The organism is Magnetospira thiophila (assembly GCF_054657015.1).
This window is the reverse complement of sequence record NZ_BAAHXF010000002.1, coordinates 900825-957558: the sequence shown is the minus strand read 5'-3', so window position 1 is coordinate 957558 and position 56734 is coordinate 900825. Positions and strand designations below refer to the sequence as shown.

The 56734-nt window shown below is 60.9% G+C and carries 52 protein-coding genes (1 of these 52 running past the window's edge); 24 read left to right on the top strand and 28 right to left on the bottom strand.

From position 1 onward, the window contains the following. Positions 1-75: the 5' portion of a dissimilatory-type sulfite reductase subunit alpha gene (dsrA, locus tag ACYQ1P_RS14280; RefSeq protein ID WP_460021010.1), read on the bottom strand. Its footprint begins 1179 nt before the window's first position; 75 of the gene's 1254 nt are visible here — the first part of the coding sequence; it begins with the start codon at positions 73-75; its stop codon lies off the left edge, out of view. Positions 76-735: 660 nt separating this feature from the next. On the opposite strand from dsrA, the gene ACYQ1P_RS14275 reads away from it, so the two are divergent. Both ACYQ1P_RS14275 and ACYQ1P_RS14270 read left to right on the top strand, forming a co-directional pair. Continuing rightward, positions 736-1629, top strand: a complete 894-nt coding sequence (locus tag ACYQ1P_RS14275) for a TauD/TfdA family dioxygenase (RefSeq protein ID WP_460021009.1) — start codon at positions 736-738, stop codon at positions 1627-1629. Between the two features lie 14 nt (positions 1630-1643). Next, the gene (locus ACYQ1P_RS14270; RefSeq protein WP_460021008.1) at positions 1644-1880 is read left to right on the top strand and encodes a DUF6967 family protein; all 237 of its coding nucleotides are present in this window, start codon (positions 1644-1646) and stop codon (positions 1878-1880) included. Here ACYQ1P_RS14270 and ACYQ1P_RS14265 read toward each other — a convergent pair. From ACYQ1P_RS14265 to ACYQ1P_RS14245, 5 genes are all read right to left on the bottom strand, one after another. Beyond that, entirely contained in the window at positions 1868-3967 is a 2100-nt protein-coding gene (locus ACYQ1P_RS14265; RefSeq protein ID WP_460021007.1) for a hypothetical protein, read from the bottom strand. The two genes, ACYQ1P_RS14270 and ACYQ1P_RS14265, sit on opposite strands and share 13 nt — an antisense overlap. A 319-nt stretch (positions 3968-4286) precedes the next feature. Further along, a complete protein-coding gene (locus tag ACYQ1P_RS14260) occupies positions 4287-5012 on the bottom strand; it encodes a response regulator (protein ID WP_460021006.1) in 726 nt (241 codons plus the stop codon). A gap of 59 nt (positions 5013-5071) precedes the next feature. After that, the gene (locus ACYQ1P_RS14255) at positions 5072-6580 is read right to left on the bottom strand and encodes a response regulator (protein WP_460021005.1); all 1509 of its coding nucleotides are present in this window, start codon (positions 6578-6580) and stop codon (positions 5072-5074) included. 331 nt (positions 6581-6911) lie between these two features. Continuing rightward, positions 6912-7133: a hypothetical protein gene (locus tag ACYQ1P_RS14250; protein ID WP_460021004.1), complete on the bottom strand. Its 222-nt coding sequence runs from the start codon at positions 7131-7133 to the stop codon at positions 6912-6914. Positions 7134-7208: 75 nt separating this feature from the next. Next, on the bottom strand, positions 7209-7367 hold the full coding sequence (locus tag ACYQ1P_RS14245; protein ID WP_460021003.1) for a YqaE/Pmp3 family membrane protein: 159 nt from the start codon (positions 7365-7367) through the stop codon (positions 7209-7211). A gap of 166 nt (positions 7368-7533) precedes the next feature. On the opposite strand from ACYQ1P_RS14245, the gene ACYQ1P_RS14240 reads away from it, so the two are divergent. Next, positions 7534-7854, top strand: coding sequence for a peptidylprolyl isomerase (locus ACYQ1P_RS14240; protein ID WP_460021002.1), 321 nt, complete (start codon positions 7534-7536; stop codon positions 7852-7854). Positions 7855-7867: 13 nt separating this feature from the next. Next, complete coding sequence (locus ACYQ1P_RS14235; protein ID WP_460021001.1) at positions 7868-8206, top strand: DUF1491 family protein; 339 nt, start codon at positions 7868-7870, stop codon at positions 8204-8206. A 10-nt stretch (positions 8207-8216) separates the two neighbouring features. On the opposite strand, the gene glgC is transcribed toward ACYQ1P_RS14235, so the two are convergent. The 5 genes from glgC to ACYQ1P_RS14210 all read right to left on the bottom strand — a co-directional run bounded on the left by glgC (position 8217) and on the right by ACYQ1P_RS14210 (position 12332). Then, positions 8217-9485, bottom strand: coding sequence for a glucose-1-phosphate adenylyltransferase (glgC, locus tag ACYQ1P_RS14230; protein ID WP_460021000.1), 1269 nt, complete (start codon positions 9483-9485; stop codon positions 8217-8219). Positions 9486-9639: 154 nt separating this feature from the next. Beyond that, the gene (locus ACYQ1P_RS14225) at positions 9640-10203 is read right to left on the bottom strand and encodes a NapC/NirT family cytochrome c (protein ID WP_460020999.1); all 564 of its coding nucleotides are present in this window, start codon (positions 10201-10203) and stop codon (positions 9640-9642) included. Positions 10204-10284: 81 nt separating this feature from the next. Next, on the bottom strand, positions 10285-10995 hold the full coding sequence (locus ACYQ1P_RS14220) for a c-type cytochrome (RefSeq protein WP_460020998.1): 711 nt from the start codon (positions 10993-10995) through the stop codon (positions 10285-10287). A gap of 8 nt (positions 10996-11003) precedes the next feature. Further along, positions 11004-11639 carry a peptide-methionine (S)-S-oxide reductase MsrA gene (gene msrA, locus ACYQ1P_RS14215; protein WP_460020997.1) on the bottom strand — a complete coding sequence of 212 codons (636 nt, stop codon included), beginning with the start codon at positions 11637-11639 and terminating at the stop codon, positions 11004-11006. 48 nt (positions 11640-11687) lie between these two features. Next, positions 11688-12332, bottom strand: coding sequence for a DUF4126 domain-containing protein (locus ACYQ1P_RS14210; protein WP_460020996.1), 645 nt, complete (start codon positions 12330-12332; stop codon positions 11688-11690). 175 nt (positions 12333-12507) lie between these two features. Here ACYQ1P_RS14210 and ACYQ1P_RS14205 point away from each other — a divergent pair, with 175 nt between their 5' ends. After that, positions 12508-13209, top strand: coding sequence for an orotate phosphoribosyltransferase (locus ACYQ1P_RS14205; protein WP_460020995.1), 702 nt, complete (start codon positions 12508-12510; stop codon positions 13207-13209). Between the two features lie 82 nt (positions 13210-13291). Next, positions 13292-14965 (top strand): peptide ABC transporter substrate-binding protein, encoded by a 1674-nt coding sequence (locus tag ACYQ1P_RS14200; RefSeq protein ID WP_460020994.1) that lies wholly within the window; start codon positions 13292-13294, stop codon positions 14963-14965. A 148-nt stretch (positions 14966-15113) separates the two neighbouring features. On the opposite strand, the gene ACYQ1P_RS14195 is transcribed toward ACYQ1P_RS14200, so the two are convergent. The 4 genes from ACYQ1P_RS14195 to ACYQ1P_RS14180 all read right to left on the bottom strand — a co-directional run bounded on the left by ACYQ1P_RS14195 (position 15114) and on the right by ACYQ1P_RS14180 (position 18699). After that, a complete protein-coding gene (locus tag ACYQ1P_RS14195; protein WP_460020993.1) occupies positions 15114-15677 on the bottom strand; it encodes a DUF1134 domain-containing protein in 564 nt (187 codons plus the stop codon). A gap of 73 nt (positions 15678-15750) precedes the next feature. Continuing rightward, positions 15751-17109: a TRAP transporter large permease gene (locus ACYQ1P_RS14190; protein WP_460020992.1), complete on the bottom strand. Its 1359-nt coding sequence runs from the start codon at positions 17107-17109 to the stop codon at positions 15751-15753. Continuing rightward, positions 17106-17654, bottom strand: a complete 549-nt coding sequence (locus ACYQ1P_RS14185) for a TRAP transporter small permease (RefSeq protein ID WP_460020991.1) — start codon at positions 17652-17654, stop codon at positions 17106-17108. Before ACYQ1P_RS14185 ends, ACYQ1P_RS14190 begins: the two co-directional genes overlap by 4 nt. 49 nt (positions 17655-17703) lie before the next feature. Further along, positions 17704-18699: a DctP family TRAP transporter solute-binding subunit gene (locus ACYQ1P_RS14180; protein WP_460020990.1), complete on the bottom strand. Its 996-nt coding sequence runs from the start codon at positions 18697-18699 to the stop codon at positions 17704-17706. Positions 18700-19151: 452 nt separating this feature from the next. Here ACYQ1P_RS14180 and ACYQ1P_RS14175 point away from each other — a divergent pair, with 452 nt between their 5' ends. Then, on the top strand, positions 19152-20669 hold the full coding sequence (locus tag ACYQ1P_RS14175) for a SulP family inorganic anion transporter (RefSeq protein ID WP_460020989.1): 1518 nt from the start codon (positions 19152-19154) through the stop codon (positions 20667-20669). Between the two features lie 56 nt (positions 20670-20725). On the opposite strand, the gene ACYQ1P_RS14170 is transcribed toward ACYQ1P_RS14175, so the two are convergent. Further along, positions 20726-22060 carry a citrate synthase gene (locus ACYQ1P_RS14170; protein ID WP_460020988.1) on the bottom strand — a complete coding sequence of 445 codons (1335 nt, stop codon included), beginning with the start codon at positions 22058-22060 and terminating at the stop codon, positions 20726-20728. A gap of 84 nt (positions 22061-22144) precedes the next feature. Continuing rightward, positions 22145-23548, bottom strand: a complete 1404-nt coding sequence (gltX, locus tag ACYQ1P_RS14165) for a glutamate--tRNA ligase (RefSeq protein WP_460020987.1) — start codon at positions 23546-23548, stop codon at positions 22145-22147. A gap of 118 nt (positions 23549-23666) precedes the next feature. On the opposite strand from gltX, the gene ACYQ1P_RS14160 reads away from it, so the two are divergent. Then, on the top strand, positions 23667-25808 hold the full coding sequence (locus ACYQ1P_RS14160; protein ID WP_460020986.1) for a ComEC/Rec2 family competence protein: 2142 nt from the start codon (positions 23667-23669) through the stop codon (positions 25806-25808). A gap of 277 nt (positions 25809-26085) precedes the next feature. Here ACYQ1P_RS14160 and lexA read toward each other — a convergent pair whose 3' ends face one another. Next, positions 26086-26802: a transcriptional repressor LexA gene (gene lexA / locus ACYQ1P_RS14155; RefSeq protein WP_460020985.1), complete on the bottom strand. Its 717-nt coding sequence runs from the start codon at positions 26800-26802 to the stop codon at positions 26086-26088. Positions 26803-26961: 159 nt separating this feature from the next. Between lexA and ACYQ1P_RS14150 the strand changes: the two genes are divergently transcribed. Further along, on the top strand, positions 26962-27363 hold the full coding sequence (locus tag ACYQ1P_RS14150) for a hypothetical protein (protein WP_460020984.1): 402 nt from the start codon (positions 26962-26964) through the stop codon (positions 27361-27363). Here ACYQ1P_RS14150 and ACYQ1P_RS14145 read toward each other — a convergent pair. From ACYQ1P_RS14145 to ACYQ1P_RS14125, 5 genes are read right to left on the bottom strand one after another with little or no spacing between them, the layout of a single operon-like run. Next, positions 27360-28562: a molybdopterin molybdotransferase MoeA gene (locus ACYQ1P_RS14145; RefSeq protein ID WP_460020983.1), complete on the bottom strand. Its 1203-nt coding sequence runs from the start codon at positions 28560-28562 to the stop codon at positions 27360-27362. The genes ACYQ1P_RS14150 and ACYQ1P_RS14145 overlap by 4 nt on opposite strands. A 1-nt stretch (position 28563) precedes the next feature. Next, positions 28564-29040, bottom strand: coding sequence for a cyclic pyranopterin monophosphate synthase MoaC (gene moaC, locus ACYQ1P_RS14140; RefSeq protein ID WP_460020982.1), 477 nt, complete (start codon positions 29038-29040; stop codon positions 28564-28566). Then, positions 29041-29844: an indole-3-glycerol phosphate synthase TrpC gene (gene trpC / locus ACYQ1P_RS14135; RefSeq protein ID WP_460020981.1), complete on the bottom strand. Its 804-nt coding sequence runs from the start codon at positions 29842-29844 to the stop codon at positions 29041-29043. Then, a complete protein-coding gene (gene trpD / locus ACYQ1P_RS14130) occupies positions 29837-30862 on the bottom strand; it encodes an anthranilate phosphoribosyltransferase (RefSeq protein ID WP_460020980.1) in 1026 nt (341 codons plus the stop codon). The genes trpC and trpD overlap by 8 nt, the downstream gene beginning before the upstream one ends. Further along, positions 30859-31446, bottom strand: coding sequence for an anthranilate synthase component II (locus ACYQ1P_RS14125; RefSeq protein WP_460020979.1), 588 nt, complete (start codon positions 31444-31446; stop codon positions 30859-30861). Before ACYQ1P_RS14125 ends, trpD begins: the two co-directional genes overlap by 4 nt. A 128-nt stretch (positions 31447-31574) precedes the next feature. On the opposite strand from ACYQ1P_RS14125, the gene ACYQ1P_RS14120 reads away from it, so the two are divergent. From ACYQ1P_RS14120 to ACYQ1P_RS14110, 3 genes are read left to right on the top strand one after another with little or no spacing between them, the layout of a single operon-like run. Further along, positions 31575-33554 (top strand): tetratricopeptide repeat-containing sulfotransferase family protein, encoded by a 1980-nt coding sequence (locus ACYQ1P_RS14120; RefSeq protein ID WP_460020978.1) that lies wholly within the window; start codon positions 31575-31577, stop codon positions 33552-33554. 45 nt (positions 33555-33599) lie between these two features. Beyond that, complete coding sequence (locus ACYQ1P_RS14115) at positions 33600-35777, top strand: heavy metal translocating P-type ATPase (protein ID WP_460020977.1); 2178 nt, start codon at positions 33600-33602, stop codon at positions 35775-35777. A 57-nt stretch (positions 35778-35834) separates the two neighbouring features. Next, positions 35835-37097 carry a divergent polysaccharide deacetylase family protein gene (locus ACYQ1P_RS14110; RefSeq protein WP_460020976.1) on the top strand — a complete coding sequence of 421 codons (1263 nt, stop codon included), beginning with the start codon at positions 35835-35837 and terminating at the stop codon, positions 37095-37097. On the opposite strand, the gene trpE is transcribed toward ACYQ1P_RS14110, so the two are convergent. Continuing rightward, positions 37094-38605, bottom strand: coding sequence for an anthranilate synthase component I (gene trpE, locus ACYQ1P_RS14105; RefSeq protein ID WP_460020975.1), 1512 nt, complete (start codon positions 38603-38605; stop codon positions 37094-37096). The two genes, ACYQ1P_RS14110 and trpE, sit on opposite strands and share 4 nt — an antisense overlap. Next, positions 38605-40458: a SurA N-terminal domain-containing protein gene (locus tag ACYQ1P_RS14100; protein WP_460020974.1), complete on the bottom strand. Its 1854-nt coding sequence runs from the start codon at positions 40456-40458 to the stop codon at positions 38605-38607. Before ACYQ1P_RS14100 ends, trpE begins: the two co-directional genes overlap by 1 nt. 184 nt (positions 40459-40642) lie before the next feature. On the opposite strand from ACYQ1P_RS14100, the gene tpiA reads away from it, so the two are divergent. The 4 genes from tpiA to kdsA all read left to right on the top strand — a co-directional run bounded on the left by tpiA (position 40643) and on the right by kdsA (position 44663). Next, complete coding sequence (tpiA, locus tag ACYQ1P_RS14095) at positions 40643-41404, top strand: triose-phosphate isomerase (protein WP_460020973.1); 762 nt, start codon at positions 40643-40645, stop codon at positions 41402-41404. 297 nt (positions 41405-41701) lie between these two features. Next, a complete protein-coding gene (gene secG / locus ACYQ1P_RS14090; RefSeq protein ID WP_460020972.1) occupies positions 41702-42079 on the top strand; it encodes a preprotein translocase subunit SecG in 378 nt (125 codons plus the stop codon). A gap of 111 nt (positions 42080-42190) precedes the next feature. After that, the gene (gene pyrG, locus ACYQ1P_RS14085) at positions 42191-43816 is read left to right on the top strand and encodes a CTP synthase (RefSeq protein WP_460020971.1); all 1626 of its coding nucleotides are present in this window, start codon (positions 42191-42193) and stop codon (positions 43814-43816) included. 1 nt (position 43817) lies between these two features. Beyond that, the gene (gene kdsA, locus ACYQ1P_RS14080; RefSeq protein WP_460020970.1) at positions 43818-44663 is read left to right on the top strand and encodes a 3-deoxy-8-phosphooctulonate synthase; all 846 of its coding nucleotides are present in this window, start codon (positions 43818-43820) and stop codon (positions 44661-44663) included. Positions 44664-45291: 628 nt separating this feature from the next. Here the strand turns inward: kdsA and ACYQ1P_RS14075 are convergent. Then, positions 45292-46237, bottom strand: a protein-coding gene (locus tag ACYQ1P_RS14075) for an IS630 family transposase (RefSeq protein ID WP_460018340.1) whose coding sequence is annotated in 2 segments (ribosomal slippage) — positions 45292-45897 and positions 45899-46237 — 945 coding nt in all. Because the reading frame shifts where the segments join, the coding sequence is not laid out codon by codon here. A gap of 579 nt (positions 46238-46816) precedes the next feature. Between ACYQ1P_RS14075 and ACYQ1P_RS14070 the strand changes: the two genes are divergently transcribed. Next, positions 46817-48439: a cation:proton antiporter domain-containing protein gene (locus tag ACYQ1P_RS14070; protein ID WP_460020969.1), complete on the top strand. Its 1623-nt coding sequence runs from the start codon at positions 46817-46819 to the stop codon at positions 48437-48439. Positions 48440-48445: 6 nt separating this feature from the next. Here the strand turns inward: ACYQ1P_RS14070 and ACYQ1P_RS14065 are convergent, their stop codons facing one another. Both ACYQ1P_RS14065 and ACYQ1P_RS14060 read right to left on the bottom strand, forming a co-directional pair. Continuing rightward, positions 48446-49105 carry a D-glycero-alpha-D-manno-heptose-1,7-bisphosphate 7-phosphatase gene (locus ACYQ1P_RS14065; protein ID WP_460020968.1) on the bottom strand — a complete coding sequence of 220 codons (660 nt, stop codon included), beginning with the start codon at positions 49103-49105 and terminating at the stop codon, positions 48446-48448. After that, positions 49102-49692 (bottom strand): Rossmann-fold NAD(P)-binding domain-containing protein, encoded by a 591-nt coding sequence (locus tag ACYQ1P_RS14060; protein ID WP_460020967.1) that lies wholly within the window; start codon positions 49690-49692, stop codon positions 49102-49104. The genes ACYQ1P_RS14065 and ACYQ1P_RS14060 overlap by 4 nt, the downstream gene beginning before the upstream one ends. A gap of 202 nt (positions 49693-49894) precedes the next feature. Between ACYQ1P_RS14060 and ACYQ1P_RS14055 the strand changes: the two genes are divergently transcribed. The 7 genes from ACYQ1P_RS14055 (at position 49895) to ACYQ1P_RS14025 (ending at position 56254) form a co-directional block, all read left to right on the top strand. Next, positions 49895-50470, top strand: a complete 576-nt coding sequence (locus ACYQ1P_RS14055; protein ID WP_460020966.1) for a 2-oxoacid:acceptor oxidoreductase family protein — start codon at positions 49895-49897, stop codon at positions 50468-50470. Then, entirely contained in the window at positions 50454-51626 is a 1173-nt protein-coding gene (locus ACYQ1P_RS14050) for a hypothetical protein (RefSeq protein ID WP_460020965.1), read from the top strand. Before ACYQ1P_RS14055 ends, ACYQ1P_RS14050 begins: the two co-directional genes overlap by 17 nt. A 1-nt stretch (position 51627) precedes the next feature. Then, positions 51628-52695: a thiamine pyrophosphate-dependent enzyme gene (locus ACYQ1P_RS14045; RefSeq protein WP_460020964.1), complete on the top strand. Its 1068-nt coding sequence runs from the start codon at positions 51628-51630 to the stop codon at positions 52693-52695. 18 nt (positions 52696-52713) lie between these two features. Next, positions 52714-54405: an FAD-dependent oxidoreductase gene (locus tag ACYQ1P_RS14040; RefSeq protein WP_460020963.1), complete on the top strand. Its 1692-nt coding sequence runs from the start codon at positions 52714-52716 to the stop codon at positions 54403-54405. 599 nt (positions 54406-55004) lie between these two features. Further along, positions 55005-55214 (top strand): cold-shock protein, encoded by a 210-nt coding sequence (locus ACYQ1P_RS14035; protein WP_460020962.1) that lies wholly within the window; start codon positions 55005-55007, stop codon positions 55212-55214. A gap of 170 nt (positions 55215-55384) precedes the next feature. Then, positions 55385-55768 carry a response regulator gene (locus ACYQ1P_RS14030; RefSeq protein ID WP_460020961.1) on the top strand — a complete coding sequence of 128 codons (384 nt, stop codon included), beginning with the start codon at positions 55385-55387 and terminating at the stop codon, positions 55766-55768. A 276-nt stretch (positions 55769-56044) separates the two neighbouring features. Continuing rightward, complete coding sequence (locus tag ACYQ1P_RS14025; RefSeq protein WP_460020960.1) at positions 56045-56254, top strand: cold-shock protein; 210 nt, start codon at positions 56045-56047, stop codon at positions 56252-56254. Positions 56255-56734 lie beyond the last annotated feature (480 nt).

The following is a 56734-nucleotide window of genomic DNA, read 5'->3' as shown; positions in this document are numbered from 1 at the left end:
ACCAGTGATGAAGCTCGGCCACGGACCGTCCTCAAGCTGATCCAGCAAGGGCGTATCGGGCATCTTGTTCGCCATATTGTTCGACCTCCAGTATTTCCTTCCTGCCTTCGCCCCCCCAACACCTGTAGGGAACGAAAGGCTCGCGTTCATTTTTTAGGGAAACTGAATCTGAATGCCTTCTTTGGCGCGCGACCACAAAGTCGACGCCCTCCCCGAAGGCTTACCACAAATGGCACCACCATTTGTGTATCAGACGATTCCCTGCCTGCGACCGCCCCCTTAGCGATTGTTGTTTGGGGCAGGCCATCTCGATAACGATCCGGCACCTTTATATCAAGGTAAGCTAATGTACTCAATGTGGCTTCCTGAATCCACATGATTTTTTCATCGAGCGCCATCCTTGTAACGTATTGTTAACATTGTTAAAAACAATGCGGTTTGCCGAATTCGCTATTATTAGAATAATTATAATTTAAAAATATAGCGCTGGGAACCTCCGATATGGCGAAAATTCCACCATTTTTGATGGGGAGAATCGCCCGGCGAATCCGAAACGAAAGAAGTAGGCCGGGTGTGATCTGAGAAGTTTTGAGGGTTTCCGTCGTCCGAATCGTGCGTTGTTGAGCGGCAAAATCTATTTTTATGTCTCTGGAGGGCGATGGTCTGCCCAAACGTCGAGACATATTCATAGATGGACATATATATAATATCGCTCTTTGGAACAGGGAGAGGAACATGCAGGCAGGCCCCTTTGATCTCGACAATGACCTGGCCTATGGGCAATGGCGTGAAGGCAAGCTGGAGGGCTATCCCGCTTCGGTGGCGGATCTGGTGGTGCCCATCGACGATCCTTTCGCGGTGACCGATGACGAGGCGGCGGCAGTGCTGGCGCGGGTGCAAAAAGCCAACATGGCGGTGTATGCCCTGTCCCATGGCGGCGGCGGGGTGCCTGCGATCAAGGCCCTGGGGGCGCGGTTCGGGCTGCATCGTCTGGATGCCCATCTGCAATCGGATTCGAGCTGCATCACGGCCCTGGAAGTGGCGGAGGAGGGCACGCGGACCCGCTACATCCCGTACACGAACCGACCGATCAAGTGGCATACGGATGGCTACTACAATCTCCCCGAGGAGCGCATCCGCGGCCTGATTCTGCATTGTGAACGGCCTGCCGCCAGCGGCGGCGCGAACGCGCTGATGGACCACGAGATCGCCTATATGCTGATTCGCGACGAGGACCCGGCCCTGATCCGCGCCCTGCAACGGCCTCGCGCTTTCGTGGTGCCGGCCAATGTGGAGAAGGGAGAGCAGATTCGCGGCGAACGGCCGAACCCGGTATTCTATGTGGACGAGGCAACCGGGACCCTGGGCATGAACTACTCCATGCGGAAACGCAACATGGCTTGGCGAGACGACGGGGCCACCCGGGCTGCCGTGGCTTTCCTGGAAGACCTGCTGAATGGCGAGTCCCCCTACATTTTCCGTCACCGCATGACAGCGGGCCAGGGACTGATCGGCAACAACGTGCTGCACGATCGCGAGGGGTTCGAGGACGATGATGGTGCCCCGGACGGGAAGAGGCTTATGTTTAGAGGCAGGTACTTGGACAGAATTTCTGATAAAAAACATTAATTGGAGGATGGGCGATGAGCCAAGGTGGACATGGCGAGGAAATGCGCGAACTGGAGGTTCTTCCGACCCCTTGGGCCAAGGAGGTGGCGCTTCAGGACCTGACTTTCGAGGGGGGATTCAAGATGCTGCGGCTGCGCATCAAGGAAAAGAAGCGGTTCACCGATCTGGAACTGGATCTCGATACGGCCAAACTACTGCGTGACCGTCTGGCCCTGTGGGTGGCTATACAGGAAGAGTCTCAGGCCACATAAATGCGCTCCAGGGCCGAGCGCGATAGATGGCCCCGGCGATCCTCGGCCTCGATATAATAGCGAATGTCGCCCAGCCCGGGAGGCAGGGGGGCGGTGTAATAGGCGGCGGAGACTCGGGCACCTGTCTGACTCTCGTAGGGTCCTTTTGTTGACATTTCAATGCGTTGTTCTTCATTCTTAACGCGAAGGACCAGGGTTACGCGGGCCAGGCCCGAGACATCGTGGACGAAGCTGTGCACGGTCCCCTGAGAGGCGGCGTCGCGCAGGCAGCCCTGCCCCCATGTTTTGCCGCCGGGATTTTCCGGCGTCACCCAGGGAGCAAATATGGTCGGGCCTGTGCGGTCTTCGAGGGCGTCGAGCGCCTTGTCCAACAGGGCCATGCCCCGGTTGGCCGCGTTGGTCACCTGTTGGTCCCAGACCTGCTGTCCGGTCCAGTACCAATAGCAACTCGTTTCGGCGGTCAGCATCAGGCGTTGCGCCTCGGCAAGGGCCGGGTGGTCCGGATGTTGATCCTCCAGGGTATGAACGGCATTTTGGAAGGCGGTCAGCACGGCCCAGGAATTGAGGTCCGGGGAATAGGGCTGATCGTAGCGGCTGAACCACTTCATGAATTGCGGGTCGCCGTTGTCGGCACCGGCCCAGGAACCGGGCTCGATGTGGATGGCGCGGCTCGGATCGGGGGGAAAGCGCTCCAGGTAGTCCTCGCTGGTGGTCAGTTCGAATCGCGGATCTTCCTGGAGCCAGCGGACCAACGCCCCGGTGTTGTGGTGATAGTAGCTGTCGGCCCCGCCGCCGTGATTGTCGCCGTCCGAATGGAGCAGGAAAAACGGCGGGTGCTTGGGGTCGAAGCCGCCGGTCTCCAGCAGCCGGTCATGAACCTGGCCCAACACGTCGGGATATTGCAAAGCCCCGAAGCCGCCCCGGGCATCCTCATTGCCGATGTAGCGCTCGGCGGGAATGGCGATGATCTTGTATTCGGTGCCGTCCCAGTCCTCGTACCTGACGTATTCGGGGCGCAACAGGGCGGGCGAAATCTGCGAACCGGCCCAGATGTTCTGGAGTTGGGTCCAGTCGTCCACCGGCGGATTGACCTGCTCCGCCGGATTGGGCGGCAGCATGCCTTCCTGGATACCGGCATAAGGGTAGTCCCGGCAGGCCCGGAAGCGATGGATGGAGTCGTAAATCACCGCTTCCACCCCGGCTTCCAGCAGCGCCGGAATCATGCGCACGTGAAAAGCCGTCTCGGGCGGAAACAGGACCCTGGACGCTTCGACGCCAAAAGTTTGACGGATCAACTCCCGATGCTGGCGGATCTGGCGCACGATATTGCGCCCGGGGATCAGCGGCATCAACGGATGGAAGAATCCGAAGGCGGAGAAGGCCATGCGGGGATGGCCGAGGGTGGTGCGGGCCTGGGCCATGGGGCGCAGGGCGTCGGTCCAGCCTCGAAAACGTCCGCCACACAGGCCCTCGCGGGCACAGCGGTCCAGTTGCTCGATCAATGAGCCGCTCCAACTGGTCGACAGGCCTCCATGGGGAAGGCCGCCCTCGATGTACTGGGCTACGGCGGCGGGCACGAAATCGGTATAGTTGCCACCCCGGGAGCCGAAAATGCCGTCCTTCTCGCCATCCCAGGCCTGCCGGTCGGTGGTGTTGTAGTACGGCTGATGCATGTGTTTGTGGATGCCGAAATAGAGCCTGGCGGTCGCCCCACCGGTGACCGGTGCCTTGCGGCGCGGCGCGGCAATCAATTGCAGGTCGCAAAACACCTTGATCCAGTCATCGCCCCCGGCCTGATCAATATCGGCCCGGGTGCAGCCCTCCACCTGGATGCGAATCGACCCGGCACGCAGCAGTCCGGCGGGAATTGTGGCCTCATAGGGCTGTCCGGCTTGCGTGCGGCGTTTTTTGCGCAGGGACTCGCCCTTGATCAGGTGCGTGCCGTTGGGGGCATGCAGAATCACCTGGGCGAAGGGAATCGGCCCATCGGCGGTGAAGGAAATTTCAAAGGCGGGGTTGGTGCCGTCGGATGCGCAAACAAGCCGCTCCGGTGCCGAAACCTGACGGAAGGCGCTGAATGGGGGCATGGAGGGGTCCTTCAGGGCGCGGGCGAGCTCAGGCTTCCTTGCACAGGTCCGCCATGGTGGTCAGTTTCAGCCAGAACCGCGTGCCGTTAACGGCTTCCCCGGACTGGCCCCCTCCCTTGTAGCGGACCATGCACTTTTCTTCGCCCCCTTTTTCCAAAGGCGACGTCAAGGTGGTGAGAACGCCACCCTTTTTGACATATCCCTTTGATTCGCTTATGCGAACATCTCGTATGACAACGTAGCTTTTGTTGGCCTTAACAAGCATCTCGACATCAGCTCCTTAAGCAGTATTGCGGATGGGGACTCCCCCTGGAACGGGTCAGCCGCCTTTCTTTTTGCCAAGCATTTTTGCCAGTTCCTCCTGTGACATGGCGGAGGGATCGAAAACCGGTTCCGGTTCGGCGGCCACCGGCGGTGGCGGCGCGGGTTCCGGTTTGGGCGGCGGCGGCGGCGCGGGCTTGGGGGCGGCGGGCGGCGGCGTCGGTTTGGGGGCCGGTTTGGGTTTGGGTTTCTTGGTGTCGGCTTTGGCCAGGGAGCCCAGGCGTTGCGCCAATTCAGCCTCGGCGGCGGCCTTGTCCTTGTCCTCCTGGCGCCGCATGGGGCCGGTGTAGTTCTTGTCATTGCGGCGGCGGCGGTCGGGGCCATTGTAATCCGGGGAGAGCACGAACTCCCGCGGGCGATCGACAATCTCCAGGATGCGGCCAAACAGTTGCTTGGTACTGAATGGCTTGACGATATATTCGGTGACGCCCGCGTCACGGGCTTCCAGCACCCGACGCCGTTCGGCCGAAGAGGTCACCATGACGATCGGCGTGTAGCGGTGCGGATTTTTCTCGTCGTTGCGGATGGCCTTGACCAGATCAATCCCGGTCATGGCGGCCAGATCGAACTCGGTAATGATGATATCCGGCTTGACCTTGCGCAACAGCCCCAACGCATTCTGGGCGTCGGTGGCCTCCCAGAAAGTGGTCACGCCCATGGTGCGCAGGGCGTCCTTCAGTAATACCCGCACATACCGGCTGTTTTCCACGATAAGGAAGGCCATATGCGCGAGATTTGCCCGCTGTGGGGTGTTCAGGGTATTTGAAGGCCGATTCCAAGCCTTCATGGGCCAATACTCCGTTTGGTGAGGGCCGCCAACAGATCCTGCTGCGAAATGGTGGGGCGTGTGCCCGGATCTGAACCCTCAGTCTGCGTGTGGTCTTGTTGACCCTTACTATCTCTGTTGAGAAGCGTGTTGAGAAGTTCTTTTTGGGAAACCGGGGCCTCTTTGTGGAGATTTTGTTTCGAAGAAGGGGGAGGCGTGGCGGGGGAATCGCTCTTTTTGCGGGATTTGGAAGAAGGAGGCTCATCTGGGTTGTCATCGGCCTGCGGCGCGCTGTCCGAATCCTCCGGGGAGTCCGCGTCCATCGACGATTCCGCCGCTTCGGCGTCCCAATCCTCGGAGTCGTCCGCTTGCCAGTCGTCCTCCGACTCACCCTGGGGGCTGCGACCAGGGCCGGGCCGGGCACGGGAGGGCGGGCCGCCGGAGCCGACCATGCGGACCGGTTGCACGGGAACGCCGGTGTCGTAGACGACCGTGGATTGCTGGGCCGCCGTCATGGCGTCACGGGGCGGCATTGTCGGGTCCGAAGCAGGAAAGTCGGGGCGTTCCAGTCCGGCCCAGGGAGAGGCCAATGTTGGCGGTGGCTCCGGCGGCGGTGCGGGCATATCGGGGGGGGCGGAATCTGGAAACAGTGTCTGTGCTTCCCGACTCAAAGTGTCCATGGCCGCAACCACTTGTTTTTCTTCCGGGTCGGCAGGTTCCTCGATCTCTTGCACGGGAGGCGCGGGCTGCGGCTCTGGCTGCGGCTTGGGTGCCGGTTTGGGGCGGGGTTTGGGCGGCTCCACGGCCATGTCGGTCCATTGCATGGCCTGACTGGGAACGCTATCTGATGGCGGCGGCGACTCCGGGCGCCGGGGCGGCGGTCGCCGAAGGGGCGGGGGGGGGGGCGGTAAATCCTCGTCCTCCGAGGATTCCGGGGTGTTGATCACCTGTTTGGGGCGCGGCTTGGGTTTAGGGGGGGCGGCCTTTTCCTGTATCCGCTCCAGGGTCCCTTTCCAGGGGGCCTCGATCAGCTTTTTCTGTTCCCGGCGGCGGTTTTCTCCCTGGTAATTGGACGGCTCACCCCGGCGGCGGTCGGGACCGAAATAGGGCTTGCTGTCCACAAAGGGGCGCAACTCTTTGAGAATCTGATTGATTCTTCCCATGGCCTTGGCCCCCGAAATGGGTTTGACCAAAAAGCCGTGGATACCGGCATCACGGGATTGATGGATCAGGTCGATGGAGACGTCGCGGCTGATTCCGATGATGATGGCAAAGCGGTTGGGAGAATTCCAATTGCTGCGGATTTTGCGGGCGAATTCCACTGTGTTCAGTTTCGGCGTTTCCATGTCGTAGATGACGAAAACCACCTGATCGACCCGCGTGATTTCCAGTTCACGTTGCGCGGTTCGATCATCTGAAACAAACAAGATCTTCTTGGCACCCGCCGCCTGCAGGATGTGCTTGAACGCCTGCCGGTCGTTGGCATTGCTGTCGGCAATAATGAAGATGCACTCGTTCAGGGTCACGAAATTGTTTCTTTTCTCGCGGACGGAGGCCCAATCGGGCTGTGGATCGACCAAAACGGAGGCCGCGATCAACTCCTCGGTTTTCGACGGTACTCCACACTAAATCCTGTAATATCACAAAGATATGACGAGACAAATAACATTATTGACGTGGTGAAAGTCTCACGCCTTGATTCAAAGGGATAATTTATAAGGGTTCCAATATGCAATGTCCGAATCCCGGGGAGAAAAGAGCCCGGTCCAGGGGACCGGGCGGAGTTACTCTTGAGGGACTATGACAGCATAGCCGGATTTCAAGGCTTGCGCTGTGAGCGCCATCACGGGTTGGGGCTTATAATTTGCCCTTTCTGACGGCTTCCTTGAAGGTTGACCGGTCTTCCTCACGCTCGAACATCAACATGAGCTTATATTGGCGCGCTCCGCTGGGATGCGTGGAGAGGCCGTCGAACTTGTAAGAAAAGTCTCCATGGACATAGGCATTAAGCCAGGAATCGAGTTCGTCCATTTTGCCGTTATAGGTAAAGGCTACTTGGTAGGGCAAATTCTTAGCCATGGTGTCATCATCCTTCCCAAAGGAAACCGGCCTGAGTAAAGACCATTGATCACACTATGACATAAAGAATATTACCTATTTCTTTACCACCAACCACAAGGCATGAATGATCCCCGGCAGCACGCCAAGCAGCGTCAGCAAAATATTGAGCCAGAAATGAAGACCAATACCAACGGTCAGGAAAGCGGCCAGCGGCGGCAGAAACAGGGCGAGGATGATGCGAATGATATCCATGGGATAATCCTTGTTGATCCAAAATGATGGCGCATTGAGTAGCCTCCCAGCGCGTGCGGATCAAGTCTCTCTGAAAAAAGAGTGGGGGAAGTCGTTGCCGTGGCGGGATGAGGCGGTTAAATTGAGCCTTCTTTGAGTCTTTCTCATTTCAGATCTGGAGGTTTCCATGGCCGATCAAGTGCGCGCCTCGCACATTCTTCTCATGTATGCGGGCTCGGCGCGGTCCACGGCAAAACGCAGCAAGGACGAAGCGTTGAAGGAAATTGAGTCCCTGAAGGCACAGTTGGCCGATGGGGCGGATTTCACCGAACTGGCCCTGGCCCATTCCGATTGCCCGTCCGGGCAGCAAGGCGGCGACCTGGGCCCCTTTACCCGTGGCGCCATGGTCAAGGCGTTCGAGGATGCGGCCTTCGCCCTCGACGTGAACGGGGTCAGCGACGTGGTGGAGACGGATTTCGGTTATCACCTGATCCAGCGCACCGCCTGAGCCCAGCAACCCCATGTCGGAAGCCAAACTGACAGCCCGGATTTGGGTGCAGGCCTGCATCCGGCGCTGTGGGGTTGACGCGATTCCGGCTGTCGTTGTCCGTTCCGGAGATCCAGAAGCGGGAGCCATTCTGATCAAGCTCAATATGCTGGATCACGGATGCACGGTCCTGTCCCAGGTCCGCACCTCCGAGGGTCAACGGGCCTGGATCCGTGGCACCGGGGCCGACCCGGTGCCCGAGACGGCGGCGGACGACTATATTTCACGCCAACTGCGCTACGACCCGGATATCTGGGTCGTGGAAATTGAAGACCGACAAGGCCGTCTGCCGTTCGAAGACCCGCTGCTTTAAGGTAGAAGGGTCAGCCCTCTACACCGGAAACAGTGACTTTGCCCACCGGAATGGCCGAGCGCCCGCCATCTACCACCACGATTCCACTGGGCGTGACATGGTGCTTTTTGGCGTCGGCTTCCAGGTCATAGCCAATGGTTTCGCCCGGAGCGACGACCACATTCTTGGCCAGGATGGCTCGCCGGACCTTGGCCCCGCGACCAATCTCGCAATTATCGAGAATGACGCAGTCGTCCACCTCGGCCCCTGAATGCACGCGCACAAAGCGGCTGAGCACCGAGTTCTGAACTCGCCCGCCGGACAGAATGCAGCCGCCGGACAGGATGCTGTCGATGGCCTGACCACGGCGGCCCTCGTCGTTGAACACCAGCTTGGCCGGCGGGTCGGCGTAGCTCGCCGTGCGCAGCGGCCATTCGCGGTTATAGAGATTCAGCGCCGGGTCGATGGAACGAAGGTCCATTTGGGCTTCGTAATAGGCATCCAGGGTTCCCACGTCGCGCCAGTAGTTTTCCTTGCCCTCGGGCTCGCCGGGAATCCGGTTCTTGCTGAAGTCATAGGCGTAAAGTCCACCCTTTTCGAGCAGCTTGGGCAGCACGTCATGGCCGAAATCGTGGCTGCTGTTCGGGTTGTCCATGTCCTGCTTCAGGGCCGCCATCAACACGTCGGTATTGAACACGTAGTTGCCCATGGAGGCGTAAATCTGATCCGGGCGACCGGGAATGGTCGGCGCGTCGGATTTCTTCTCGTGGAATCCCTTGATCCGCCCATCTTCCTCGGCCTCGATGACACCGAAGTCCTTGGCGAATTTTTTGTCGGTGGGAAGGGCGGCAATGGTCGCCACGGCCTTCCTGGCCACATGGAAGTTGATCATTTCGCGAATGTTCATGCGGTAGATATGATCCGCGCCGAAGACCACCACCACGTCCGGGTTGGCCTGTTCCAATAGGTTCATGTTCTGCGCGATGGCGTCGGCAGTGCCGCGATACCAAGTCTCGCTGGCCGAGCGCATCTGGGCCGGGACCGGGATGACGAACTGGTGACCCAGAGCGCCACCCAACTGCCAGCCTTCCGTCAGATGCTGGAGCAGCGACTGACTGCGGAACTGAATCAACACATAAATCGAATGGATGCCCGAGTTGATCAGATTGCTGAGGACGAAATCAACGATTCGGTATTTTCCGCCGAAGGGAACGGCCGGTTTGGCACGGTCCTTGGTCAGGGGGGAAAGCCGGGTGCCTTTGCCGCCGGCGAGAACGATGGCGAGAACTTTGACCTGCATGGGTTTCTGTGGCTCCGAGTGGTGTCGGCCGGGGAGGGTTTGTGTTCCAGGAAGGCTCAGGAGTCCCCCTTCACAGTGGGTGAAAGTGTAACATTTCCTCGGCGCGGGCGGTAGTCGGATTGCGGCCCAATTGGTTAAATTTTAGCGGCAGGCTTTAGTCGTCGGTCCTCGGGCGTTTGTGGGCAATGCCCTTGTGGCATTCGATGCAAGGCTTGCCTTGCTCCATCGCCGGTTTCATTTTTTCGCGGGAGCGTTGGCGCTGATTGTCGAAATCCATGTGCTGATAGGCGTGACAGTTCCGGCATTCACGGGAATTGTTGGATTCCATTTCGTGCCATACCCTTTCGGCCATTTCGAGGCGGTGTTCCTCGAATTTCTCCTTGGTGTCAACGGTGCCGATCAGGTGGTGATAAAGTTCACTGCTAGCCTTGATCTTGCGGATCAGCTTCGGAAACCAGGCCTTCGGCACATGGCAGTCGGCGCAGACGGCGATGACACCCGAGGGGTTCTTGAAGTGAATGGATTGGGTGTATTCCGCATAGACCGTGTCACGCATTTCATGGCAGGAGATACAGAACTCCAGTTCATTGGTCTGCTCCATGACATAATTGAAGCCGCCCAGGAACAGCACGCCGCCAAGACCCCCCAGAACAAAAATAAGGCTCCAGGCGAGCCGCCGGGCCGGGCGGGTGAGCCACGAAAAAAAGGATCGAAACATGGGGTCCTGCTTGAATTGGGGTGGGCATCAAACATGCCGCCTCCATCGGGGACGGAGGCGGCAGCTCAAAAAAAGGAAGTTTTATTCCTTGGGCAAATCACTGGCCATGTAGGCCAGGATGTCCAGGCTCACGTCAAGCGGCAGGGCCAGCATGGAAGGCATGGCTTCATTGGGTTGGCCGTACTGGATCTTATGCAGGATTTCCCAGGGATTGTCCGCAGTGAGGGCCCCGAGGGGGGCGGGCAGTTCCTTCGGCTTTTTGCCGTCCAGATCGTGGCATCCCGCACAGATGGTGTTGTAATAGGCCGCACCCTTGACGGCATCGCCTTTCACGGACTTGTCGGCCCCGATATGCTCTTCCATCTTGACGCTGTAATTGGTGACGAACAGGCTGATGTCTTCCATGTCGGTGGCCGACATCATGCCGCCCATGCCATGGGTCTCGTCCTGAATCGCCGCCACGACTTTCGCCGGATCACCCCCCGAGAGACTACGCAGGCCGCCGATGCCGGTCAGGTAGGAACCTTTGGCGTAGGCCCCATCCTTGCCGCGCAGGTCCCAGCCATGGCAGGACTTGCAGCGCCAGGTCACATCGCCTTTTTTCTTGGTGTTCGAGGCTGGCCAAGCCTTATGGATCTCGGCGGGCTTTTCGGCCCCGGTCACCGCGAACCATTTGTCGTATAGCTTGCCGCCGCGAGCGATTCGATAGGAGTCATCGGCAGAAGCGGGAAGAGGGGCGAGAAAAGCCGCGCCGCAAACCAATGCAACAGCCGCAGCGATCACCCGGACCATTGGGATTTTTAAGGGAGTAATATTTTCGTGCCGCCGAGTCCGCAATAACCCTGTGGGTTCTTCGCCAGATATTGCTGGTGATAGGTTTCGGCATAATAGAAGGCGGGCGCCTCAAGGATTTCGGTGGTGATGGCCGCGTATCCGGCCTTGGAAAGGGCGATTTGATAGCGGTCCCGACTGTCCATGGCCAAGGGCATCTGGTCCGCTTCGGTACAATAAATCCCGGAACGATATTGGGTGCCCCGATCATTACCCTGGGCCATGCCCTGGGTTGGATTATGGGATTCCCAAAACACCTTGAGCAGGCGTTCATAGGTGACCTGGGCCGGATCGAAGACCACCCGCACCACCTCATTGTGGCCGGTCATGCCGCTACAGACTTCCTCGTAAAGGGGATTTGGGGTGAACCCACCGGCGTAGCCCACGGCGGTGGTCCAGACTCCCGGCGTTTGCCAGAATTTGCGCTCGGCCCCCCAAAAGCAGCCCAGACCGAACATCGCCATTTTCAGGCCCTCGGGGAACGGCGGCAGAATCGGGTGACCCAGGACCACATGGAGATCGTCCACCGGCATGGCCTGAGAGCGGCCGGGCAGGGCTTCTTCCCGGGTCGGCAGTTCGAGCTTTCGGCGATTGATACTCCACATGGCCCTACATATGGGCCACCAGCCGCCAATCATCAAGAGGGAGTCAGGTCACCGCGGGAACAAAGAAATGGAATGCGGCTTGGCGAGCGGGGCCAAGGCTCGACCGGTGGCGGGCTTGGGGCCGAGCAACCATTTCAGTCCCTTCCACATGCGCGGCAGCAGGAAGGCGGCGCTCAAGAGGGTCAGCACGAGGAAAAACAGGAACGCCAGGGGCAGCAGCACCATGAGGCCAAGGCCGATGACCAATCCGATATCCTCAAGCAGCGACAGGCCCCAATTGCTGAACGGTTCCGGCGACATGTTGGCAAAGGCGCGGGTCCCGGCCTTGAGCAGATGGGACAGCCCGGCGATCATGCCGCCGCCCAGGAAGGCCATGCCCGTTACGAAGGACCCGGCATCGAGTCCCTGTACCGCACCGGCGGCCAGCAACGCCCCGGCGGGGATGCGGATGAAGGTATGGATGATATCCCACAGGCTGTCCAACCCGGGCACCTTGTCGGCGACGAATTCAATCAGATACAGGGTCAGGGCAAAGCCGAGGATGGTCGGGTCGGAGAGGATGTCCAGCGATTGGGGGAGAACGATCAGGCCGAACTTGTCCAACCCGCCCAGAATCAGCGCCGTACCATAGAGATTGATGCCGCTGCCCCAGGCCGCGCCCATCGCCAGAAAAAGTATCTCCATGAGTCCCATGTGGTCGCCTGTCCCATCCTTATTCACTGTTAAAAGGATGCGCTTCGCCCTCATTTCGCGCAAACGGAATGAAGACGGGTAATTCCGCACGGGCTAGCGGGGGCTCGATCTGTCTCTTTTCCGCCTTGCCGGGACCTGTTAAACAGGAGGCGTAACAAGACGGGGACCCCGACACATGCAGCCAGATGACCGCAGCCCGGCGCAAATTGCCGCCGGAGCCACCGCCGCCCGAATTCTGATCGAGATCGCGGCGGTGAATTTTCGTCCCGAGGAGCCCTATACCCTGACCGCCGGATGGGCCTCGCCGGTCTATGTGGACTGCCGCAAGCTGATTTCCTATCCCCGGGCACGGCGCAAGATCATTGATCTGGCGGTGCAGGCCATGGAAACGGATATCGGTCATGCGTCCATTGACGCGGTGGCCGGGGGCGAGACGGCCGGCATTCCCTATGCCGCCTGGATGGCCGAGTCCATGGGGTTGCCCATGCAGTACGTGCGCAAGAAACCCAAGGGGTTCGGACGCAATGCGCAGATCGAAGGCGACCTGATCGAGGGCCAGCGGGTGCTGCTGGTCGAGGATCTGGCCACCGACGGCGGCAGCAAGATCAACTTCGTCAATGCCCTGCGTTCGGCGGGGGCGACGGTCACCGACACCTTCGTGGTGTTTTTCTACAGCGTCTTTCCGGGAGCCTTGAAGACGCTCGACGAGGCAGGGGTGCGGCTGCATTACCTGGCCAACTGGCGGGACGTGTTGCAGGTGGCCGAAGCGGGGAACTATTTCTCCCAGGAGTCCATTGCAGGGGTGAAAGCCTTCCTGGAAGACCCCATCCAATGGTCGGCGGCCCATGGAGGGCGCGGCGCGGATGGACAGGGATGACCCAGCGCAAACTCATTTCGCTCATTGTTCTGAAGGTCGTGCTGCTGGCCGCCATCGGCTTTGCGGTGGCCGCCTCGGTGCTGTGATCCGGGGGGCTCGGCTGCTGCTGCTGGCGCTGCTGCTGTTTCCCCTGTGGGGCACGGCGGCGCGGGCCGACCTGCGGGACAGTCTGACCATCGGCCTGACGCAGTTTCCCTCGACTTTTCATCCGAGCATCGATTCCATGGCCGCCAAGTCCTACATTCTGGGCTTCACCCGGCGGCCGCTGACCACCCATGATGCGGACTGGTCGTTGGTCTGTCTGCTCTGTGAGTCGCTGCCGACCCTGGAGAATGGCGGCGCGGTGCGCGAGACCACCGCCGAGGGCAAGCCGGGGATCGCCGTGACCTATCGCTTACAGTCCCGGGCCACCTGGGGTGACGGGGTGCCGGTCACGGCGCGCGATGTGGCCTTCACCTGGGAAGTGGGCAGGCATCCCAAAAGCGGCGTCGGCAATCTGGAACTTTACCGCAGCATCGAGTCCATTGATCAAGTGGATGACAAGACCGTCACCTTCCACTTCAATAAAGTCAGCTTTGAATACAATGCCTTGAATGATTTCGAGCTGTTGCCGGAACATCTGGAGCGGAGCGCCTTCGAGGCCGACCCGGTGGCCTATCGCAAGACCACGACCTTTGATCGGGATACCACAAATCCGGGCCTTTATTTCGGCCCTTATCGCATCGCCGAGGTGGTGCCCGGCTCCCATGTGGTACTGCGTCCCAATCCCACATGGTTTGGCCCGCCGCCCGTCTTCCAACGCATCGTGGTGCGGGTGATCGGCAATACGGCGGCCCTGGAGGCCAATCTGCTTTCCGGGGCCGTGGACATGATCGCCGGGGAACTGGGGTTGAGCCTGGATCAGGCGCTGGCCTTCGAGAAGCGTCACGGCAGCAAATACCAGATTCTGTACAAGCCCGGGCTGATCTACGAGCATCTGGATGTGAATTTGGACAATCCCATCCTGGCCGACCCGCGACTCCGTAAGGCGCTGTTGATGGCCCTGGACCGGGAGTCTCTGAGCAGCCAATTGTTTGCCGGAAAACAGCCGGTGGCCGAGACCTCGGTCAGTCCGTTGGATTGGGTTCATGCGCCGGAGGTTCATGCCCCGGCCTATGATCCGCAAGCCGCTGCGGCGCTGTTCGATGCCGCCGGTTGGACCCTGGGCAAGGACGGCCTGCGCTATAACGATGCGGGCCAGCCCCTGCGTTTGGAGATCATGACCACCGCTGGCAACCGCTCCCGCGAACTGGTGGAGCAGGTGATCCAGGCGCAATGGAAGCAGGCCGGGGTCGATCTGCAAATCCGCAACCAGCCCGCCCGGGTGTTTTTCGGCGAGACGGTGACCTATCGCAAGTTCCCCGGTCTGGCCATGTTCGCCTGGATCTCGGCCCCGGAGAACGTGCCCCGCTCAACCCTGCATTCGGACCATATCCCGAGCGAGGCCAACAATTGGGCCGGGCAGAACTACATGGGGTACAAGAATCCGGAAATGGACCGCCTGCTGGAAGCCATGGAAGTGGAACTGGACCGCGACAAACGCCGCGCCCTGTGGCACCGGTTCCAGGAAATCTACGCCGAGGACCTCCCCGTCCTCCCCCTCTATTTCCGCGCCAACGCCCACATCCTGCCGAAATGGATGACCGGCCTCAAGCCCACCGGCCACATGGCGCCATCGAGTCTTTGGGTCGAGGCCTGGGGCGTGGGGGGGAAGTGAGGTGGGGACTATATTGATATCAAACAAGAACCTTATCCTGAGCCGCGATCGGAGATCGCGTGTCGAAGGATCGGCTATCTACATTTGCTGCCGGGCGTGACGAAGCCAGCTCCCCTTGTACAGACCCTAATCGCGCCCCCGCAAACCCTCAAAACGGATTGAGGTGCTTTTCCTTGGTGTAATGGAGGTAGCCGACGTTGGCTCCGGCGCGCAGGCCGACGCCGGTGCGGATGGGGGCCAGGATGATGCCGCTGGATTCTTGGTAGTTGAGGCCGACGCCGCCGACCACATAGAGGCTGCCGTCGACACCGGGGAAGCGCTGGAACAGCTCTTCCGGGTCGCTCAGGTGATAGATCAGGGTGAACACCTTGGAGGCATTGCCGCCCCAGTCGAAGCCCAGGGAGGGCCCTTGCCAGTAGAGCTTGCGATTGATGCCGCTGCGGGTCTGTAGCTCGCCCTCGCCGTAGCGTGCGCCGACGAAAAAGGCGCCGCTGGCTTCCTCGCCGACAATGATGGCATTGGGTTTGCCATGATCGGCAAAGGCTTTTTCAATGACGCTGGCCAGACCTTCGCTGGTTTCGCCGAAGAAGTTCTTGGCCGCGTCGAGCACCTCGTTTTTCTCGTAGCCGTCGTCTTCGGCGGCTTGGGCTGAGAGGGGAGCCAGGGCGAACAAGGCGAAAAAAAGGACGGCAAAAGGGCGAATGAAAGACATCTGGGCGCACTCCAAAAAAAAGGCCTGACGGAGTGTAATCCGTCAGGCCTCATATTGCCATCATGCAGAAGCGCTACATGACGATCCGCTCCGGCCCCATCAACAGGGTCGGCAACCAGGTGGAGATCGCCGGTATGTAGGTGACCATCACCAGGAACACCAACAGGATCATCAGCCAGGGCAGGGCGGCTCGGACCACCCATAGGATGGACTGATTGGTGATCCCCGCAGTGACAAACAGGTTGAGGCCCACCGGTGGGGTGATCATGCCAATTTCCATGTTCACCACCATGATGATGCCCAGATGGATCGGATCAATGCCCAGCTTCATGGCGATGGGGAACAGGATCGGCGCCATGATCAGCAGAATGGCCGAGGGCTCCATGAAGTTACCCGCCATCAGCAGCAGCAGGTTGACCACGATGAGGAACGACCACCATTCGAAACCGGCCGAGATGATCATCGCGGTGATTTCATGGGGAATGCGTTCGGTGGTCAGCACAAAGGCGAACAGCATGGCGTTGGAGATGATGAACAACAGCATGATGGAGACCTTGGCGGCGTCCAAAATCGTATGCACCACATCCTTGTGGGTGAATATTTCAAGGGCCAAATGCAACGGATTGCGGCGCGGCTCACCCTTTTTCAGCGGGCCGATGTCGCGATAGACAAAGACGGCAATGATATAGGCATAGACCGCCGCTACCGCCGCCGCTTCGGTCGGTGTGAACACGCCACCGTAGATCCCCCCCAGAATAATGACGATCAACATCAGGCCCCAAACCGCATCCATGAAGGAGGCAACAAATTCCTTGAGCGTCGGCATGGGTTGCTTGGGCAGATTCTTGAGTCTGGCCCGGATGTAAATGGCGATCATCAGCATGATTCCGGCCAAAAGCCCGGGGATCACGCCAGCCAGGAACATGCGCCCGACCGACACATCGGTGGCGGCCGAATAAACGACCATGACGATGGACGGCGGAATGAGAATGCCCAAGGTCCCGGCGTTGGAAATCACGCCAGCGGCAAAGGATTTCGGATAGCCCGACTGCACCATACCGCCAATGACAATGGAGCCGATGGCGGCCACGGTGGCGGGCGAGGAGCCGGACACGGCGGCGAACAACATGCAGGCCATCACCGAGGCCATGGCCAGACCGCCGCGCATATGGCCAACCGAGTTGATGGCGAAGCGGATCAGGCGCCGGGCCACGCCGCCGGTCGATAGGAATGCCGACGACAGGACAAAGAACGGAATGGCCAGCAGGGTGTAATGGTGCATGGTGTCGAAGATGCGGGCGGCCAGGGTACCCAGATCATCCTGACCAAAGAACATGATGGTCAAGATTGAGGACAAGCCGAGGGCGACGGCGATCGGAGCCCCGATGAGAATCAGCACAAACAGGGCGACGAAGAGGAAGGTAATGGTCATTGCCCGTTCTCCTCTCCGGCTTTTTTGGCGAACTGTTTGAGTGCTTCTTCGCTCTCGTTGCCGAGCAGGGTGGTGTCCTGGTAGGTCAGGATGCGCCAACCGGCGACCAGAAACCGCCAAAAGGCCAACCCGAAGCCGAAGAGCAGCACGGAATAAGGCACCTCCAAGGGCAGCTTGAGATCTTCGGATTCCATCTCGACCATGTTGTAGAGTTCGAGTTGGGTCCAACCGCCATAGGCCAGCATGCCGCAATAGGCGAGACCGGCGACAATGGCGATGAGTGCCATGATCCGTTGTCCGGTGGCGGGGAACAGGCGAATGAAGGCATCCACACCGATATGGCTGTGCACCCGGATGCCGTAACCGATTCCCATGATCACCAGCCAGGCGAACAGGAAGGTCACCAATTCCAAGGCCCAAATGAAGCCCGATGAGAACACGTAGCGGAGCACGACCTGGATGAACGTGACCAGAGTCATGGCGGCCAGCAGAAGAGCCAGAAAGCCCTCCTCGACCTGATGCAGGACGTCGATGACCTTTTTCATGGCGATAAAGAAACGGCCCGCTCTTTCGAACGGGCCGCATCCCTCTGTTTTACATGTTGGAAGCGTCGGCGGCGGCGAGGAGGTCACGGCCGATTTCGTCGGCGAACTTATCCCAGACCGGCTTCATGGCCGCTTTCCAGGCTGCCCGTTGTTCGGGCGTCAGTTCCCGGACCACGGTCCCGGCGTCGATGATCTTCTGCTTGTTGGCCAACTCCAGGGCGTTGGTGCTGGCGTTCTGCTCGGCGGTGACTTCCGCCATGATCTTTTCCAACTGCGTCCGGATGTCTTCCGGCAGACCCATCCAGAAACGCTTGGACACGATCACCGCGTAATCGAGCACGCCGTGGTCAGTGGCGGTAATGCCATCCTGCACTTCGTAGAACTTCTTGGTGTAGATGTTTGACCAAGTGTTTTCCTGACCGTCCACGACGCCGGTTTGCAGGCCGCCGTACACTTCGGCGAAGGCCATCTTCTGCGGCACCGCGTTCAGTTGTTCAAACTGGGCGACCAGCACGTCGGACTGTTGCACGCGGAATTTCAGACCCTTGGCATCTTCCGGCAGCAGCAACGGCTTCTTGGCCGACATCTGCTTCATCCCGGAATGCCAGTAGGCGAGGCCCAGAATACCCTTGTTTTCCATGGAGTTGAGGATATCCTGGCCGGCCGGGGAAGCTTGGAACTTATCCACCGCAGCCAGATTGTCGAACAGGAACGGCAGATCGTAAATACGGAACTTCTTGGTGATGCTCTCGAATTTGGACAGGGACGGGGCACCCATCTGTACCGAGCTGCCCTTGATCAATTCGATCATCAGCTTGTCATCGTCAAACAACTGCGATCCGGGGAAGAGTTCGACCTTGACCTTGCCTTTCATTTCTTCGTTCACCCGATCGGTGAAGGCTACAGCGGCCAGATTCTTCGGATGCTGTCCCGAGGTGACAATGGAAAACTTGATGACGATTTCTTCAGCGCTGACCGGCGCAGGGGCGCTCAGCATGAAGGTGGCGGCCGCCAGGGCGGCAATTCCGGTGGTAAAAAGACGCATCATTAAACTCCCTATCATTTTCATTATCCCAATACGGTTGATCCGTCAGGGCGCCGAATTGTTCTTCTTTTTCCTCGGCGCGATCCGGCGGGGTCTCGCGTCGACGGTGGCTTCGCAAAGGCGGTGCCAGTTCAATTGGTCAATAGATTAGCAGGCAATTGACAAAAAATCTTCATATTTCCCCAGTCGATTAGACTGAAAAACAGAATGATTGTGGAGAATTGCAGTGGAAGCCGATGGGTGGGTTTCCGCCTGTTTTGGGCGCTCAATGGATGAAAATCCGCCCATTCGTGTCAGGTGCTGCGTTTCGCATGTGTCTTATGCAGGGGCGTCATGCGTGAAGGGACATGGACCGATCAGATATCTTTCTGTATATATCAGAAAAGTCTTATATGCGAATATTCATACCGGCTGTTGGGTCGCACCGCAGCCGATTTTTTTTGGCGGGGTTTATGTTCGAGTTTCATATACGCAAGGCGGTTTCCCTAAAAGCAGATCTCCTATCCGGATTGACTGTGGCGCTGGCACTGGTGCCCGAGGCGGTGGCTTTTGCTTTCGTGGCGGGAGTCAATCCACTGACCGGTCTCTATGCGGCATTCATGGTGGGGCTGATCACCGCCGTCTTGGGGGGGCGGCCGGGGATGATCTCCGGGGCCACTGGGGCCCTGGCGGTGGTTATGGTGAGCCTAGTGGCAGATCACGGGGTGGAATATTTATTCGCCACCGTGGTGCTGATGGGCATTTTGCAGACCTTGGCCGGAATGCTGCGATTGGGAAAATATATCCGCATGGTGCCGCATCAAGTGATGTTGGGATTCGTCAACGGCCTGGCTATTGTGATTTTTCTCGCGCAACTCAAGCAATTTCAGATTGTCCTGCCGGACGGTGGCATGGCCTGGATGTCCGGCGAGGCGCTTTACGTGATGCTGGGGTTAGTTGCCCTGGCCATGGGGATTATTCATTTTCTGCCGCGTCTGACTGGAGCCATTCCGGCTCCTTTGGTGGCTATCCTGGCGGTGACCGGCGTGGTGGTTCTGCTCGGATTGGAAACACGCACGGTCGGTGACATGGCCTCTATTGCCGGTGGTTTGCCGACATTTCATTTGCCTCTGGTGCCCTGGACCTGGGACACCCTGACCATCATTTTCCCCTATGCGGCGATCCTGGCCGCCATCGGGTTGATCGAGAGCCTGTTGACTCTGACGGTGATTGACGAAATCACCGATACCCGGGGCCAGGGAAACCGGGAATGTATCGGCCAGGGCACCGCCAATGTGGTGACCGGCCTGTTCGGCGGCATGGGCGGATGCGCCATGATCGGGCAAAGCATGATCAACGTGAATTCGGGCGGTCGGGGCCGCGCCTCGGGCATTTCCGCCGCGATTTTTTTGCTCGGCTTCATCCTGTTCGCCTCCGAGATGATCGAGATGATCCCACTGGCGGCCCTGGTCGGGGTGATGATGATGGTCGTCCTGGGGACCTTCGAGTGGTCCAGCTTCCGCATTCTGCACAAAATTCCGCGTGCCGACGCCTTTGTGCTGATCTTGGTGTCCGGGGTGACGGTATTCACGGATTTGGCCGTAGCGGTGGTGGTCGGGGTGATTGTCTCGGCGCTGGTCTATGCCTGGGGCAATGCAACACGGATTCAGGCGAAATGTGCCCGGGATGGTCTGGGTAACAAGGTCTATTCCATTGAGGGGCCGTTGTTTTTCGGCTCGGTGACGGCTTTTCGGGATCTGTTCGATCCAGAGAATGATACCGATGACGTGGTGGTGGATTTCCGGCTGTCGCGGGTGGTTGATCATTCCGGCCTGGAAGCCATCGACACCCTGGCCGAACGCTATACCCGGCGCGGCAAGCGCCTGCATATCAAGCATCTCAGCCCTGAATGCCGCGATCTTCTTCGCCGGGCGAAGGATCTGGTGGAGGTCAATGTGATTGAAGACCCTGTATATCGGGTTGCGGCATAAAAAATAAAAAAGGGAGCGCCGGGCTCCCTTTTTCAATGGACGTGTAGTGATAGGAGCTATTCCGGCGGCAGCTCCCGGTTCATGCTGACCCGCTTGTGCAACGGGATAAACTCGCGCTGGACCTCGCCGATATAGAGCTGACGGGGGCGCCCGATTTTCTGCGTCGGGTCCTCGATCATCTCGTTCCACTGGGCCACCCAGCCGACGGTACGGGCGAGGGCGAACAGCACCGTATACATGGAAACCGGGATGTTCATCGCCTTGAAGATGATACCCGAATAGAAGTCCACGTTGGGGAACAGCTTCTTGTCGACGAAATACTCGTCCTCCAGGGCAATGCGCTCCAGTTCCATGGCCAGATCGAGCAGCGGCTCGTTGGCGATGCCCAATTCGTCGAGCACCTCGTGACAGGTCTTTTGCATGACCGTCGCCCGCGGATCGTAGTTCTTGTAGACCCGGTGTCCGAAGCCCATGAGCCGGAACGGGTCGTCCTTGTCCTTGGCCCGTTTAATGTATTCCGGGATGTTATCCTTGTGACCGATTTCGTTGAGCATTTTCAACACGGCCTCGTTGGCACCGCCGTGCGCCGGACCCCACAGGGAGGCGATGCCCGCCGCGATACAGGCGAACGGATTGGCCCCCGAGGAACCGGCCAGACGGACGGTGGAGGTGGAGGCGTTCTGTTCGTGATCGGCATGCAGGATCAGGATGCGGTCCATGGCCCGGGCCAGCACCGGATTGACCATGTATTCCTCGCAGGGCACCGCATACATCATCTGTAGGAAGTTTTCCGCATAGGACAGGTTGTTCTTCGGATAGATGAACGGTTGTCCAATGGAATACTTGTAGGCCCAGGCGGCAATGGTCGGCACCTTGGCGATCATCCGATAGGAAGCGATCAGGCGATGCCGGGGATCGGTGATGTCGGTGCTGTCGTGATAGAACGAGGATAAGGCTCCCATGATGCCGACCATGACGGCCATGGGATGGCTGTCACGCCGGAAGCCGCTATAAAACTTGTGCAGCTGTTCGTGGATCATCGAATGGTGGGTGATGTCCGACTCGAACTTGGCCTTCTGCGGCGGGTTGGGCAGGTCGCCATAGAGCAGCAGGTAAGCCACTTCCATGAAATCCGAATGCTCGGCCAGATCGGCGATGTCATAGCCCCGGTGGCGCAGAATGCCCGCTTCACCGTCGATGTAGGTGATGCTGGATTCGCAGCTGCCGGTGGAGGTGAAGCCCGGATCGTAGGTGAACATGCCGGTTTCAGCGTACAGGCGGCGCAGGTCGATCACATCCGGTCCGGTCGTGCCTGAAATAACGGGAAATTCCCAGACTTTGCCGGTGCGATTGTCCGTCATCGTGACGGTCTTTTTGTTTTTCTCACTCATAAACACTTCTCCTCAAGCAGTCGGCCGCGACCTTGTGGACGGTCTGTGCGCGGCTGTCGATGGGTGGGGATCGACCCCATAATCTCATGTGGCGCCTCTGGCATCTTCCAGACGCGCCAGGACTTCTTCCCTGCCTAAAATTTCCATGACCTCGAAAATCGGTGGCGAGACATTGGTGCCAGTCAAGGCGGCACGCAAAGGCTGTGCCGCCTTACCCAATTTGAGGTCGTTTTTTTCTGCAAACTGCCGGGCCTCGGCTTCCAGGTCATCCCGGGTCCAGGGGCAGTCGGCCAGTGATTCACTCAAGTGCTTCAACACATTCAATCCCGCCGCATCGAGGATTTTGGTTGCCTTGTCGGTCATCATCAAGGGCCGTGGTTGGACATAGAATAGCGCGCTTTCTGCCAGTTCGACCAGCGTTTTGGCGCGCTCCTTGAGTGAGGGCATGCCCCGCAGCAGCCGGGCGCGGGCCGTGTCATCCAAGGGGCCGCCGATTTGTGCCGCCAGCCGGGGGGCCAGCAGGTCGACCAACCTGTGATCCTCCGTGTGGCGGATGTAATGGCCGTTGAGAACGGTCAGCTTTTCCATGTCGAAGCGGGCGGCGGCACGACCGACGTTCTCCAGGTTGAACCATTCGATGGCCTGTTCGGTGCTGAAAATTTCGTCATCCCCGTGACTCCAGCCCAGGCGCAGCAGGTAATTGCGCATGGCTTCGGGCAGGAATCCCATATCCCGATAAACTTCGGCGCCCACGGCCCCGTGGCGCTTCGACATTTTCTTGCCGTCCGGACCATGGATCAGCGACTGATGGGCGAAGGCGGGCGGCGTCCAGTCCAGGGCCTGATAGAGTTGCAACTGGCGGAAGGTATTGGTCAGGTGGTCGTCGCCGCGAATGACATGGGTGACCCCCATGTCGTGGTCGTCCACCACCACCGCCAGCATGTAGGTCGGCGTACCGTCGGCGCGCAGCAGGACCATGTCGTCCATTTGCGCATTGGCGGTGCGGACTTCGCCCTGAATCAGGTCCTGGACCACAGTCTCGCCGTCGCGCGGGGACTTCAGGCGAATCACCGGCGGCACGTCCTGGGGCACGGTCGCCGGGTCCGCGTCACGCCATTTGGGATCGAAATAGCCGGACCGGCCTTCGGCACGGGCGGCCTCGCGCATGGCGGTCAGTTCCTCGGGCGTCCAATAGCAGTAATAGGCCTTGCCCGCAGCCAGCAGTTGCCGGGCCACTTCCGCATGACGATCGGCCCGGCTGAACTGGAACAGGACCTCGCCGTCCCAGTCCAGACCGAGCCAGCGCAGCCCGTCGAAAATGGCTTCCACCGCTTCCGGTTTGGAGCGTTCGCGGTCGGTATCCTCAATGCGCAATTGAAAGCGTCCGCCGTGATGGCGGGCGAACAGCCAGTTGAATAGAGCCGTGCGCGCTCCCCCGATGTGCAGGAAGCCGGTGGGCGAGGGGGCAAAACGGGTAACGACCTGCATGGGCAATTCTGCTAGATTCCGTTGTCTGAGACAGCTATGTAGCACATTCTTCGCATGCGCAGCAAAGATTTACGGATGTTGATGCGTCACCTTTGAGCGACAAAGTGAGATTCTGGGGATGTTTCGGCCCGGCGGCAGTCTGGAAGGGTTCTTCGAGGAGCGGGAACGCTGGCCATTGTGGCTGCCGGTGCTGCTGGGGGTCGGGATTGCCGTTTATTTTTCCCTGCGCCACGAGCCCCCGTGGTGGCTGGGGCTGGCGCTGCTCCTGCCGTTGATCCTGGTCACCCGGCTGCTCTGGGAGCGGCAGGGCGGGCGGATCGCCGGTCTGATTCTGCTTACTCTGGCGTTGGGTTTCGCGGTGGCCCAGGCGCGGACCTCCTTGGTCGCCGCCACCGTTCTCGAACAGCGTCACGGCCCGGCCACGGTGGCCGGTCGGGTGCTTCAGGTGGAGGCCCTGCCCAAGGAAGTGCGGGTGACCTTGGAACGGTTGCGGATCAATCGGTTGAGCGCCGACCGGACGCCGGAAAAAGTCCGCATCCGCCTGCGCGGGACGCAGCCCGACCTGGCTCCCGGAGACTGGATTCAGGTTCCGGCCATGCTGTTGCCGCCCCCCCCGCCGACCCTGCCGGGTGGCTTTGATTTTCAACGCAAAGCCTATTTCGAGGGTTTGGGAGCGGTTGGATATGGACTGGGAACGGCGGAAATCACCGCCCATGACCCGGCGACCGGATTAGCCGCCTATGGCACGGCCCTGTCCTCCCTGCGCTATCACCTGGGCGCGCGCATTCGGGCGGCGTTGCCGGATTCCACCATCGGCGGCGTGGCGGCGGCGCTGATGACCGGTGACCGGGCGGCGATTCCCGACTCCGCCATGCAGGCCATGCGCGATGCCGGTTTGGCCCATTTGTTGGCCATTTCGGGGTTGCATGTGGGGTTGGTGGCGGGGTTGGTGTTTTTCGCCTTGCGCGCTGTCCTGGCCTTGCTGCCGGTGGTGGCGCTGCGGTTTCCGGTCAAAAAATGGGCCGCCGTGGCGGCGATTCTGGTGGCCTTCGGCTACGCCCAGATGACCGGCGCGACGGTGCCCACCCAGCGCGCCTTCTTGATGGTCGGGCTGGTTCTGTTGGGGGTGCTGGTGGATCGACAGGGGCTCTCCATGCGCGGGTTGGCCTGGGCGGCGTCGGTGGTGTTGCTGGTGCAGCCGGAATCCCTGCTCGGGCCGAGTTTTCAGATGTCCTTTGCCGCCGTCCTGGCGCTGGTGGCGGTCTATGAACAAGCCGGGCGAAGGCTCGCGGCGGCGCGCCGGAATTTCGGCGGTTTGTGGTCGGGGCCGCTGCTCTATCTGGCCGCCGTGTCGCTGACCACTCTGGTTGCCGGGCTGGCGACGGCACCCTTCGCCATCCATCATTTTCACCGCATGGCCAGCTTCGGTCTGCTGGCCAATCTGGCGGCGGTGCCGATGACGGCCCTGTGGATCATGCCTTGGGCGTTGCTGGCCTACCTCCTGGCTCCCCTGGGCGGTGAGAGTCTGGCCCTTGTACCCATGGGCTGGGGCATTGAGGGGGTGGTGCGCGTGGCCCAGACGGTGGCGGGCATGGAGGGCGCGGTGATGCTGTTTCCCGGGCTGCCCGGCTGGGGGGTGGCCGCCGTCTCCCTGGGTGGCATCTGGCTTTGTCTGTGGCGGCGGCGCTGGCGCTATCTGGGGATCATCGGGTTGCTCATCGGCGGCGTCGCCCTGTCCCACATGCCGCCGCCGGACATTCTGGTCGATGGCGACGGGAAACTGATGGCGGCCCGCCTGCCCGACGGGCGGTTGGCCTTTTCCAGTCTGCGCGGCGGCAGTTTTCAGCGTGAGAACTGGATGAATCGGGAAGCGGTGGCAACGGCGGTGTCCTGGCGCGGGTTCACCCCGGACCCGCAGGCGGCCCTGTCCTGTGATCCCCTGGGCTGCATTCTGCACCGGCAGGGTCTGGTGGTGGCCCTGGTTCGCGAGACCGATGCCCTGGAGGATGATTGCCGGGCGGCGGATCTGGTGGTCAGCAGCCAGCCGGTGCGCGGGCGCTGCCCGTCGGCGCGATTGGTGATCGACCGTTTCGATCTGTGGCGCGGCGGCAGTCATGCCCTATGGCTGCATCCCGACGGCACCATCCGGGTGGAAAGCGTCAACGGACAGCGGGGCGACCGACCCTGGGTTCTGCGACCCGATAAAATCAAGAAACCGACCACGGCCGCCACCGGTTCAACGGAAGGTCAAGGATTCTAGAGCCTCGTGAGTCAAATATGACGCACGATGCTCTAACAGTTTGCTGAAAAAGCCGTTTTTCAGTGTCCCGCCTCGCCCTTCGACAGGCTCAGGGTGAGACTAACGCATTGAAATATTGAATGTCCTCATGCTGAGCTTGTGAAGCATGAGCTTGTCGAAGCATGTGTCGCCCCATCCGCCAAATCTGACTTTTTCAGCAAGCTGTTCCAAAGAATTTTGATTGCCCTCGCCGGGCGCCGCCTCCGGCGGCTTGGCTGCTCGCTCAATGCGCGCCGCTCTAGTACTGGCGCAGCAGACCCACCAGCTTGCCCTGAATCTGCACCTGATCGGGGCCGTAGATCCGCGTTTCGTAGCGCGCGTTGGCCGGTTCCAGGGCGATGGAGTGGCCTTTCTTGCGCAGCCGCTTGAGCGTCACTTCCTGATTGTCCACCAGGGCGACCACGATGTCTCCGGTTTCGGCGGCATTGCATTGCTGAATGATCACCGTATCGCCATCCAGAATACCCGCCTCGACCATGGAATCTCCATCCACTTCCAGGGTGTAATGGTCGCCGCGCCCCTGGGCCAGCAGTCCAGCCGGCACATCGACCGCGCTGCTGGGGTCGCGCAGGGCCTCAATGGGGGTTCCGGCGGCGATCCGTCCGTACAGGGGCAGACGCACGATGTCGTCGGACGGGCGGGCCGGCTCGGAACCGAGAATGCGGAAGTCGGCCTGGATGACTTTGGGGGCAAAGGCATCGCGGGTCTTGGCGGGTGCCGGGGGCAGGGCGTCGTCCATGTTTTCCGGCAGCTTGACGACCTCCAGGGCCCGCGCCCGATGGGGCAGGCGGCGGATGAATCCACGCTCCTCCAGGCCGGTGATCAGGCGGTGAATGCCGGACTTCGAGGCCAAATTCAGGGCATCCTTCATTTCGTCATAGGACGGTGAAACGCCGCTTTCGCGCAGGCGGGAATCGATGAAGGTGAGAAGTTCGTACTGTTTCTTGGTCAACATTCTCGCGGGTTCCTGTTAAGCGGGGCCACAAAATGGGAACAAAGGCCAAATCCTGCTGTTGTTCTACTTTGGTTCCCGCCTTGAGTCAAGGCTTCTCTGTTCCCGCTCCGCCGAAAGAGGTACCCTGGAAATGGGATACGCCGCAGAGGATGAAATCACATGCAATGGATACCACGGCTTCTCGTTCTGGGCACGCTGTTGGCGGGGGTCTGGGGGCTGGCGGCCTGTGCCGAGGACCCGGCCCCCGGGGTCCTGGAATCCCGTCATTGCATGGCCGTGTTGAACTTCCTCAATCGCGATCTGGGCGAGACCACAGCGGAACAGCCAAAAATCTGGGAGGGCGACGGCACGCGCAATATCTCCATCCCTTACAAGGTCGCGGTGGTCAACGAACGGGCTCTGAGTCCGACCGTGCAACGGGATGTGATTCTGTGCCGATATGCCCTGGAGCCGCGCAACAAATCTCTGGTGGTGGAGCTGGTGGCGATCCGTCAACGGGGGGTGGATTTGAGCGCCGAACAAATGCGGGTGGTCAACATCGCCATGCGGGTTTTCCGCTAACCGTTGTTCAACAAGATGATCTCGACCCGGTCTCCGGCCTTGGCCGGTTGGGCGAAGGGCGGGCGCACCACCAGACAATCGGCGCGGGCGAACAGGGCCAGCATGGCGCTGTCCTGCTTGTCGAAGGGATTGACGATCGGCGTGCCGTCCCGTTCCCGATACAGGTCGGCTCGTAGATAGTCCTGCCGCCGGTCGTTCTCCGGCAGGTCGCAACCCAGGACGGCGGTTTCCCGGGGCGTCGTGCCAGGGGGCAGGCCCTGCATCTTTTCCAGCGCCGGTTTGAGAAACAGCACCGAGGTGACGCCGGCGGACACCGGATTGCCGGGCAACCCCAGAACCGCCGTGTTGCCCACATGACCGAAAATCAACGGCTTGCCCGGGCGCATGGCGACCTTGTGAAAACCGAGATTGAAGCCGCGTTCGGTCAGTCCCTTGACCACCAGATCGTGATCGCCCACCGAGGCCCCGCCGAGGGTGACCAGCAGGTCCGCCCGCTCGGCTCCGGCCAGCAGGGAATCCAGGGCCTCCAGGCTGTCGCGGGCGATCCCCAGGTCCAGCGGGTCGCCGCCCAGTTCGCGCACGAAGGCGGCCAGGGCGAGACTGTTGGAGCTGATAATCTGACTCGGCCCCAGGGGGTCGCCGGGCATCACCAGTTCATCACCGGTGGCCAGGATGGCGACTCGGGGGCGCCGGACCACCCGCAGCCAGGGCAGATTCATGGCCGCGCACAGGCCGATGTCGCGAGAACTCAGCCGATGACCGGACCGCAGCAACACCTTGCCCGCCGTGAAATCCAGCCCGGCCGGACGGACGAATTTGCCCGGGGCGTAGGGCTCTTTGATTAAAACCCGGTCGCCTTCGCGGGCGGTGTCTTCTTGCATAACCACCGCGTCGGCACCAGCAGGGATTGGCGCGCCGGTGAAAATACGCACGCATTCACCCTCGGTGACGGCGGCTTCAAAGGTGCCCCCTGCTGGCGCGGCGCCAATGCAGTTCAGAACCGCAGGTATGGTACGCAAATCGCAGGCCCGCACGGCATATCCGTCCATGGCCGAGACGGCCAGCGGCGGCTGCGTCAGGCGGGCCGACACATCCTCGGCCAGGATGCGCCCGACCGCATCGGCCACGGAGACGGTCTCCGACGAGAGTGTTTCGATTCCGCAAAGAATTTTATCCAGTGCTTCCGCTACCGAAATCATTTCATGCAGCCTCATAGGTGCCGGACTTGCCCCCGGCCTTGTGGGTCAGACGGATATCGGTAATCCGCATGCCTTTGTCCACCGCCTTGCACATGTCGTATACGGTGAGGGCGGCGACGGACACGGCGGTCAGGGCTTCCATCTCGACACCGGTCTTGCCGGTCAGTTTGCAGGTGGCGCGGATGACCACGGCGTTGTCGGCCAGGTCGCAACTCAGGTCCACTTTCACCGAGGTCAGGGCCAGCGGGTGGCACAACGGGATCAACTCCGGGGTCCGTTTGGCCCCCATGATGCCAGCCAATTGGGCGACGCCGAGCACGTCACCTTTTTTGAACCCTTCGCCCTGAATCAGATCCATGGTCTGTTGGGAGACCAGGACACGTCCTTCGGCGGTCGCCGTCCGTTCGCTGTCCATTTTTTTGGACACATCGACCATCAGCGCATTGCCGTGGGCGTCAAAATGGGTGAAATCCGCCATTTATGGAGCTTTCATGGGAGAGAGAAGGGCGCGGGTCGCGGCTGCCACATCCGGTTGACGCATCAGGGATTCGCCAATCAAAAAACGTCGAGCGCCCACTTTGGACATGCGATTCAGGTCGGCGGCCGAGAACAATCCGCTCTCGCAGACCAGTTGGCGGTCGGCGGGCATTCGGGGGGCCAGCGCCTCGGTGGTGGTCAGGCTGACTTCGAGAGTCTTGAGGTTTCGATTGTTGATGCCGATCAACGGCGAGCGCAATTTGAGCGCCCGGTCCAGTTCATCACCGTCATGCACTTCAATCAATACGTCCAGACCCCACTGGAGGGCCGTAGCTTCCAATTCCGCCGCCAGGGTATCATCCAGGGAGGCCATGATTAGCAGGATGCAATCGGCCCCGAGGGCGCGGGCCTCGACGACCTGATAGGGGTCGATCATGAAATCCTTGCGCAGCACCGGCAGAGAGACGGCCGCACGGGCCGCTACCAGATAATCGTCGTGGCCCTGGAAGTAGGGCGCATCGGTCAGCACCGACAGGCACGACGCCCCCCCGGACTCGTAGGCCCGAGCCAGCATTGGCGGATCGAAATCCCCTCGAATCAGGCCTTTGGACGGGGAAGCCTTCTTGATTTCGGCAATCAGTCCACAGCCGCCTTGATCGACGGCATGGCTGAGAGCCTGGGCGAAACCGCGCGGGGGATCTGCGCGCCGGGCCGTATCCTCGATTTCGGACAACGGGCGTTGCGCCTTGCATTGTTCCACATGTCGGCGTTTGACATCATTGATCTCGTCGAGCACGTCAGCCATGGGTGAGGGCAACCAGCTTGTCCAGGGCGGCCAGGGCGCGACCGGAATCGATGCAGTCCGCCGCCAGGGTCACACCCTGTTTGAGGTCGGCGGCCCGGTCGGCCACCACCAGGGCGGCGGCGGCGTTATACAGCACCACGTCACGATAGGCCCCGGAGGTGCCGTTGAGCACAGCGCGCAGGGCCTGGGCATTGCTTTCCGGGTCGCTGCCCTTGAGATCCTCGGGCCGCGCCGTGGGCAGACCTGCATCGCCCGGAGAAACTTCGAATTCGGTGACCTGACCGTCTTGCAGTTGGGCCACATGGGACGGACCGGTGGTGGTCAGCTCGTCGAGCCCGTCGGAGCCATGCACCACCCAGGCCTTTGTGCAGCCCAAGCGGCCCAGCACCTCGGCCAGCGGGCGCACCCAATCGCGGGCGAAGACGCCGGTCATCTGGCGGGTCACCCCGGCCGGGTTGGAAAGCGGGCCGAGCAGGTTGAAAATGGTGCGGATGCCCAATTCGACCCGCGCCGGTCCGACGTACTTCATGGCGCTGTGATGGCGCGGGGCCATCAGAAAACCAATATGGGCCTCGGCGATGGCCTGTTCGACCAAAGCCATATCGGCGTCGATATTCACCCCGAGACTGGAGAGCACGTCGGCGGCCCCGGATTTGGAGGACAGGGCCTTATTGCCATGCTTGGCCACCGGGATTCCGCAACCGGCGACCACGAAGGCCGCCGCCGTGGAGATATTGTAGGTTCCCGAGGCGTCGCCCCCGGTGCCGACGATGTCCATTGCCCCCTCGGGCGCGGTGACCTTGAGCATCTTGGTCCGCATGGTGCGGACCGCGCCGGTGATTTCCTCCACCGTCTCGCCGCGCAGGCGCAGGGCCATCAGAAAGGCACCGATCTGGGCGGATGTGGCATGACCAGACATGATGATTTCAAAGGCCTGGGCCGCTTCGTCCTCGCTCAGGGGCAGGCCGTCGGCCACTTGGCTCAACAGGGGTTTGAGGTAATGGGCAGTATCACTCATGCCGCGACGGGCTCCTTGGAGGCGATGGTGAGGAAATTGCGCAACAGATCGTGCCCCAGTTCCGAGGCGATGCTTTCCGGATGAAATTGTACGCCATAAATGGGAAAGCGGCGATGTTGCAGGCCCATGATCAGGCCGTCGCCGATTTCCGCCGTGACCTGAAGATCCGCCGGCAGGCTGTGGCGCTCGACGATCAGGGAATGATAGCGGGTGGCGGTGAACGGACTGCGCAGCCCGGCAAAGAGGCCTTCGCCGCTGTGGGAGATGCGACTCAGCTTGCCATGCATGCAGACGGGGGCGCGCACCACCCGTCCGCCAAAGGCCTGACCGATGGATTGGTGTCCCAGGCAGACCCCCAAAATGGGCAGCCTGCCCGCCGCCTTGGCGATCAATTCAAGGCAGATCCCGGCCTGATCCGGGTCGCAGGGGCCGGGGGAGAGAATCAGCCCTTGCGGATTGAGGGCCAGGGCCTCGTCGGCGGTCAGCGCGTCGTTGCGCCGCACTTCGACGGTGGCCCCCAATTCACTCAGGTAGTGCCAGAGGTTATAGGTGAAGCTGTCGTAATTATCGATCAGCAGGAACATGTGCAAAACTCCCCAACTGACGGCCATCCTGCCCAGACGGGGCAGGGGCGTCAAGGGTCAGAGCGGGGTCGTGACTTTCGAGGGGCACGGCAATGGGGCTAAGATGACACCGAATCCGGGAGAGGGGCATGAACAGGACGGAACGACGGCGGCAGCAACGGGAGTCCAGGAAGGCGAACAGGTCAGGCCCGCCCGGAACCCAGGCGATGATCCAACAGGCCCTGGCGCTGCATCAGGCCGGCCGGATTGGCGAGGCGGAAGCCCTCTATCGGACGATCCTTTCCGAACAGCCCGGACAGACGGTCGCGCGTCAATATCTGGGCGTGGCGGCCTTTCAATCCGGCAGGCTCGACGAGGCCGAGGCGCTGATTGCCGAGGCGGTGCGACAAGCCCCCTCCAACGCCGAGGCCCATACCCATCTGGGGTTGGTTCTGGAAGCCCAGGGACGCTCTCGGGAGGCTGTGCACTGTTATGACCAGGCGTTGAAGCGGAACGCCGACAACGCGGAGACCCATTATAATCGCGGGGTATCCTTGCTGTCCCTGAAGGACGGAGAGGAAGCGGCAAAGGCTTTTCTCCAGGCCATCCGGATCAAGCCGGGATTCGGTTTGGCCCATTACAATCTGGGGATCGCCCTGGAGGGGCTGGGGCAGGTCAGCGAGTCCCGTGCCGCCTACGGTCAGGCCGTCAAGCTCCTGCCGGACCATGCGCTGGCCCATTTCAAGCTGGGGGCGGTTAGCCATCTCTTGGAGCAATCGCAAAAAGCGGTCATTCACTTCGAAAGGGCGCTGGCCCTTGATCCCGCCATGGATAAAGCCCATCACAATCTGGGGATCGCGTTGGGGGCGCTGGGGGAGGTGGATCGCGCCTTGGCCTGTTTCCGCCGTGCCTTGGATCTCGATCCGACCAACGCGGCTGCGCACGACGCTTTGATCGAAATGCTGGAACAGGCCAATCGGTCGGATGACCTGCCAAAGGCCGTGGCGGCGGTCGAGGCGGCCTGCCCGGAGCATCCCCGGTTGGCGCTCTGGCAGGCCATGCTCAAGAAGCGAAGCGGGGAATTCCGTGAGGTCCGAGACATTCTGGAAGCTCGGGGCGCGCTCCCGGCGGACTATCAATACAATGCCGCCCGGGCGCAATTACTGGGCGAGGCCTGCGATCATCTCGGCGATCCTGCTGCTGCATTCGCCTATTTCAGGCAAGCCAATGAGCAAGCCGCTCAGACACCGGAAGGGCGGAAAGTTGATCCCATGCGTTATCGGGAGTCCCTTGATCGTCTGGCGGAATGGTATGCGGCCCATGATCCCGTGCGTTGGCCCCAATCTCCGCCGCTGGATGATCGAACCGATCCGGTCTTTCTGGTCGGGTTTCCGCGTTCCGGGACAACACTTTTGGACAGCATTTTGCGCAGCCATCCTCAGGTCAGCGTGATCGAGGAACGTCCCATGCTGGAAGCGGTGCGCGGGCGCGTGGAGTCCCTGGCCGAAGGCTACCCCACCGCATTGCCCGGACTCACGGCAGAGGATATCCACGGGCTCAGGGATCTCTATTTCGAGCGAGTGGAACAGTTCCGCGAAGAGGCCGGAGTGGGACCGTTGATCGTCGACAAGATGCCGCTGAATCTGGTCGAGGCGGGATTGATCTGCCGCCTGTTTCCGCAAGCCCGGTTCATCCTGGCCCTGCGCCATCCCTGCGACTGTGTTCTGAGTTGTTTCATGCAGAATTTCAAGCAGAACGACGCCATGGCGAATTTTCGCCAGCTGGAAGACGCGGCGGTTCTCTACAACAAGGCGTTTGGTCTCTGGAGAACATACGAGTCGCTATTCCATCCCAATGTGTTCACCCTCCGCTATGAGGATCTGGTGGACGACTTCGAGGGGACGTTGCGCCCCCTTGCATCGTTTCTTGATCTCCCATGGACGGACGATTTCAAGAACTTTGCCGATACGGCACGCAAACGCAGCCGGGTGCGCACCCCGAGCTACGATCAGGTGACGCAGCCGATCTATCGCAGTGCATCGGGCCGCTGGACGCGCTATCGAAGCCAAATGGAACCGGTGTTGCCGCTGTTGTCCCCTTGGGCCGAGCATTTCGGTTATGAATGCTGAAATCGGGCAATTGCCAGTGTCCCGCGTTGGTCTTACATATCCTCCATGAACAAGATCGAAACCCAGAGCCTGGATTTGACCATATCCGGGATGACCTGCGCCGCCTGCTCCGGGCGATTGGAGCGGGTTCTCAACAAGCAGCCGGGCGTGATCTCGGCGACTGTCAATCTGGCCAATGAAAAAGCCACCATCGCTTTCACCGATGCGACCCTCGTCGCCGCCGACCTGATCAAGGCGGTGGAACAGGCCGGATTCGGGGCGACCCTTTCTGTCGATGAGGGGGTGGATGATCTGGAGGCGCGGCAGAACAAGCGCCTGCGCCGGGATCTCTGGGTGCTCGGCGTGGCGCTGGCTCTGACCCTGCCGTTCTGGGTGCAGATGGTGGCCCTATGGACCGGCGGCTGGTTTTCACTGGCACCGCTTCAGGAACTGATTCTGGCGACCTTTGTGCAATTTGGGGCCGGAGCGCGGTTTTATGTGGGGGCCAACAACGCGGTGCGGGCCAAATCCTCGAACATGGATCTGCTGGTGGTCTTGGGCACCACAGCGGCCTATGGTCTGAGCCTGTTTCTGATGCTCCGGGGCGGGTCTGACCATCTGTATTTTGAGGCTTCGGCCAGCGTGGTGACTCTGGTGCTGCTGGGCAAGGTGCTGGAAGGCCGCGCCAAATGGAGCGCCACCTCGGCCATTCGCGCCCTCGGTCATCTGCGTCCCGAGAGCGCCTGTGTGCTGCGCGAGGGCACGGAGATCATTTTGCCGGTGAAGGCGGTACGGGCCGGGGACGTGGTGGTGGTGCGTCCCGGCGAGCGTTTCCCGGTGGACGGCGAGGTCCTTGAAGGCGAGTCCCAGGCCGACGAATCCCTGCTGACCGGGGAGAGCCTCCCGGTGGTCAAGGGGCCCGGCGATCCGGTGACCGGCGGGGCGATGAACGGCGAGGGACTGTTGCGGGTCCGGGCGACCACCATCGGTGCCGAATCGACCCTCGGACGCATTGTTCGGCTGATCGAGAACGCTCAGGCCAGCAAGGCCCCGGTGCAGCGACTGGTGGACAGAGTGGCGGCCATCTTCGTGCCGGTGGTGACGGTCATCGCCTATGGCACCTTCGCCGGTCATCTGTTGAATGGCGCGACGGCCACGGAAGCCTTGATTCATGCGGTCTCGGTGCTGGTCATTGCTTGTCCCTGCGCCCTCGGACTGGCGACGCCGACGGCGATCATCGTCGGCACCGGCGCGGCGGCGCGGGCCGGAATTTTGATCCGCGACGCCGCCGCCCTGGAAGGGGCGCATCGGGCACGGACCGTGGTGTTCGACAAGACCGGCACCCTGACCGAGGGCAAGCCCTCCCTGGTGGTCGTCGAGTCCTTCGACAAACGGCGCAAGACTGATTCCCTGGTGACCATTGCCGCCGCCGCCCAGCAGGGCAGTGAACATCCCCTGGCGCGGGCCTTGCGGGCCGAGCGTGAAGGCATTTCTCTGCCGCCGGTGCAGCGCTTCACCGCCTTGCCGGGGCGCGGCCTGGAAGCGGAAGTGGACGGCAAGGTCGTGCTGATTGGCAACAGCCGCCTGATGGGCGAACGGGGCATTCCGGTCACCCCGCGCCCGGACCTGGAAGCCCAGGGGCAGACGGTGGTTTATGTGGTCCTGGACGGCAAGGCCGCCGGAATGCTGGCCTTTGGAGACGGGATCAAGTTCGAATCCCCACGCGCCATTCAACGATTGAAGGCCATGGGGCGGCAGACGGTGTTGCTCAGTGGCGACAATCGGGCCACCGTCGAAATGGTCGGGCAGGCGCTCGACCTGGATCGGGTGATTGCCGAAGTCCTGCCCGGCGACAAGGCCGATGTGGTGGTCGCCCTGCGCCAACAGGGCGGCGTGGCGATGGTCGGCGACGGCATTAACGATGCCCCGGCCTTGGCAGCGGCGGAAGTGGGCATCGCCATGGGAACCGGAACCGACGTGGCCATGGCGACGGCGGGCATCACGCTGATGCGCGGTCGCCCCGATTTGGTGGCCGATGCGCTGGATATTTCCCGCGCCACCTATCACAAGATCCGTCAGAATCTGTTTTGGGCCTTTGTCTACAATATCGTCGCCATTCCTTTGGCGGTGTCGGGCCAATTGAGTCCGATGGTGGCGGGGGCGGCGATGGCGATGTCCAGCGTCAGCGTGGTCAGCAATTCCCTGTTGTTGCGCCGCTGGAAGCCCATGACCGACGGCCATTGACGCCGCCCGGCGGTCGGGGTAGGGGTCGTTTGTCGTTTTTTGGGATTTGAAATAAAAATGCCGCGCACCTCCCCCAAGCCTTTGATCCGTTGGCTGCTTTATGGCGTCATTGCCGTGGCCACCCTGGGCCTGGGCTACGGCCTGGGGACGTTATTCCGCGATCCGGCACCGGCGGCAAAGAAAGTGTCGCAGGAAATTCCCTATTATCAACGCGACCAGGGCTGGGAGCCGCTCCATTCGCCGCCGTTGCCGCCGATTTTTCCCGATCCCATCGAGGAATTGGCCCATCTGGATCACCTGCCTTACGAAGAGGCCCTGCCGCACGATATCTACGAGGGGCCTGACAGCACTCCGGTGACGCCGCCCGAGGCGGCTCTGCCGCAGGCTCCGAAACCCTTTCTCCCGCCCCTTGCTGCGACGCCGCCGCCTGCGGTCGAGGTCGAGGAAACCAGCGCCGTGGCCCTGTTGGCCCGCGCGCCCAGACCGAATCATAAACCCAGAAATGAGATGCCGCCGCCCCGGTCGGCCCCGGTCGGCAAGGTCATTCAGGATCTGTTCCCGCTTGAACCGCCCGGTGCCGCGCCGCAGGTGGCCTCCCTGCCGCCACCGACGGCACCCTCCGCGACCGTGCCATCGGGGACGCTGGGGGGCGGGCCGGTGCTGGCCGTTGTCATCGACGACCTGGGAGTCGATCAGAAACGCACCGCGCAGGCCATCGCCTTGCCTGGGCCGTTGACCCTGTCCTTTCTGACCTATGCCGAAGACCTCTCCTCCCAGACCGCCGCCGCTCAGGCCGCAGGGCATGAACTGCTGGTCCATGTGCCCATGCAGCCGGGCAATGCCAAGCTGGACCCCGGACCGGAAGTGTTGGAGGTGGGATTGGACGCGGCGGAAATCCGTCACCGTCTGGATTGGGGGCTCAGTCAGTTCACGGGCTATGTGGGGATCAACAACCACATGGGCAGCAAGTTCACCGAGGATCTGGAGTCCCTGACCGTGGTGATGCAGGACCTAAAGGAGCGGGGTTTGTTCTTCCTGGATTCGCGCACCTCCGGCGCGACCAAGGGACCGGAAGCGGCGCGCCGGGTCGGCTTGCCCTTCGTCATGCGCAACGTCTTTTTGGATAATGTGAATCGCGACGATGCGGTCACCAAGCAATTGGAGATCCTGGAAAGACTGGCCCGTCGGAATGGGCGTGCCGTGGCCATCTGCCATCCGCGCGACGCCACCATCCGTATGTTGCAAAGCTGGCTCCCCGGTTTGGCCGCCAAGGGAATCACCCTGGTGCCGGTCAGTCGTCTGGTGAGAGACCTGGGCTAACCCGCAGACGCGAAGCGGACCGCTTCCTGGGCGGCGCGGACGATGGCGCGGGCCTTGTTGAGGCTTTCCTGGTATTCGCCCTCGGGCGTTGAATCGTGGACAATGCCGCCGCCCGCCTGGGCGTAGAGGGTGCCGTCCTTGATCAAGGCGGTGCGCAGGGCGATGGCCGTGTCCATGTCGCCGTTGGCACCGAAATAGCCGATGCAGCCGGCATAGAAACCGCGCCGTTCGGGTTCCAGTTCGTCGATGATTTCCATGGCCCGCACCTTGGGTGCGCCGGATACGGTGCCCGCCGGAAAGCCGCCGAACAGGGCATCCAGTTCGTCGGCCCGGTCGCGGTCCAGTTCGCCGACTACGTTGGAGACGATATGCATGACGTGGGAATAGTTCTCGATAATCGAACGCTCGGTGACTCGTACCGTGCCGACTTTTGCCACCCGGCCCACGTCGTTGCGGCCCAGATCGAGCAGCATCAGATGTTCGGCTAGTTCCTTCTCGTCGGACAGCAGGTCGGCGGCCAGCGCCTTGTCTTCCTCCGGGGTCGCGCCCCGGGGACGGGTGCCGGCGATGGGACGGATGGTTACTTCGCCGTCGCGTACCCGCACCAGCACTTCGGGACTCGATCCGACGATGGCGAAGTTGCCGAAATCCAGATTGAACAGATAGGGCGAGGGATTGAGTCTTCTGAGCGACCGATAGAGGGCGAACGGCGGCAGATTGAATGGCAGGCGGAAGCGCTGCGACAGCACCACCTGGAAAATATCCCCGGCCAGAATGTACTGCTTGGCCTTTTCCACCATCTGGTGGAACTGTTCGCGGGTCATGTTGGCCTGAGGCTCGCCCAGTTCGCGGCTCGCCGTCGGCCGCTCGCGGCGATAGGGCAGGGAACGCTGGAAGTCTGCCACCACGTCGGCCAGTCGGGTGCGGGCCAGATCATAGGCCGCCTCGGCGCTGATCCGCGAGGGGTCGGGCCAGATGGGGGTAATGACGGTGACCAGATCCTCGATGTTGTCGAACACGGCTATGACCGTCGGGCGCATGAAAATACCGTCGGGCACGCCGATGGGGTCTGGATTGTCGTCCGGCAGGGTCTCGATCTGGCGCACCATGTCGTAGGCCATGTAGCCGACCAGCCCGGCCGACATGGGCGGCAGTTTGTCCGGCAGGTCGATATGGGACTCGGCGAGTAGGGCGCGGAATGAGGACAGGCTGTCTCCGTCGCAGGGCTCGAACGCTTCCGGGTCCATGCGCGCCTGGCGGTTGATCTCGGCCCGCTGGCCGTGACAGCGCCAGATGATATCCGGCTTCAGTCCGATGAAGGAATAGCGGCCCCGGTTGGTGCCCTGGGTGACGGACTCCAACAAGAAACTGTTGCAGCGTCCGTCAGCCAGTTTCAGATAGGCCGACACCGGCGTTTCCAGGTCGGCCACTAGGGTGGTCCAGGCCACATGCGCCCGCCCCGAGTCATGGATCGTCTTGAAAGTCTCGAAATCGGGCAGGACCTGCATCACAGGGCCGCGTCCAGGACGCGCTGGTTGACGCTCACCCCGTACTGCAGACGCAAGGCATTGAGATACTGCACCATCAGATCGGAACTCATCTCCTGGGTCACCGCCGTGGTCAGGGCCGCCACTTTGGGCTTTTCATCGGTGGCCTGGGCATCGGGAACGGTGATTTCGCTCAGCCGGGCCACATAGGTGCCCTCGGGGCCGCTGGCGGTCACCACATCCCCCGGTGCAGCCTTGAACAGAGCCTCGATGAGGGTCACGGGGAGCGCCGAACCGGTGCCCGAACGCAGCAGCGGCGGGCTGGCGACCACTTCGGCCTGCACGGTTTGAGCCGCCTCGGCCAGGGGCAATCCGCCGCGCACCTGATCGGCCAGGGCTAGGGCCTTGTCTTGGGCGGCGCTGCCCTTGCGGGAGGCGGTCCAAGCGGCGATCACCTGGGCGCGGATGCTGTCTAGGGGCTTCAGGGTCGGGGGCGTCACATCGTCCACCCGAACGATGAAATAACCGTCGGCACCGAATTCCGTGAGCGGGCTTTCCTCGCCTGAGCCGAGGTCGAAGGCGACACGCAGAAAATCAGGATCGGCGGCCAGCCCCTCGGCAGAAAGATTCTCGGGATTCCGGCCATCGCTGTTCACCGCAGCAACCTGGACCAGTTTCAGGTTCAGGGATTGGGCGGCTTCTTCCAGGGTCGCGCCGCCGCCGAGGGTGTCTTCGAGACGGGTCGAGAGGGTGTATAGATCCTCGATGGACAGTTCGCGCGCCACTTCCTGGGTCAGTTCGGCGCGCGCCTCCTCGAACGATTTGACGCGGGGCGGTTCGATTTTCAGAACCTTGAACACATGCCAGCCAAACGAGCTTTTGACCGGTCCGCCGACCTGCCCTTCATCCAGCCCGAAGGCGACGTCGGCCAGTTCCGGCAGCGGCATGTCGTCCCGGCTCATGACCCCCAGATCGACTGCGCCGGGCAATTCACCACTGGCATTGGCTCCTTCGACCAGGGCCCGGGCGGCGGCCTCGTCGGGTACCACCACCTGCGACAGATGCCGCTGTTCAGGCAAATTGTAATCGGCGCTGCGCTCGGCGTAGAGTTCCTTCAGTCGCTCTTCGGGGACGGCGGTATTGCCCGCCAGTTCCTCGGCCCGCAGCGCCACATAGGTCAATTTGCGATATTCCGGCGCGGTAAACTGGTCGGCGTTCATTTGATGGAAGGCGGCCAGGGCGTTGTCGTCCGGAGCGCCGATATCAGTCACGATATCCTTGCGCACCAAAAAGGTCTCGGCGGTCCGGCGTTCCTCACGGTGGGTGAAGATCGGATCGACCAGGGCGCGCGGGGCGATCATGGCACCGCGCAAACTGTCGATCAGCATGCTGCGGCTGAGATCGCCGCGCAGTTGCTCGACCAGCATGCCTTCGGTCAGGTTGCTGGCTTGCAGGACCTGATTGAACTTGAAACGGTCGAACTGGCCGACCTCGTTCTGAAAGGCGGGCAGGTTCTGAATTTCTTCCCGCACCAGATTGTCGCTGACCGCCAGTCCCAGTTCATGGCTGGCCAGGGACAGCAGGTTGCGCTCGATCAGTCGATCCAGGACCGACTTGGGGATGCCCATGAGCTTGGCCTGTTCATCGGTGAAGTTGCCGCCCAGCAAACGCCGCATGTTCTCCAATTCACGCCGATATTCGGTTTCGAACTGAATGGGGCTGATGCTCAATTCCCCGATGTTGGCGACGGCTTGCGCCCCGGACCCGCCGCGCACGAAGTCTCCCACGCCCCAGGCAACGAAACTGAGAATCAATAAAACGAACAGAATCTTGATGACGATGGATTGGGAACGTGAACGAATGAATTCAAGCATGATGGGTCCGGTTTCTAAGGGGGCGGATCAACGGATAAAGTGAGCCGGATGATAGAAGCCGGGGCCAAGCCTCGCAACAACGAAAAACCCTACCCCGCGGAGTGGTGGCGGTGGCGCGTCTTTCATGCTAGACGATGGCCTGTCCATTGAGCATTTGAAACCGAATATTGGGGAGATCAAGACAATGACCGCACGACGTCCGATGATCGCGGGGAACTGGAAGATGAATGGCCTGCTGGCGGACAGCAAGGCCCTGGCGGCGGGGGTCGCGGCCAAGCGCAAGGCGTTGGGGGGCAGCGCGCCTTTCGATATTCTCGTCTGCCCGCCCTTTCCGCTCATTTCCACGGTGGCCGAAGCGGTTTCGGGGAGCGGCGTTGACGTCGGGGCGCAGGATTGCCACATGAACGTCAGCGGGGCCCATACCGGCGATACCAGCGCCAGCCTGTTGAAGGATGCCGGGTGCTCCTATGTCATCGTCGGCCATTCCGAGCGTCGCACCGATCACGCGGAGACCGATGCCATCGTCAAGGCGAAGGCCGAGGCCGGTCTGGCCGCCGGTCTGAAGGTCATCGTCTGCATCGGCGAGACCCTGGAAGAGCGCGAGGCGGGCAAGACCCTCGATGTCAACAAGTCGCAGCTCAACGGCTCCCTGCCGACCGGTGCCACGGCGGCCAACTGCATCATCGCCTACGAGCCCGTCTGGGCCATCGGCACCGGCAAGGTGGCGACCCCGGAGCAGGCCCAGGAAGTGCATGCGGCCATTCGTGCCGAGCTGAAGAAAATGATCGGCGGTGAGGCCGACGGCATGCGCATTCTCTACGGCGGCTCCATGAAGCCGGGCAATGCGGCGGAACTGATGTCGCAGGGCGATATCGACGGCGGCCTGATCGGCGGCGCGGCGCTCAAGGTCGAGGACTTCTGGGGCATCGCCGCAGCGGCCATGTGAGTTTGAGCGTCAGTATGCTTCGACACGCGGGCCTTGCCCGCTGCTCAGCATGAGGGTGTCTTTGCGAAATCGTAAAGCATCCTCATCCTGAGCCTGTCGAAGCCTCATCCTGAGCTTGTCGAAGCCTCATCCTGAGCTTGTCGAAGCCTCATCCTGAGCTTGTCGAAGGATGGATGTCGGTGGAGTATCCCGGACCCTTTTCATTTCCACTGGCATTCCCGGGACGAACCATGTAAAACGCCGCCACCGGGACGGCAGGTGTCGTTGCCGAGACTGTTTTCGTTCGCCGGAGGCCCAATGACTACCGTTTTGCTCGTCATTCATTTGTTGATCGCCATCGCCATGGTGGTCCTGGTCCTGTTGCAGCGGAGCGAGGGCGGTGCCCTGGGCATGGGCGGCGGCGGTGGCGGCGGTGGCATGAGCGGCTTCATGACCGGACGCGCGACGGCCAACCTGTTGACCCGGGCCACGGCGATTCTGGCCGCCATTTTCATGGTGACCAGCATGACCCTGGCCCTGATGGCCAACAACACCAACAAACCGACCTCGATTCTGGACGGTTCGGCCAAGACGACCAGCGAATCTCCGGTCGTGCCCGGGGCCGATGTGGTCGCTCCGGCGGCCCCCGCAGAGCCGGAAAAGCCGAGCGTGCCGACGGCCCCGCTGGCCGAATAATCGGTAAAAGCGGCGGATTTCTCCCGCTTCCCGGGGGCATGAAAAAGAGGGGGTCCGATGGCCGCCTCTTTTCGCTTTTGGGGACGCTCTGATCATGTATAGTGCGGGCCCATGGCGCGGTTCATATTCATCACTGGCGGTGTGGTTTCCTCTCTCGGCAAGGGGCTGGCCTCGGCTGCCCTGGGGGCGCTGTTGCAGGCGCGCGGCTTCAAGGTCCGTCTGCGCAAGCTCGACCCCTATCTGAATGTCGATCCGGGGACCATGAGCCCCTATCAGCACGGCGAGGTGTTTGTCACCGACGACGGGGCGGAGACCGACCTCGACCTGGGGCACTACGAACGCTTCACCGGCGTACCCTCGGCGCAGAGCGATAACGTCACCACCGGGCGTATCTATTCCGACGTCATCGCCAAGGAACGGCGCGGCGATTATCTGGGGGCGACTATTCAGGTGATTCCCCATGTCACCGACCGCATCAAAGACTTCATCCGCAGCAATATCGGCGAAGAGGATTTCATTCTCTGCGAGATTGGCGGCACGGTGGGTGATATCGAAAGCCTACCGTTTCTCGAAGCCATCCGTCAGTTCGGCAACGAGGTGGGGCCGGGGCAGGCGCTCTATATGCACATGACTCTGGTCCCCTACATTCCGGCGGCGGGGGAACTGAAAACCAAGCCTACTCAGCATTCGGTCAAGGAGCTACAGCAGGTGGGTATTCATCCCAACGTGTTGTTGTGCCGTTCCGACCGCGAGATTCCGGCTGGGGAGCGGCGCAAGATCGCCCTGTTTTGCAACGTGCGCGAGGAAGCCGTCATTCCCTGCCTCGATGTGGATAACATCTACCGGGTGCCCCTGAGCTATCATGCGGAGGGCCTCGACGATGTGGTCTGTAAGCATTTCGGGCTGGCCGCGCCGCAACCGGACCTGTCGGTCTGGGAAGAGATTACCCACCGGCTGCTCAACCCCGAAGGCGAAGTGACCATCGCCGTGGTCGGCAAATATACCGGCCTGCTCGACGCCTATAAATCCCTGGCCGAAGCGCTGACCCATGGCGGTATTGCCAATAACGTCAAGGTCAACCTGCGATGGCTGGAGGCGGAGATCTTCGAGGAGGACGATGCGGTCCTGCATCTGGAAGGGGTGCATGGGATTTTGGTGCCGGGCGGCTTCGGAGAACGTGGCGCGGAAGGCAAAATCGCTGCCGTGACCTTTGCCCGCGAGCGCGGCGTGCCCTATTTCGGCATCTGTTTCGGCATGCAGATGGCGGTGGTCGAGGCGGCGCGCAATCTGGCTGGAATTGCCAGGGCCAGTTCCTCCGAATTCGGCCCCTGCGACGAACCGGTTGTCGGTCTGATGACCGAGTGGATGGGCGATGACGGGGTGCAGCAGCGCGACGCGGAAACCGATCTGGGCGGTTCCATGCGTCTTGGCGCCTACGACTGCGAGACCCTGCCCGACACCCGGGCACGGGCCATTTATGGTCAGGCCATGATCAGCGAGCGCCATCGCCACCGCTACGAAGTCAATCTGAACTACAAGATGCGCCTGGAGGCCGCCGGGGTGGTGTTCTCTGGCCTGTCGCCGGACGGATTGCTGCCGGAAATCATCGAATTCAAGGACCATCCCTGGTTCGTCGGCGTGCAGTTCCACCCGGAACTGAAGTCCAAGCCGTTCGAGCCCCATCCCCTGTTCACCTCTTTCATCGAGGCGGCGGTCAAGCAGTCGCGGCTGGTGTGACATGACCAGACATCTGCACGTTACCGCGGGTTCCGTCACCTTCGGCAACAATCTGCCGCTGGCGGTGATCGCCGGGCCGTGTCAGATGGAAAGCCGCGCCCAGGCCCTGGAAATTGCCACGGCGCTCAAGGAAATGGCCTATCGACTGAATATCGGTCTGGTGTTCAAGGCTTCCTTCGACAAGGCCAATCGCACCAGCATCGGCGGCAAGCGCGGCATCGGCATGGACAAGGCGCTGCCGGTGTTCGAAGAAATCCGCGACAAGATCGGCCTGCCGGTGCTCACCGACGTGCATGAAATTTCCCAATGCGCCCCGGTGGCCGAGGTGGTGGATATTTTGCAAATCCCGGCTTTCCTGTGCCGCCAGACCGACCTCGTGGTCGCCGCCGCCCATACGGGCCGGGTGGTCAATGTCAAGAAAGGCCAGTTCCTGGCTCCCTGGGACATGCGCCATGTGGTGAGCAAGGTCACCGAGAGCGGCAATCCCAACGTCATGATCACCGAGCGCGGCTCATCGTTCGGCTACAATACTCTGGTGGTCGACATGCGCGGTCTGCCCCGGATGGCCAGGGACAGCGGCGCCCCGATTATTTTCGACGCCACCCATTCGGTGCAGCAACCGGGCGGGCAGGGCGGCTCCTCCGGCGGCGAGCGGGTTTATGCCCCGGTGCTGGCCCGCGCTGCGGTCGCCGTCGGCGTGGCGGGCGTCTTTATCGAGACCCACCCCGACCCCGACCACGCCCCTTCCGACGGCCCCAACATGATTCCCCTGAATCAGCTTCAGGGTATTTTGGAAACGCTGATCGAATTTGACTCCCTCGCCAAGGGACGCCCGGTCGATCTGTGAGGGGCGGCGTCCTTACTTGAAAACAAGCGGCCTCCTCATGCTGAGATGGCTTAATCGTTCGCCCTGAAAAACGTCTATCTGCTTGATATTGCGTATTCCTGAAGATCCAGTGACACCCCCATTAAACGGCAGATTTTGTTTTAACACGGCATTGACGTCCCGTATTGGGCAGAAGGACGTGTTTCTTCTCACCGCCAATCACTCAGATCGGGCGGTTTTGGGATGAATTGGTGTTGTTTGAGCAGATTCATCCCCTTAAAGCCCGGTGATCATGGAAGATCAGACGGTCCATATTGTAGGCGAGGGTGGCCGACTACTTCGCGTTCGCCTAGGCCATCGATTTGGGCATGGCTTTACCCTTGAGCTTGCGCCGGTTGATACGACTGGTCAGGATCTTGCTCGCCAGCCATTTCTCGTTGCTTTGCGAGCGATAGGCGCTGTCGGCTCAGACCTCCGAGGCAGTGTTCTACGTGCTGACGACCATTCTGATCTGCCACCCGCCCTTGGCCCCATCGCCGTAGCCCAGACCAGCGACCAGCCAGCCGCGGAAAATCTCAAAATCCACCACCGCATTCGGCACCTCCAACGGATCGCCGTCCCGGCTGATTGCCTCTAGAGCGGGATGAATTTAGGTTGGTCCATATCCGGCGTTTCTGACGAGGTTGGCGCATTCCTGCGGCGGGAAGGCATCGAGTAGCCTTCCGATGGCCTCGCAGAGCGCATCGACGGTGCGCGCGGCCTCCTTGCGCAGCAGATGCTTGAGTTTGGCAAAGACCTGCTCGATGGGGTTCAGGTCGGGGGAGTATTTCGGCAGGAAGAACAGCTTGGCACCCGCGCCTCGGATGAGGCGGCGGATGGCTTCGCCCTTGTGGCTGCCGAGATTGTCCATGACCACGATATCGCCGGGCTTGAGGGTGGGGATGAGCACCTTCTCGACATAGACCCGGAAGCGTTCGCCATTGATCGGCCCGTCGAGAACCCAGGGCGCCTCAATGCGGTCGTGGCGGAGCGCGGCGAGGAAGGTCATGGTTTTCCAGTGGCCATACGGCACCTTGGCGTCGAGCCTTTGGCCGACCGGCGCCCATCCCCGGAGCGGCGCCATGTTGGTCTTGGTCCAGGTTTCGTCGATGAAGACTAGGCGATCAATGGCCACCCGGTCCTGATACGCCTTCCACTGTTCACGCTTACGCGCCACGTCGGGCCGATCCTGTTCCCTGGGAAGGACGCTTTTTTTTGAAACTCAGTTTTTCGGCATGCACGAATTCCCAGACGCTGCGGTAGTCGACCATCACCTTGCGCTCGGCCAGTTCCGCCACCAACCCACGCAACGTGAAGTCCTTCTCCTTGCACCGCTGGATAAGCCAATCACGGTGTTCTCCTCGGATTGTCTTCGGCCGGTTCCCTCCCATCTTGTCGGGCGCAACACTGCCCGTCTCGCGGAAACGGGTCACCCAGCGGATGACCGAACTGACACCAACGGCAAACCGCGCCGCAGCTTGGTGCCGAGAGAGGCCGCCTTCCTCAACGGCGGCGACCACACGCTCGCGGAGATCGTTCGAATAGGGTTTCGTCATCCATACTGGCCTCCTTTTCCAGCCAGTATGTTGAATCAGAATTGCGAGACTTTGGGAATCCCCTTTCGATTCACTCCGGCTTCATCCCGCTCTAGGTACTCCGATAAACTGAATAAACCGCGCTGTTCCATCCGTCATCCCCCGACCTTCACAATACGGAAAATGAATCATATTTCGCACGAAAACAGCAGGGTAAATGCGGGTGTCCAGCTTGGAGCCCGGACACGCTTTCTCCCTTGACGGCTGTTAAAGAAGCTTGTCAAGGCATGTGTCGCCACATTCACCAAATCTGGCTTTTTCAGCAAGCTGTTCGGTCAACAACGGCACCCCGAGACCCTCGGCGATGCTGTCGGCGCATTGGATCTCGTCACCGCCGCGAGCCACGGGCCGGGAAAGGGTGGATGTGTTTGCCAAATCATTCGGCCAAGGCACCCTTCCTGGTTCCCAAAAGGGATGGGACTGGCTATGATTGAACGTGAATTTCGTGGACTTTCGAGCATGTGGATCTGTCGTAGGAAGGAACACATGGCCGTTGTCTTCCGAGCCACCTTCGTTGTTTCCGGCGGCCAAGACTGAATCATGGAAACCCTCCTGATTTCCATCGACTATCGCGATCCGGCGTGGATCGCCATCGCGTTTGCCTTCGGCCTGCTGTTTCAACAGGTTCGATTGCCGCCCATGGTCGGCTTTCTGGTTGCGGGATTTGTCCTCAATGCCCTGGGCGCGGAAGCCGACGTGTTTCTCAAGGCGGCCGCTGACCTCGGCATTACCCTGCTGTTGTTTACCATCGGATTGAAGCTGCGCCTTGGCACCATGATCAAAACCGAGGTCTGGGCGACGACGGGGGCGCACATGGCCGGGTCCATCCTGCTCACCTTCGTCATGCTGTGGGGACTGGGGGGGGCCGGAGTCCTGATGTTCGATCAGTTGACACCTTTGACCATCCTCATGCTGGCCTTCGCCTTTTCGTTTTCCAGTACCGTTTTTGCCGTCAAGACCCTGGAAGAACGCGGGTCCATGTCCTCCCGTTACGGCCAGGTGGCGATTGGCATCCTGGTTATGCAGGACATGGCGGCGGTGGCGTTTCTTGCCTTGTCGACCGGCAAGGTCCCGTCGCCCTGGGCCTTGCTGTTGTTGGCGCTGATTCCGGGGCGTCATCTTTTGGGGCGGGTTCTCGGTCTGGCCGGGCACGGTGAACTGTTGACCATCTTCGGATTCGCGCTGGCCCTCGGTGGCGCGGCGACGTTCGAAATGGTTGGGATGAAGGCCGATCTCGGGGCGCTGGTGTTCGGCGTCCTGCTGTCCGGTCATCCGAAGGGCCGCGAGTTGGCAAACAGCCTGATGGGGTTCAAGGAGGTCTTTCTCGTCTGTTTCTTCCTGACCATCGGGCTGACCGGTCTGCCGACCCTGGAGTCATTCCTGACGGCGCTGGTTCTGCTGTGCTTCGTGCCCCTGAAGTCTGTGCTGTTCTATTTGTTGCTGACCCGGTTTCGGCTGCGTTCCTGGGGGGCGAGTCTGGCCTCCCTGGCCCTTGGGACCTACAGCGAATTCGGCCTGATCGTCACGGCGATTGTTGTTTCGGGGGGCTGGCTGGCACCGGAATGGGTCACCGTGACGGCCTTGACGGTCGCCGCTTCGTTCATTCTGGCGGCACCGTTCAATGTCCAGTCCAATGTCCTCTACGCACGGTTCCGCAGCCTGTTGAAGAGACTGGAAAGCAAAAAACGGTTGCCCGGCGACGAGAATATCGTGCTCGGCGATGGGCGGATATTGATCTTCGGCATGGGCCGGGTGGGGCTGGCGGCCTATGATCAGGTCCATGAACAGTTGGGCGACTGTATTCTCGGCATTGATCAGGACGAAATTCGGGTCCAAAATCTGGCCGCGAGTGGCCGGAACGTGGTGCTGGGAGACGCCACCAGTCTGGAATTCTGGTCCCGTCTGGATCAGGGTGCCCAGGGAGCCGACTTCGTACTTTTGGCTCTGCCCAATCAATCGGCCAATCTTGCGGCGGCGCGGCAATTGCGTCAGCGGGCCTATATCGGGCCGATCGTGGCCACGGCGAAATATCCCGACGAGTTGGAGCTTCTCAAGGCAAACGGTGTGGACGAGGTGTTCAACATCTACTCGGAAGCCGGGGCCTCCGCAGCAACGCGCTTGCAGATGTTCATCGAAACGGAGCCGGTCGATCCATCCCGGTGAACCGTTTTAGCTCAGGATTGGCAAGTTCAATCCCTCGGCGATGCTGTCGGCGCAGCGCACCTCATAGCCGTCGCGCGCTTCCGCCCGCACCGCGTCCAACTCGCCCTCACGGGAGCCGTGACCGGTCAGCACATGCAACCCGCCAGCTAATCCGGCGTTGCGACCAGCGGCGATGTCGCTGGCCCGGTCACCGATGATCCAGGACGACTTCATGTCCAGGCTCATCTGGGCCGCCGCGCGCAGCAGGAGCCCCGGGTTGGGCTTGCGGGCCGGGTGGCTGGGATGGCCGTAGGGCGGCTGACCGGACTTGTGATGCGGGCAGGCGTAGACGGCATCCAGATGCGCCCCCTGGGCGGCCAGCAGGTCGATCAGACGCGCCTGGGTGGCGGCGAATTCCGGCCAGCCATACATGCCCCGGGCAATACCCGCCTGATTGGTCACCAGAACGACCGCCCGTCCCAGGTGGTTGGCGCGGACAATGACCTCCGCCGCGCCGGGAATGAGAATCGTTTTATCCGGTTCGTGCAGGTAGTTCACTTCCACCACCACCACGCCGTCCCGGTCGAGAAACAATGCCGGGCCGGGGCGCGGGGCCGGGGTCAGGCATTGGTTCCAGATCAATTCGTCATCAATGAAAGCCCCGTCGGGCAGGTCGAACGCATTCATGTGGAAGGGCTCGCCTGGGTCGGGATCGTGGTCCCGGAGCGGATGACCCGTCCGGCCCCGCCCAGCAGGGCCATCAACAGGTCGCAAACCTCGTCGTCGCGGGACCCGGGGGAGACCAGCAGGGCCACATGATGGAGGTCCTCCGGCAGTGAGGCCCCGAGCACGCGACCCCCTGCCGCGTCATCAATCAACGCCAGCAGACGCATTTGATGTGGAGGCATCTCCCGGGCCAGATCCCGGGCCAATCCGCTGAGTCCGGACAAACGACGACGCCACAGGTCGGAGGCTTCGTCGTCCTGGGGCAGGGGACCGAGGTCGCTGCCGTCGAGAATCAGCACATCCACCTTTTCCAGTTCCAGAATCAGCACATCGCGAGTCACCGGATGGGCCAGTTCCCCGGGAATCGCTGCGATGGTGGCGATGCTGTCCGGTTGCAGGGCATCGGCCAGGGCCTGCATATCCGGTTCGCGTCCTCCGGCCAGAAACAAATGACAGGGGGTGCGGGCCAGACGCGCCGCGACCGAGCGTCCGAGCGGCCCGAACGGCCCGGCAAGGAGCAATGTGAGAGGCGGCGCGTCTTGGGTCATGATCTTCCGGTGAAATGGAGTCGCAACGGCAGGATCCTATCCTCCACTCCGGGATGTCGCAACGCGGGCATTGCAACATATTGGTTTTAAAGCGTTGTTGGGTGGTGGTTGATCTGTGTCACGGCATTTGAAAGTATGGCCCCCTAATCAAAGCACGATCACGGTCAACGTGACTTCAATCTCTTGGAAGGAATACCCAGAAATGATGGAAATCCGCATCCATGGTCGGGGCGGGCAGGGCAATGTGGTCGCTGCCTATGTGCTGGCGACGGCGGCCTTCGAAGACGGCCGATATTGTCAGGCCTTTCCGGCCTTCGGAGCCGAACGCCGGGGCGCGCCGGTGGTCGCCTTTGTCCGTGTGTCCCACTCCCAGATCCTGCAACGGGACGAGGTCAAGACCCCGTCCTTCCTGATCATTCAGGACGAAACCCTGTTTCATGAAAAGGGCCTGACCAAGGGCCTGCGCAAGGGGGGCGGCATTCTCATCAATTCGAACCGCACGTCCGAACAATTGAAGGACCTGTACGGCGAAGACATGGTGGCCATTCCGGCCACTCAGATGGCGATTGAAAACGTCGGTCGTCCGGTGCCCAACGTGGCGCTGCTCTCGGCTTTTCTGGAAATGACCGACATGTTGCCGCAGGCGGCGCTGAAAAAAGCCTTGAGTCAGCGTTTCAAGGCCCATGTGCTGGAAAACAATCTGCGTCTGGCCCATCAGGCGGCCAAGGCGGTGGAAACGGGACTCTGGAAGGAGAAATCCAATGCGGCAAGCGCTTGAGGGTTCACAGGCGATCGCCAAGGCGGTAGCTCTTTGTCGTCCCGCTGTGGTGGCGGCCTATCCGATCACCCCACAGACCCACATCGTCGAGAATATTTCCAAGCTGGTGGCCGACGGGGAACTGAAGACCGAACTGGTCAGCGTGGAAAGCGAGTTTTCCGCCGCGTCGGTCGCCTTGGGTGCCGCCGCCGCCGGGGCGCGGGCCTACACGGCCAGTTCGTCGCAGGGCATCATGCTGATGTGCGAAGTGTTGTTCAACATCGCGGGCCTGCGTGTGCCCATGGTGTTGACCTGCGCCAACCGGGCGGTCGGTGCGCCGCTGAACATCTGGAATGACCAGTCCGACAGCATGGCGGTGCGGGATTCCGGCTGGATTCAGCTCTATTGCTCCGATAACCAGGAGGCCGTGGATACCATGATCCAGGCCTATCGCATCACCGAGAAGACCGAAATTCCGGTGATGGTCTGCATGGACGGGTTCATTCTCACCCATACCCTGGAAGTCATCGACATTCCCGATGCAGCGCAGGTGGACAAGTATCTGCCTCCCTACACATTCAAGCGGACTTTGGATCCTGCCGATCCCATCAGCGTCGGCACCCTGGTGACGCCGGAATTTTTCTCCGAGGTGCGGCACTCGCACCATATGGCGATGTTGCGGGCGCAAGAGGAAATCGTTGCGGCGGACAAGGCGTTCGGCAAACAGTTCAAGCGCAGCTATGGCGGTCTGTTGACCGAATACGGAGACGAGAAAGCCTCCGTGGCGATCATGACCCTGGGGTCGGTTTTGGGCACGTTGCGGGCCGGCATGGAAGCCTACAAGCCTCGGCGCAAGACCAAACTGATCAATTTGCGCTGTTTCCGGCCTTTCCCCGAGGAGGCCATTCGGGCCGCCTGCGAGGGGGTCAAGGATCTGATCGTCATGGAACGGGCCTTCTCCGCAGGGATGGGGGGCATTGTCGGCACCGAGGTGCGGGCCGCCCTGTCCGGCATGAAAAATCCGCCGAAGGTGCACAACGTAGCGGTTGGTCTGGGGGGGCGCGATGTTCCCATCGATATGTTCCCGCGTCTGATGGAGGCTCTCAAGGAGGGCACCATTTCCGAATTCTCGGTATTCGACGTTGATCTGGACAAGCTCCCCAAGGAGGATCGCTGACATGGCCGCGAAAAAGAACAATCCCGAACGTCTGCGCGAATTGCGCAACAAGCACGGTCGGGAAGAGAGTACGGATCTGCCGCAGGCGGAAGCCGCTCCGCAGAAAGACGCCCGGCAACTGCAACCCCGGTTCCGCGGTCTGGAAGCCGGTCATCGGGCCTGTCAGGGCTGCGGTGAGGCCTTGGCCGCCCGTCTGGTGACCGAGGCCGCCGGACCCGACGTCATGATCGCCAACGCCACCGGTTGCCTGGAGGTTTTCACCACCCCCTGGCCGCAGTCGGCCTGGCGGGTGCCATGGATTCATTCGCTGTTCGAGAACGCCTCGGCGGTCGCCTCGGGCATGGAAGCGGCCATGAAGGCCCAGGGCAAATCGACCAAGGTCCTGGCCTTTGGCGGCGACGGCGGCACCTTCGACATCGGCTTCCAATCCCTGTCGGGGATGTTGGAGCGCGAACATAACGTGCTGTATGTGTGCTACGACAACGAAGCCTACATGAACACCGGCATTCAGCGCTCCGGCTCGACGCCCCATTCGGCGCGCACCACCACCTCACCGCCGGGCAAGGCCAGCATGGGCAAGCGGCACCTGAAGAAGGATCTGCTGTCGATCATCGCGGCGCATCATATTCCCTACGCCGCCAGCACCTCGGTGGCCTATCCGGCGGATATCCGGCGCAAGGTGCGGCGGGCCATGGAGATCACCGGTCCGACGTTCCTTTTGGTGCATAGCCCCTGTCCGTTGGGATGGGGTCATGACGGGGCCAAGACCATTGAGGTGGCGCGGCTGGCCGTGCAGACCGGATTGTTCCCGCTGGTCGAGATGGAACGCGGCGAGGTGACCGATGTGATGCCGATCCGCAATCCGCGTCCGGTGACCGACTATCTCAAGGAGCAGGTCCGGTTCCGCCATCTGTTTGCCCCGGATGATCCGCGCGCCCTGGAGGAGCGGGAGCATTTGCAGGCGCTCGCCGATTACAATATCGAGCTGTACGGTCTGTATGGCGACGATGTGGACCCGTTGGATACCGACGGCGCCGACGCGGTGCGCCGCGGCGGTCTGGCCAACTAGACGGAAGGGACGAAGATCATGGCAGTGTTAACACGCGGGGCCTACGCCCTTCCCGGAACGTCTCTTGCCTTCAAGACCGGTAGCTGGCGGGTGGATGTTCCCTATCACCAACATTGGGCGGCTCCTTGTCACGCCGCCTGCCCGGCCGGGGAGGATCAGCAGGCCTGGCTGGCCAAGGTGCAGGAAAACAAGCTGCACGAAGCCTGGGAAGTGCTGGTGGCCGCCAACCCCATGCCGGCGGTGACCGGGCGCGTCTGCCCGCATCCCTGCGAGGCGGCTTGCAACCGGGGCCAATACGACGAACCCATCGCCATCCATAATGTGGAGCGGTTTCTGGGCGATGAGGCGATCCGCCTGGGCTGGGAATATCCGGTGCTGCGCAAGGTGACCAAAGAGTCGCCGTCGGTGGCCGTGGTCGGGGCCGGGCCGTCCGGTCTGTCCGCCGCCTATCATCTGGTGCGCCGCGGTTTCCGGGTGGATCTGTTCGATGCCTTGCCGGAGGCTGGTGGACTGCTGCGTTCGGCCATTCCCATGACCCGCCTGCCGCGCAAAGTGCTGGATGCGGAGATTGAGCGGATTTTTTCCATGAAGGGGCTGACGTTCCATCCCCGTCATCGGTTGGGCCGCGATATTTCCCTGGGTGAATTGCAAAACGACCATGCCGCCGTGTTCATGGGGCCGGGGGCCGAGCGCTCGAAGGCCTGGGATGTGGACGGGGCGGTGCCGGCCGATCTGCATCAGGGGCTGCATCTGATTAAGGAATGGGTCGATCACGGCGAAATTCCGACGCCCAAGAGCGTCGCCATTCACGGCGGCGGCAACACGGCGGTGGATCTGGCGCGGATCATGAAACGGCGCGGCGTGGCCGAGGTCTATGTGATTACCGCCTCGGGACTGCCCGGACCGGACACCGCACCGGATGACGTGCTCAACGTGGTGCCGCGCGAACTGGAGGAAGCCAAGGAAGAGGGGGTGATCTTCTATCCCCATCGGACCATCCAGCGACTGATCATGCGCGGGTCGAAGCTGATCGGCGTCGAAATGGTGCATCTCAAGAAGCTGCTCGGCAAGGGCGGGCGCAAGAGCCGGGTGTCCTTCCAGGGCACCGAGCGGGTGCTCAATGTGGACATGGTCATCCCGTCCATTGGCGAGGCCGTGGATTCCTCCGGGTTCGAAAAGCTGGTCGGCAACAGTAATTATTTCAAGGCCGATTCCTGGGGCGGACTGGCAGATCAACCGGGTATTTTCGTCGGGGGTGATGCCCGGGGCGACCGGGGCACTGTCAGTGCGGCGGTGGGCGATGGCCGCAAGGCGGCACAAGCCATCGAGGCTTTTATCGCCAAGGGCGAACCCTTGGACGATGTGCGTGAACTGCTGGGCTACGACAAGCTCAACGTCAATTACTACGAACCGGCACCACGCGCCTTCATCGGCAAACTGCCGGTGGCCGAACGCACCGACTTCGCGGAAATCGAACAGAGCCTGGAATATGCCCAGGTCATCGACGAGGGGGGGCGGTGCTTCAGTTGCGGCAATTGTCTGGCCTGCGACAACTGCTGGACCTATTGCCCGGACAACGCGGTGATCAAGACTCGCGATACCTGTAGCGACGGGTCGCACTATCTGTTCGACTACGAATTCTGCAAGGGCTGCGGCATGTGCGCGGCGGAGTGCCCCTGCGGCTTCATCCTCATGCGTCCCGAGGAATAAGCGCGGCCTGACTCAAAAAAACCGGACAGCGCGAGCTGTCCGGTTCGAGTTGATTGCATGTTCGGGAGGAACACGCAGAGAGAATTTTCCAGGATCTGGATGTCATCTCAGGTGGATGAACATGGAAACCCTCGAAAACCGATAACCAGACTATGTTGATATCCAACTCGGCAAATTGACGCATATCAAGGCTCTCATGTTTTCCTCAATGATTTTTACCCTCACGGCGCAGGGGCGTTCGCCCCTGTGGACGTTGTGCTGCCCATTGACAGAGAACTAAAAAACGTGGATAAGGGAAACAGGCACTGAGGCGGTGCTTGGTCCAAGCCACCCAAGGTAATGTTGTTTTATTTCCGTGGGTTGCTGAAAAAAGCGGGGCAATCGAAATGATGTGGTTCCGCAATCTGGAGACCATTCAGCGCTTCGGTTTCCGGTTGGGTGTGTCCCACCGGGTCTCACTAGTTCAGGATGATCGCGGGCAACAGCCGTTCTTAACATGAAGCGCACTCGTTCCCTCACTGGCATCTGGATTGGTTCATTGGTCGTTTCCAAGCTGGAGGCGGCCCTTTCGCTGGTTCCCATTCAAGGAGGGAATAATTATGCCTATGGGCACTGTTAAATGGTTCAATTCCACCAAGGGTTATGGTTTCATTCAGCCGGATGATGGCGGCGGCGACGCTTTCGTTCACATCTCGGCCGTCGAGCGGGCCGGTCTGGCCAGCCTCAATGAGGGCCAGAAGGTCGAATACGAACTGACCCAGGGTCGTAACGGGAAGTATGCCGCCGAGAATTTGGTGATCGTGGACTGATCGTTATTTTCCATCTTCCAGGGATTGGAATCAGTTTTAAGGCCGCTTCAGGGCGGCCTTTTCATTTATACCTATGTATAATGTAAAAATATTGGTGCAATTTTTAAGATTTATTTGTAATATAGATCGTGATTTTTTTGGGGAGCGGCTTTTGCGGGGGCATGGTAGGCTTGTCCAATCCATCCTGTATATTTGTTCTTGACGATGATGCGATTGTCGCCGACGCGCTGCGGACCATTCTGGAATGCTGGGGATATGCGGTGGCGGTGGCCCATAATTGTGGACCGGCGTCTGCTGATTTCGCGCGTCTGAAGGAGGCGGAACGGCCGGACCTGATCCTGGCGGACTATTTTCTGGCGGAGGATAGGACCGGACTGGACGCGATCTCGGAATTGCGCGAGGTTCACGGGACGGATATTCCGGGTTTGCTCTTGACCGGAGATGCGTCGGTAGTTCCGGCCTCTTTGCTTCACAGATTACAGGTTCGGATCTTGAACAAGCCGGTTGACTCCAAGGTGCTCAAGTCGGCGCTTCACGATCTCTTGGGCGGATGATCGGCGCTCGGGCGACAACCGCCGAAAGGCCCGAATCGGTGACAGCCCCGTTTCAGCTTGGGGGGCGCGGATGTTCCTTAGCCGTCACATTATGGATGGGGGAGGCGTAAATCCCCGGCGATCAACCCGCCATAGGTGAAAATCGTGCTTTTTCCCCGCAGGTCTCTTTACTTTCGCGCTCGTGGCGGTAGGGTTTAGGGGCACTTGTATCGGCAAAACGCCTGATGGAGGTGGCGAACTGGGACAGGTGAAAGATAACACACAGGGAGTTTACTTATGCCTACAGGCACGGTGAAGTGGTTCAATCCGGATAAGGGCTACGGCTTCATTCAACCCGATACGGGTGGGGATGATGCTTTCGTGCATATCACCGCCGTTCAACAGGCCGGTCTCGCGACATTGAACGAGGGACAAAAGGTGTCCTACGATCTGGAGCAGGGCCGAAACGGCAAGTACGCGGCTCAGAATTTGCAGATCTCTGGCTGAGAACCGGCACTCCTGGTCGGGCGGATACCGAACCGGGAGGGCGGTCCAGACCAACATTCAGTTTGCCCAGTTCGTGTAAAACCGATGTTTTGCACCGTGGATCTTTTTTTGTTGCCATTTTGCTCTTGGCGAAGAACTGAAGTCGTTGTTTCCTCAAAATAACGGGAGAAATGAATTTTAATTGGTGTCGCATAATACTTTTAATATGAAATTTTAATTTCTAATATTATTGATATTTGTCTTAGTATAAATTGTTAATATTGTGACATGTATTTCTTGCTGTTATGTTTTTAATTCAAATGCCCCCTGTTTCAACGCAGGGTTTTGACAGGGTTGTTATTTTTTCAATGCTGTTATACACATATTTCCTATGTACCTTGGATTATTCGTGTATATGATGCGTCGCTAATATATACAGAGTCGCGTTTCGCGTTGCGTGTGCCAAGGATGGCACAACGGGATGGCGGGCGACGGCCATGC

Bases quoted from the DNA above. Each gene is read 5' to 3' on its own strand.
- ACYQ1P_RS14275 (WP_460021009.1), top strand. From the start codon at position 736: ATGCAGGCAGGCCCCTTTGATCTCGACAATGACCTGGCCTATGGGCAA.
- ACYQ1P_RS14270 (WP_460021008.1), top strand. From the start codon at position 1,644: ATGAGCCAAGGTGGACATGGCGAGGAAATGCGCGAACTGGAGGTTCTT.
- ACYQ1P_RS14265 (WP_460021007.1), bottom strand. From the start codon at position 3,967: ATGCCCCCATTCAGCGCCTTCCGTCAGGTTTCGGCACCGGAGCGGCTT.
- ACYQ1P_RS14260 (WP_460021006.1), bottom strand. From the start codon at position 5,012: ATGGCCTTCCTTATCGTGGAAAACAGCCGGTATGTGCGGGTATTACTG.
- ACYQ1P_RS14250 (WP_460021004.1), bottom strand. From the start codon at position 7,133: ATGGCTAAGAATTTGCCCTACCAAGTAGCCTTTACCTATAACGGCAAA.
- ACYQ1P_RS14245 (WP_460021003.1), bottom strand. From the start codon at position 7,367: ATGGATATCATTCGCATCATCCTCGCCCTGTTTCTGCCGCCGCTGGCC.
- ACYQ1P_RS14240 (WP_460021002.1), top strand. From the start codon at position 7,534: ATGGCCGATCAAGTGCGCGCCTCGCACATTCTTCTCATGTATGCGGGC.
- ACYQ1P_RS14235 (WP_460021001.1), top strand. From the start codon at position 7,868: ATGTCGGAAGCCAAACTGACAGCCCGGATTTGGGTGCAGGCCTGCATC.
- glgC (WP_460021000.1), bottom strand. From the start codon at position 9,485: ATGCAGGTCAAAGTTCTCGCCATCGTTCTCGCCGGCGGCAAAGGCACC.
- ACYQ1P_RS14225 (WP_460020999.1), bottom strand. From the start codon at position 10,203: ATGTTTCGATCCTTTTTTTCGTGGCTCACCCGCCCGGCCCGGCGGCTC.
- ACYQ1P_RS14220 (WP_460020998.1), bottom strand. From the start codon at position 10,995: ATGGTCCGGGTGATCGCTGCGGCTGTTGCATTGGTTTGCGGCGCGGCT.
- msrA (WP_460020997.1), bottom strand. From the start codon at position 11,639: ATGTGGAGTATCAATCGCCGAAAGCTCGAACTGCCGACCCGGGAAGAA.
- ACYQ1P_RS14210 (WP_460020996.1), bottom strand. From the start codon at position 12,332: ATGGGACTCATGGAGATACTTTTTCTGGCGATGGGCGCGGCCTGGGGC.
- ACYQ1P_RS14205 (WP_460020995.1), top strand. From the start codon at position 12,508: ATGCAGCCAGATGACCGCAGCCCGGCGCAAATTGCCGCCGGAGCCACC.
- ACYQ1P_RS14195 (WP_460020993.1), bottom strand. From the start codon at position 15,677: ATGTCTTTCATTCGCCCTTTTGCCGTCCTTTTTTTCGCCTTGTTCGCC.
- ACYQ1P_RS14190 (WP_460020992.1), bottom strand. From the start codon at position 17,109: ATGACCATTACCTTCCTCTTCGTCGCCCTGTTTGTGCTGATTCTCATC.
- ACYQ1P_RS14185 (WP_460020991.1), bottom strand. From the start codon at position 17,654: ATGAAAAAGGTCATCGACGTCCTGCATCAGGTCGAGGAGGGCTTTCTG.
- ACYQ1P_RS14180 (WP_460020990.1), bottom strand. From the start codon at position 18,699: ATGCGTCTTTTTACCACCGGAATTGCCGCCCTGGCGGCCGCCACCTTC.
- ACYQ1P_RS14175 (WP_460020989.1), top strand. From the start codon at position 19,152: ATGTTCGAGTTTCATATACGCAAGGCGGTTTCCCTAAAAGCAGATCTC.
- ACYQ1P_RS14170 (WP_460020988.1), bottom strand. From the start codon at position 22,060: ATGAGTGAGAAAAACAAAAAGACCGTCACGATGACGGACAATCGCACC.
- gltX (WP_460020987.1), bottom strand. From the start codon at position 23,548: ATGCAGGTCGTTACCCGTTTTGCCCCCTCGCCCACCGGCTTCCTGCAC.
- ACYQ1P_RS14160 (WP_460020986.1), top strand. From the start codon at position 23,667: ATGTTTCGGCCCGGCGGCAGTCTGGAAGGGTTCTTCGAGGAGCGGGAA.
- lexA (WP_460020985.1), bottom strand. From the start codon at position 26,802: ATGTTGACCAAGAAACAGTACGAACTTCTCACCTTCATCGATTCCCGC.
- ACYQ1P_RS14150 (WP_460020984.1), top strand. From the start codon at position 26,962: ATGCAATGGATACCACGGCTTCTCGTTCTGGGCACGCTGTTGGCGGGG.
- ACYQ1P_RS14145 (WP_460020983.1), bottom strand. From the start codon at position 28,562: ATGATTTCGGTAGCGGAAGCACTGGATAAAATTCTTTGCGGAATCGAA.
- moaC (WP_460020982.1), bottom strand. From the start codon at position 29,040: ATGGCGGATTTCACCCATTTTGACGCCCACGGCAATGCGCTGATGGTC.
- trpC (WP_460020981.1), bottom strand. From the start codon at position 29,844: ATGGCTGACGTGCTCGACGAGATCAATGATGTCAAACGCCGACATGTG.
- trpD (WP_460020980.1), bottom strand. From the start codon at position 30,862: ATGAGTGATACTGCCCATTACCTCAAACCCCTGTTGAGCCAAGTGGCC.
- ACYQ1P_RS14125 (WP_460020979.1), bottom strand. From the start codon at position 31,446: ATGTTCCTGCTGATCGATAATTACGACAGCTTCACCTATAACCTCTGG.
- ACYQ1P_RS14120 (WP_460020978.1), top strand. From the start codon at position 31,575: ATGAACAGGACGGAACGACGGCGGCAGCAACGGGAGTCCAGGAAGGCG.
- ACYQ1P_RS14115 (WP_460020977.1), top strand. From the start codon at position 33,600: ATGAACAAGATCGAAACCCAGAGCCTGGATTTGACCATATCCGGGATG.
- ACYQ1P_RS14110 (WP_460020976.1), top strand. From the start codon at position 35,835: ATGCCGCGCACCTCCCCCAAGCCTTTGATCCGTTGGCTGCTTTATGGC.
- trpE (WP_460020975.1), bottom strand. From the start codon at position 38,605: ATGCAGGTCCTGCCCGATTTCGAGACTTTCAAGACGATCCATGACTCG.
- ACYQ1P_RS14100 (WP_460020974.1), bottom strand. From the start codon at position 40,458: ATGCTTGAATTCATTCGTTCACGTTCCCAATCCATCGTCATCAAGATT.
- tpiA (WP_460020973.1), top strand. From the start codon at position 40,643: ATGACCGCACGACGTCCGATGATCGCGGGGAACTGGAAGATGAATGGC.
- secG (WP_460020972.1), top strand. From the start codon at position 41,702: ATGACTACCGTTTTGCTCGTCATTCATTTGTTGATCGCCATCGCCATG.
- pyrG (WP_460020971.1), top strand. From the start codon at position 42,191: ATGGCGCGGTTCATATTCATCACTGGCGGTGTGGTTTCCTCTCTCGGC.
- kdsA (WP_460020970.1), top strand. From the start codon at position 43,818: ATGACCAGACATCTGCACGTTACCGCGGGTTCCGTCACCTTCGGCAAC.
- ACYQ1P_RS14070 (WP_460020969.1), top strand. From the start codon at position 46,817: ATGGAAACCCTCCTGATTTCCATCGACTATCGCGATCCGGCGTGGATC.
- ACYQ1P_RS14065 (WP_460020968.1), bottom strand. From the start codon at position 49,105: ATGAATGCGTTCGACCTGCCCGACGGGGCTTTCATTGATGACGAATTG.
- ACYQ1P_RS14060 (WP_460020967.1), bottom strand. From the start codon at position 49,692: ATGACCCAAGACGCGCCGCCTCTCACATTGCTCCTTGCCGGGCCGTTC.
- ACYQ1P_RS14055 (WP_460020966.1), top strand. From the start codon at position 49,895: ATGATGGAAATCCGCATCCATGGTCGGGGCGGGCAGGGCAATGTGGTC.
- ACYQ1P_RS14050 (WP_460020965.1), top strand. From the start codon at position 50,454: ATGCGGCAAGCGCTTGAGGGTTCACAGGCGATCGCCAAGGCGGTAGCT.
- ACYQ1P_RS14045 (WP_460020964.1), top strand. From the start codon at position 51,628: ATGGCCGCGAAAAAGAACAATCCCGAACGTCTGCGCGAATTGCGCAAC.
- ACYQ1P_RS14040 (WP_460020963.1), top strand. From the start codon at position 52,714: ATGGCAGTGTTAACACGCGGGGCCTACGCCCTTCCCGGAACGTCTCTT.
- ACYQ1P_RS14035 (WP_460020962.1), top strand. From the start codon at position 55,005: ATGCCTATGGGCACTGTTAAATGGTTCAATTCCACCAAGGGTTATGGT.
- ACYQ1P_RS14025 (WP_460020960.1), top strand. From the start codon at position 56,045: ATGCCTACAGGCACGGTGAAGTGGTTCAATCCGGATAAGGGCTACGGC.